Annotated in this window: 55 protein-coding genes (2 of these 55 only partly in view); 23 read left to right on the top strand and 32 right to left on the bottom strand. The window is 72.0% G+C overall.

The features are described from left to right. The 9 genes from cydC to deoC form a co-directional block, all read right to left on the bottom strand. A protein-coding gene (gene cydC / locus ACWD5O_RS01335) for a thiol reductant ABC exporter subunit CydC (protein ID WP_450084273.1) crosses the window boundary here: on the bottom strand, positions 1-419 show its beginning. Its footprint begins 1,420 nt before the window's first position; only the first 419 of its 1,839 coding nucleotides appear in the window; its start codon is at positions 417-419; its stop codon lies off the left edge, out of view. Next, positions 416-2,092: a thiol reductant ABC exporter subunit CydD gene (cydD, locus tag ACWD5O_RS01330; RefSeq protein WP_387323241.1), complete on the bottom strand. Its 1,677-nt coding sequence runs from the start codon at positions 2,090-2,092 to the stop codon at positions 416-418. The genes cydC and cydD overlap by 4 nt, the downstream gene beginning before the upstream one ends. Next, positions 2,089-3,096 (bottom strand): cytochrome d ubiquinol oxidase subunit II, encoded by a 1,008-nt coding sequence (locus tag ACWD5O_RS01325; RefSeq protein ID WP_450084272.1) that lies wholly within the window; start codon positions 3,094-3,096, stop codon positions 2,089-2,091. Before ACWD5O_RS01325 ends, cydD begins: the two co-directional genes overlap by 4 nt. A 10-nt stretch (positions 3,097-3,106) precedes the next feature. Then, positions 3,107-4,357: a cytochrome ubiquinol oxidase subunit I gene (locus ACWD5O_RS01320; RefSeq protein ID WP_354962626.1), complete on the bottom strand. Its 1,251-nt coding sequence runs from the start codon at positions 4,355-4,357 to the stop codon at positions 3,107-3,109. A 183-nt stretch (positions 4,358-4,540) separates the two neighbouring features. Next, a complete protein-coding gene (locus tag ACWD5O_RS01315) occupies positions 4,541-5,446 on the bottom strand; it encodes a M56 family metallopeptidase (RefSeq protein WP_387323244.1) in 906 nt (301 codons plus the stop codon). Positions 5,447-5,456: 10 nt separating this feature from the next. Beyond that, on the bottom strand, positions 5,457-5,903 hold the full coding sequence (locus ACWD5O_RS01310) for a BlaI/MecI/CopY family transcriptional regulator (protein ID WP_450084271.1): 447 nt from the start codon (positions 5,901-5,903) through the stop codon (positions 5,457-5,459). 250 nt (positions 5,904-6,153) lie between these two features. Then, entirely contained in the window at positions 6,154-6,978 is an 825-nt protein-coding gene (locus ACWD5O_RS01305; protein WP_354962629.1) for an aldehyde dehydrogenase family protein, read from the bottom strand. Then, a complete protein-coding gene (locus tag ACWD5O_RS01300) occupies positions 6,971-8,401 on the bottom strand; it encodes an aldehyde dehydrogenase family protein (protein ID WP_450084270.1) in 1,431 nt (476 codons plus the stop codon). The genes ACWD5O_RS01305 and ACWD5O_RS01300 overlap by 8 nt, the downstream gene beginning before the upstream one ends. A gap of 4 nt (positions 8,402-8,405) precedes the next feature. After that, positions 8,406-9,365, bottom strand: a complete 960-nt coding sequence (deoC, locus tag ACWD5O_RS01295) for a deoxyribose-phosphate aldolase (protein ID WP_450084269.1) — start codon at positions 9,363-9,365, stop codon at positions 8,406-8,408. Positions 9,366-9,501: 136 nt separating this feature from the next. Between deoC and upp the strand changes: the two genes are divergently transcribed. Beyond that, a complete protein-coding gene (upp, locus tag ACWD5O_RS01290; protein WP_450084268.1) occupies positions 9,502-10,134 on the top strand; it encodes a uracil phosphoribosyltransferase in 633 nt (210 codons plus the stop codon). Between the two features lie 74 nt (positions 10,135-10,208). Next, complete coding sequence (locus ACWD5O_RS01285; RefSeq protein ID WP_450084267.1) at positions 10,209-10,886, top strand: GOLPH3/VPS74 family protein; 678 nt, start codon at positions 10,209-10,211, stop codon at positions 10,884-10,886. A 58-nt stretch (positions 10,887-10,944) separates the two neighbouring features. On the opposite strand, the gene ACWD5O_RS01280 is transcribed toward ACWD5O_RS01285, so the two are convergent. Both ACWD5O_RS01280 and ACWD5O_RS01275 read right to left on the bottom strand, forming a co-directional pair. Further along, positions 10,945-12,612, bottom strand: coding sequence for a phospho-sugar mutase (locus ACWD5O_RS01280; RefSeq protein WP_450084266.1), 1,668 nt, complete (start codon positions 12,610-12,612; stop codon positions 10,945-10,947). 47 nt (positions 12,613-12,659) lie between these two features. Beyond that, the gene (locus ACWD5O_RS01275) at positions 12,660-14,720 is read right to left on the bottom strand and encodes a serine/threonine-protein kinase (protein ID WP_450084265.1); all 2,061 of its coding nucleotides are present in this window, start codon (positions 14,718-14,720) and stop codon (positions 12,660-12,662) included. Positions 14,721-14,926: 206 nt separating this feature from the next. On the opposite strand from ACWD5O_RS01275, the gene ACWD5O_RS01270 reads away from it, so the two are divergent. Beyond that, positions 14,927-16,510, top strand: coding sequence for an acyl-CoA mutase large subunit family protein (locus ACWD5O_RS01270; RefSeq protein ID WP_449937040.1), 1,584 nt, complete (start codon positions 14,927-14,929; stop codon positions 16,508-16,510). A 544-nt stretch (positions 16,511-17,054) separates the two neighbouring features. Continuing rightward, entirely contained in the window at positions 17,055-18,314 is a 1,260-nt protein-coding gene (locus ACWD5O_RS01265; RefSeq protein WP_354962637.1) for an amidohydrolase, read from the top strand. Here ACWD5O_RS01265 and ACWD5O_RS01260 read toward each other — a convergent pair. Next, entirely contained in the window at positions 18,271-19,233 is a 963-nt protein-coding gene (locus ACWD5O_RS01260; RefSeq protein ID WP_354962938.1) for a DUF4349 domain-containing protein, read from the bottom strand. The genes ACWD5O_RS01265 and ACWD5O_RS01260 overlap by 44 nt on opposite strands. Positions 19,234-19,326: 93 nt before the next feature. Here ACWD5O_RS01260 and ACWD5O_RS01255 point away from each other — a divergent pair, with 93 nt between their 5' ends. The 4 genes from ACWD5O_RS01255 (at position 19,327) to ACWD5O_RS01240 (ending at position 22,785) form a co-directional block, all read left to right on the top strand. Further along, on the top strand, positions 19,327-19,956 hold the full coding sequence (locus ACWD5O_RS01255) for an MBL fold metallo-hydrolase (RefSeq protein WP_354962638.1): 630 nt from the start codon (positions 19,327-19,329) through the stop codon (positions 19,954-19,956). Positions 19,957-19,960: 4 nt separating this feature from the next. Further along, positions 19,961-20,935: a hypothetical protein gene (locus ACWD5O_RS01250; protein WP_354962639.1), complete on the top strand. Its 975-nt coding sequence runs from the start codon at positions 19,961-19,963 to the stop codon at positions 20,933-20,935. 104 nt (positions 20,936-21,039) lie between these two features. After that, on the top strand, positions 21,040-21,780 hold the full coding sequence (locus ACWD5O_RS01245; protein WP_354962640.1) for an SCO6745 family protein: 741 nt from the start codon (positions 21,040-21,042) through the stop codon (positions 21,778-21,780). A gap of 45 nt (positions 21,781-21,825) precedes the next feature. After that, entirely contained in the window at positions 21,826-22,785 is a 960-nt protein-coding gene (locus tag ACWD5O_RS01240) for a GNAT family N-acetyltransferase (protein ID WP_354962641.1), read from the top strand. 93 nt (positions 22,786-22,878) lie between these two features. Here ACWD5O_RS01240 and ACWD5O_RS01235 read toward each other — a convergent pair whose 3' ends face one another. Further along, positions 22,879-23,334 carry a gamma-glutamylcyclotransferase gene (locus ACWD5O_RS01235; protein WP_354962642.1) on the bottom strand — a complete coding sequence of 152 codons (456 nt, stop codon included), beginning with the start codon at positions 23,332-23,334 and terminating at the stop codon, positions 22,879-22,881. Between the two features lie 106 nt (positions 23,335-23,440). Here ACWD5O_RS01235 and ACWD5O_RS01230 point away from each other — a divergent pair, with 106 nt between their 5' ends. Further along, positions 23,441-24,844: an NAD(P)H-quinone dehydrogenase gene (locus ACWD5O_RS01230; protein ID WP_450084264.1), complete on the top strand. Its 1,404-nt coding sequence runs from the start codon at positions 23,441-23,443 to the stop codon at positions 24,842-24,844. Here the strand turns inward: ACWD5O_RS01230 and ACWD5O_RS01225 are convergent. Continuing rightward, positions 24,801-25,481: a DUF998 domain-containing protein gene (locus tag ACWD5O_RS01225; RefSeq protein ID WP_450084263.1), complete on the bottom strand. Its 681-nt coding sequence runs from the start codon at positions 25,479-25,481 to the stop codon at positions 24,801-24,803. The two genes, ACWD5O_RS01230 and ACWD5O_RS01225, sit on opposite strands and share 44 nt — an antisense overlap. 104 nt (positions 25,482-25,585) lie before the next feature. Next, a complete protein-coding gene (locus ACWD5O_RS01220) occupies positions 25,586-26,206 on the bottom strand; it encodes a DedA family protein (RefSeq protein WP_354962645.1) in 621 nt (206 codons plus the stop codon). A gap of 517 nt (positions 26,207-26,723) precedes the next feature. On the opposite strand from ACWD5O_RS01220, the gene thrS reads away from it, so the two are divergent. Beyond that, complete coding sequence (gene thrS / locus ACWD5O_RS01215) at positions 26,724-27,941, top strand: threonine--tRNA ligase (protein WP_450084262.1); 1,218 nt, start codon at positions 26,724-26,726, stop codon at positions 27,939-27,941. Between the two features lie 59 nt (positions 27,942-28,000). On the opposite strand, the gene ACWD5O_RS01210 is transcribed toward thrS, so the two are convergent. Genes ACWD5O_RS01210 through ACWD5O_RS01195 form a run of 4 tightly spaced genes read right to left on the bottom strand, consistent with a single transcriptional unit; the run spans position 28,001 to position 32,724 of the window. Next, positions 28,001-30,055 (bottom strand): ABC transporter ATP-binding protein, encoded by a 2,055-nt coding sequence (locus ACWD5O_RS01210; RefSeq protein WP_449937028.1) that lies wholly within the window; start codon positions 30,053-30,055, stop codon positions 28,001-28,003. Beyond that, positions 30,052-31,785, bottom strand: a complete 1,734-nt coding sequence (locus tag ACWD5O_RS01205) for an ABC transporter ATP-binding protein (protein ID WP_450084261.1) — start codon at positions 31,783-31,785, stop codon at positions 30,052-30,054. The genes ACWD5O_RS01210 and ACWD5O_RS01205 overlap by 4 nt, the downstream gene beginning before the upstream one ends. Then, positions 31,779-32,261 (bottom strand): MarR family winged helix-turn-helix transcriptional regulator, encoded by a 483-nt coding sequence (locus ACWD5O_RS01200; protein ID WP_354962649.1) that lies wholly within the window; start codon positions 32,259-32,261, stop codon positions 31,779-31,781. The genes ACWD5O_RS01205 and ACWD5O_RS01200 overlap by 7 nt, the downstream gene beginning before the upstream one ends. A 25-nt stretch (positions 32,262-32,286) precedes the next feature. Continuing rightward, on the bottom strand, positions 32,287-32,724 hold the full coding sequence (locus tag ACWD5O_RS01195; protein ID WP_450084356.1) for a DoxX family protein: 438 nt from the start codon (positions 32,722-32,724) through the stop codon (positions 32,287-32,289). 89 nt (positions 32,725-32,813) lie between these two features. Between ACWD5O_RS01195 and ACWD5O_RS01190 the strand changes: the two genes are divergently transcribed. Beyond that, a complete protein-coding gene (locus ACWD5O_RS01190) occupies positions 32,814-33,374 on the top strand; it encodes a TetR/AcrR family transcriptional regulator (protein ID WP_450084260.1) in 561 nt (186 codons plus the stop codon). A 114-nt stretch (positions 33,375-33,488) separates the two neighbouring features. On the opposite strand, the gene ACWD5O_RS01185 is transcribed toward ACWD5O_RS01190, so the two are convergent. Both ACWD5O_RS01185 and ACWD5O_RS01180 read right to left on the bottom strand, forming a co-directional pair. Then, the gene (locus tag ACWD5O_RS01185; RefSeq protein ID WP_450004266.1) at positions 33,489-34,928 is read right to left on the bottom strand and encodes a GuaB1 family IMP dehydrogenase-related protein; all 1,440 of its coding nucleotides are present in this window, start codon (positions 34,926-34,928) and stop codon (positions 33,489-33,491) included. A gap of 136 nt (positions 34,929-35,064) precedes the next feature. Beyond that, a complete protein-coding gene (locus ACWD5O_RS01180; protein ID WP_450084259.1) occupies positions 35,065-36,813 on the bottom strand; it encodes an acetyl/propionyl/methylcrotonyl-CoA carboxylase subunit alpha in 1,749 nt (582 codons plus the stop codon). Positions 36,814-36,961: 148 nt separating this feature from the next. Between ACWD5O_RS01180 and ACWD5O_RS01175 the strand changes: the two genes are divergently transcribed. From ACWD5O_RS01175 to ACWD5O_RS01165, 3 genes are all read left to right on the top strand, one after another. Then, positions 36,962-37,573, top strand: a complete 612-nt coding sequence (locus ACWD5O_RS01175) for a PadR family transcriptional regulator (RefSeq protein ID WP_450084355.1) — start codon at positions 36,962-36,964, stop codon at positions 37,571-37,573. A 121-nt stretch (positions 37,574-37,694) separates the two neighbouring features. Next, a complete protein-coding gene (locus ACWD5O_RS01170; RefSeq protein ID WP_450084258.1) occupies positions 37,695-38,654 on the top strand; it encodes an ATP-binding cassette domain-containing protein in 960 nt (319 codons plus the stop codon). A 17-nt stretch (positions 38,655-38,671) separates the two neighbouring features. Then, positions 38,672-39,427, top strand: a complete 756-nt coding sequence (locus ACWD5O_RS01165) for an ABC transporter permease (protein ID WP_354962655.1) — start codon at positions 38,672-38,674, stop codon at positions 39,425-39,427. Between the two features lie 73 nt (positions 39,428-39,500). Here ACWD5O_RS01165 and ACWD5O_RS01160 read toward each other — a convergent pair whose 3' ends face one another. The 6 genes from ACWD5O_RS01160 to ACWD5O_RS01135 all read right to left on the bottom strand — a co-directional run bounded on the left by ACWD5O_RS01160 (position 39,501) and on the right by ACWD5O_RS01135 (position 44,263). Beyond that, entirely contained in the window at positions 39,501-40,154 is a 654-nt protein-coding gene (locus ACWD5O_RS01160) for an O-methyltransferase (RefSeq protein WP_450004268.1), read from the bottom strand. Further along, positions 40,151-40,819, bottom strand: coding sequence for a Maf family protein (locus tag ACWD5O_RS01155; RefSeq protein WP_387323258.1), 669 nt, complete (start codon positions 40,817-40,819; stop codon positions 40,151-40,153). Before ACWD5O_RS01155 ends, ACWD5O_RS01160 begins: the two co-directional genes overlap by 4 nt. A 173-nt stretch (positions 40,820-40,992) precedes the next feature. Further along, complete coding sequence (mycP, locus tag ACWD5O_RS01150; RefSeq protein WP_450084354.1) at positions 40,993-42,078, bottom strand: type VII secretion-associated serine protease mycosin; 1,086 nt, start codon at positions 42,076-42,078, stop codon at positions 40,993-40,995. A 58-nt stretch (positions 42,079-42,136) separates the two neighbouring features. Further along, the gene (locus ACWD5O_RS01145) at positions 42,137-43,507 is read right to left on the bottom strand and encodes a hypothetical protein (RefSeq protein ID WP_450084257.1); all 1,371 of its coding nucleotides are present in this window, start codon (positions 43,505-43,507) and stop codon (positions 42,137-42,139) included. Continuing rightward, positions 43,504-43,962: a hypothetical protein gene (locus ACWD5O_RS01140; protein WP_450004270.1), complete on the bottom strand. Its 459-nt coding sequence runs from the start codon at positions 43,960-43,962 to the stop codon at positions 43,504-43,506. The genes ACWD5O_RS01145 and ACWD5O_RS01140 overlap by 4 nt, the downstream gene beginning before the upstream one ends. An 88-nt stretch (positions 43,963-44,050) precedes the next feature. Then, positions 44,051-44,263, bottom strand: a complete 213-nt coding sequence (locus ACWD5O_RS01135) for an acyl-CoA carboxylase subunit epsilon (protein WP_450004271.1) — start codon at positions 44,261-44,263, stop codon at positions 44,051-44,053. Positions 44,264-44,353: 90 nt separating this feature from the next. On the opposite strand from ACWD5O_RS01135, the gene ACWD5O_RS01130 reads away from it, so the two are divergent. Both ACWD5O_RS01130 and ACWD5O_RS01125 read left to right on the top strand, forming a co-directional pair. Beyond that, positions 44,354-46,360, top strand: coding sequence for a protein kinase domain-containing protein (locus tag ACWD5O_RS01130; RefSeq protein ID WP_450084256.1), 2,007 nt, complete (start codon positions 44,354-44,356; stop codon positions 46,358-46,360). A 56-nt stretch (positions 46,361-46,416) separates the two neighbouring features. Continuing rightward, positions 46,417-46,650, top strand: coding sequence for a hypothetical protein (locus ACWD5O_RS01125; protein WP_354962661.1), 234 nt, complete (start codon positions 46,417-46,419; stop codon positions 46,648-46,650). 108 nt (positions 46,651-46,758) lie between these two features. On the opposite strand, the gene ACWD5O_RS01120 is transcribed toward ACWD5O_RS01125, so the two are convergent. Continuing rightward, a complete protein-coding gene (locus ACWD5O_RS01120; RefSeq protein ID WP_354962662.1) occupies positions 46,759-47,514 on the bottom strand; it encodes a GH25 family lysozyme in 756 nt (251 codons plus the stop codon). 228 nt (positions 47,515-47,742) lie between these two features. On the opposite strand from ACWD5O_RS01120, the gene ACWD5O_RS01115 reads away from it, so the two are divergent. The 4 genes from ACWD5O_RS01115 (at position 47,743) to ACWD5O_RS01100 (ending at position 50,924) form a co-directional block, all read left to right on the top strand. Further along, complete coding sequence (locus ACWD5O_RS01115) at positions 47,743-48,486, top strand: M50 family metallopeptidase (RefSeq protein WP_354962663.1); 744 nt, start codon at positions 47,743-47,745, stop codon at positions 48,484-48,486. 32 nt (positions 48,487-48,518) lie between these two features. Next, complete coding sequence (locus ACWD5O_RS01110; RefSeq protein WP_450004275.1) at positions 48,519-49,502, top strand: ketopantoate reductase family protein; 984 nt, start codon at positions 48,519-48,521, stop codon at positions 49,500-49,502. A 62-nt stretch (positions 49,503-49,564) separates the two neighbouring features. Next, complete coding sequence (locus tag ACWD5O_RS01105; protein ID WP_450004276.1) at positions 49,565-50,065, top strand: SigE family RNA polymerase sigma factor; 501 nt, start codon at positions 49,565-49,567, stop codon at positions 50,063-50,065. Beyond that, positions 50,058-50,924 (top strand): hypothetical protein, encoded by an 867-nt coding sequence (locus ACWD5O_RS01100; RefSeq protein ID WP_450084255.1) that lies wholly within the window; start codon positions 50,058-50,060, stop codon positions 50,922-50,924. Before ACWD5O_RS01105 ends, ACWD5O_RS01100 begins: the two co-directional genes overlap by 8 nt. Before the next feature lie 58 nt (positions 50,925-50,982). Here ACWD5O_RS01100 and ACWD5O_RS01095 read toward each other — a convergent pair whose 3' ends face one another. Continuing rightward, entirely contained in the window at positions 50,983-52,566 is a 1,584-nt protein-coding gene (locus ACWD5O_RS01095; RefSeq protein ID WP_449937014.1) for an acyl-CoA carboxylase subunit beta, read from the bottom strand. Between the two features lie 84 nt (positions 52,567-52,650). Here ACWD5O_RS01095 and ACWD5O_RS01090 point away from each other — a divergent pair, with 84 nt between their 5' ends. Then, positions 52,651-53,526, top strand: coding sequence for a biotin--[acetyl-CoA-carboxylase] ligase (locus tag ACWD5O_RS01090; RefSeq protein ID WP_450084254.1), 876 nt, complete (start codon positions 52,651-52,653; stop codon positions 53,524-53,526). Between the two features lie 86 nt (positions 53,527-53,612). Beyond that, positions 53,613-54,185: a PH domain-containing protein gene (locus ACWD5O_RS01085; RefSeq protein ID WP_354962669.1), complete on the top strand. Its 573-nt coding sequence runs from the start codon at positions 53,613-53,615 to the stop codon at positions 54,183-54,185. Between the two features lie 42 nt (positions 54,186-54,227). Here the strand turns inward: ACWD5O_RS01085 and ACWD5O_RS01080 are convergent, their stop codons facing one another. The 3 genes from ACWD5O_RS01080 to ACWD5O_RS01070 all read right to left on the bottom strand — a co-directional run bounded on the left by ACWD5O_RS01080 (position 54,228) and on the right by ACWD5O_RS01070 (position 56,083). Next, positions 54,228-54,773, bottom strand: coding sequence for a MaoC/PaaZ C-terminal domain-containing protein (locus tag ACWD5O_RS01080; protein ID WP_450084253.1), 546 nt, complete (start codon positions 54,771-54,773; stop codon positions 54,228-54,230). Beyond that, positions 54,770-55,483, bottom strand: a complete 714-nt coding sequence (locus ACWD5O_RS01075) for a GtrA family protein (protein ID WP_450084353.1) — start codon at positions 55,481-55,483, stop codon at positions 54,770-54,772. The genes ACWD5O_RS01080 and ACWD5O_RS01075 overlap by 4 nt, the downstream gene beginning before the upstream one ends. Before the next feature lie 63 nt (positions 55,484-55,546). Beyond that, a complete protein-coding gene (locus ACWD5O_RS01070; protein WP_450084352.1) occupies positions 55,547-56,083 on the bottom strand; it encodes a GtrA family protein in 537 nt (178 codons plus the stop codon). A 436-nt stretch (positions 56,084-56,519) separates the two neighbouring features. On the opposite strand from ACWD5O_RS01070, the gene ACWD5O_RS01065 reads away from it, so the two are divergent. Continuing rightward, on the top strand, positions 56,520-56,570 hold the 5' portion of the coding sequence (locus tag ACWD5O_RS01065; protein ID WP_354962671.1) for a phosphoenolpyruvate carboxykinase (GTP). Its footprint extends 1,794 nt past the window's final position; 51 of the gene's 1,845 nt are visible here — the first part of the coding sequence; the start codon lies at positions 56,520-56,522; its stop codon lies off the right edge, out of view.

Genomic DNA, 56,570 nt, shown 5'->3' with positions numbered 1-56,570 from the left:
CTCAGCACGTCCCCCGAGCGGTGCGCGGCGGTGCGGCGGGCGGCGAGGGTGGCGAAGACCCGGGCCCGGACGTCGGTGATCATGCGGAGGACCGCGTCGTGCCCGGCGAGCCGTTCGGTGTAGCGGAACACGCCCCGGCTGATCGCCAGCGCCCGGACCGCCACGATCGCCACGGTGAGCCGGTCCAGCGGTGGCCGGCCGGCGGCGCTCATCAACAGCCAGGTGGCGGTCGCCATCAGGGCGAGCCCGGCGAACTCGGTGGCCGCGGCGAGCAGGCCCGCGCCCACCAGCCGGCCCAGGTACGGCCGGGCCAGGCGCAGGACCGTCCGCTCGGCGGTCGACCGCCCGGTCGGGGCGGCGTCGACCGCCGCTTCCAGTGGGCCCGGCCCGCCGGCCAGCGGCTCGGGTGCCGCGTTCATCGGGCCACCTTCCCGGTCGGCTCGGGCGTCAGCTCGGTGACCCGGCCATCCTCGATCCGCAGGATCCGGTCGGCGTCGGCCAGCAGTGCCGGCCGATGCGCGACCAGCAGCGCGGTCCGCCCGGCGACCAGCCGGCGGGTGGCGTCGAGCACCACCGCCTCGGCCGCGGTGTCGAGTCGGGCGGTGGGCTCGTCGAGCACCACCACCGGGGCGTCCCTGAGGAACGCGCGGGCCAGGGCCACCCGTTGCCGCTGCCCGCTGGAGAGGCCGTGCCCGCGCTCGCCGAGCAGCGTCTCCAGCCCCTCCGGCAGGCCGGCCACCACGTCGTCCAGGGCCGCGTCGTGCACCGCGGTGGCGAGCGCGTCGGGCGGGGTGTCCGGTGCGCCGAGCCGGATGTTGTCGGCCAGCGAGGCGGCGAAGAGGTGGGCGCGCTGCGGCACCCAGGCGAGCTGGCGGCGCCAGGCGTCCGGGTCGGCGTCGGCGAGGTCGACCCCGTCCACGGTGACCCGGCCGCTGGTCGGGGTCACGAAGCCGAGCAGCAGACCGAGCAGGGTGCTCTTGCCGGCGCCGCTGGGCCCGATGATGGCGATCCGCTGACCGGGTCGGACGGTCAGCGTCACGTCGCGCAGCGCGGTGGTCCGCTCGTACGCCACGGTCACCGACTCGAAGCGGATCTCGCCCCGCCCGTCCGGGGTGGCCGCGCCCTCGGCGGCCCGGGGGGCGGCGGGCGCGGCGGAGATGGTGAGCGCCTCGTCCAGCGCGGTGAGCCCCTCCATGCTGGCGTGGAAGCGGCTGCCGGCGGCCCGCAGCGGCAGGTACGCCTCCGGGGTGAGCAGCAGCACCAGCAGCGCGGTCTGCAGGGCCAGCCCGCCGCCGAGCAGCCGGATGCCGACCGGCACCGCGACCAGGGCCACGGAGAGGGTGGCGACCAGCTCCAGCACCAGCGCGGAGAGGAACGCGATCCGCAGTGTCTTCATGGTGGCGACCCGATGCCCGTCGGCCATCCGGCGGACCACCTCGGTCTGCGCCCGGGCCCGGCCGAACGCGCGAAGCGTGGGCAGCCCGGCGACCATGTCCAGGAAGTGCCCGCCCAGCAGGGAGAGCCGGCGCCACTGCCGCTCCGTGGCGGCCTGCGCCTGCCAGCCGAGCAGCGCGCCGAAGACCGGGATCAGCGGCAGGGTCAGTGCGATGATCACCGCGGAGCCCCAGTCGGCGAAGACGACCCGGGCCAGCACCGCCACCGGCACCGTCACGCTCAGCACCAGCTGGGGCAGGTACCCGGTGAAGTACGCGTCCAGCGCGTCCAGCCCGCGCCCGGTCAGCGTGGCGAGCTGGCCGGCCCGTTGCCCGGCAACCCAACCCGGCCCGTGCCGGCCCACAGCGCCGAGCAGGTCGGCCCGCAGTGCGGCCTTGACGGTGGCGGCGACCCGCGCTGAGACCGTGCCCTGCGCCCAGACCAGCGCCGAACGGGCGGCGACCGCCACCGCGAAGGCGGCCAGCGCGGGCCGGTCCAGGCGGCCGTCAACGGCGGTGGCCAGCACCGCTGCCAGCGCGGTGGCCTGCGCCACGATCAACCCGGCGGCGAGCACGCCGAGCAGAACGAGCACGGCGAGATCGCGCCGGGCCGCGGGGACCCGGCGCAGCAGACGCGGGTCGAAGGGACGGCGGTTCACCAGTACACCGGTGCCCTGCCGTCGGTCCGTCCCCGGAAAACCCACCAACACATCGCCTGGAAGCCTAGTAGGGCCGGCAGCAGCGGCAGCGCCACCCAGCCGAGTAGCCGCAGCGTCGGCGCGCTGGCGGCGGCGTCGGCCACCGTCAGCGAGGTGCCCGGGTCCGCCGAGGACACCAGCACGTAGGGCCAGAGGGCCGCACCGACCAGCGCCACCGGCAGTGCCAGAGCCGCGCCGGTGGCGACCAGGGCCCATCCCGGCCGCCGTCGGGCCAGCGCCGCGCGGGCCAGCAGCAGCGCCGCCGCCAGCAGCAGCGGCAGCAGTACGGCCACCGCCGGCCGCTGGACGGCGTCGCGTACCCGGGTGGAGAGCAGCCCCAGGACGGTGGCCAGGGCGACCGCGGTGAGCGCCACCGGCACCAGCCGGCGGGCCGACCGGCCGACCGCGTCGGCGTCGGCGGCCGGCAGCCGCAGGGTGAGGAAGGTCGCACCGTGCACCGCGACCAGGGCGACCATGGCCAGCCCGGCGGCGGCCGCGAACGGGGTGGCCAGATGCGACACCCCGACGACGTGCCCGTCGGCCGCGCGGGGCACGCCCTGCAGCAGCGCGGCCAGCAGCACGCCCCAGCCCAGGGCGGCGAGCACGCTGCCGACCACCACCACCCGGTCCCAGCGGGCCCGGATCCGCTCGTCGGTCGGCCGGCTGCGCAGTTGCACTCCGGCGGTCACCAGGACCACACCGGCCAGCGCGCCGGCGACCGCCGGGTAGCACCCGGAGAGCAGCTCGCCCTCCAGCACCGGAAAGGCTCCGAAGAGGATGCCCACGGCGGCCACCAGCCAGACCTCGTTGCCGAGGAAGAACGGGCCGAGCGCGGTGAGCGCGGCCCGTCGTCCGGCCGGGCCACCGCGGCGCGCGAGCAGCAGCCCGACGCCGTAGTCGTAGCCGGCGAGCACCAGGTAGGCGCCGAAGAAGAGGCCGAGCAGGGCGTACCAGGCGAGGTCCACGGTGATCTCCTCAGGCCAGGGCGGGTTCGGGGTGAGCCGGTTCGTTCGCCGGTGCCGGCGGGCGGCCGAGCGGCGGGTCACCCGCGCCGCGCGCCGCGTGCCGGGCGAGCAGCACCCAGTTGGTGACGGCGAGGGTGCCCAGCAGCAGGCTGAACCCGATCAGCGAGGCGAGCATCACCGGTGCGCCGACGGGGGAGACCGCCTGCTCGGTGGGGAGCAGGCCGTACGCCACCCAGGGCTGGCGGCCGACCTCCCGGGCGATCCAGCCGAGGATCACCGCCACGAACGGCAGCGGCAGGGCCAGCAGGACCAGCCAGAGCGGGAAGCGCAGCCGGATGATCCAGTCCCGGAAGAGCAGGGGGAGCAGCAGCCAGACGCAGCCGAGCGTGAAGCCGATCAGGATCATGAAGCCCAGCCCGACGTTGGCCAGCACGGGCGGGGTGTAGTCGCCGGGGCCGAACCGCGCCGTCCACTCGGTGATCAGCGCCTGGGCTTCCGGGCCCTGGCCGAACTTGGTCGGCTGCACCGCGCCCACCGGGCCGAACTGGGCGAAACCGAAGCCCTGCACCAGCGTGATCGCCAGCGCCGAGGTGACCAGGCCGATCCGCAGCGAGGTGCGGAAGATCGCGAAGTCGGGGGTACGCCGGATCAGGTGCCAGGCGCTGACGGCCGCCATCAGCATCCCGCCGACCAGCAGCGCGGCCGAGACCACGTGCCCGAACGCCATGCCGAGGCTGGGATTGGTGAGCAGCGCGCCGAAGTCGGTGAGGTGGGCGATGCCGTCGCGCACCTCGTACCCGACGGGGTGCTGCAGCCAGGAGTTCGCCACCATGATCCAGAACGCCGAGGCGTACGCGGTGAGCGCCACGCCCCACAGCAGCGCGAGGTGGACGCCCTTGCGGAGCCGGTGCCAGCCGAAGATCCACATCCCGAGGAACGTGGACTCCAGGAAGAACGCCACCAGCGTCTCGATGGCCAGCGGCGCGCCGAAGACGTTGCCGACGTAGCGCGACAGGCCGCTCCAGTTCAGCCCGAACTGGAACTCCATCACGATGCCGGTGGCGATGCCGAGCACGTAGTTGATCACGTAGAGCTGGCCCCAGTATCGGGTGAGCCGCTCCCACTTCGGGTTGCCCGTGAGCACCCACGCGGTCTGCATCCCGACCAGCAGGGTGACCAGCCCGAGCGTGACGACCACGAACAGGAAGTGGATCGACGTGGTGGTGGCGAACTGCAGACGGGCGAGGAGCAGGGTGTCCATGACCGGCTCTCCAAAGCGTTGGCTGCCTTGTCGTAGCCACCCTACACGTAGCTTGGCTACACGTTGATTACTACGTCTTGTCGTAGACAATTCTACGACAAGACGTAGTAATTGTGGGGAGCCTGCTCCTCAGCCTGGACGTGGGATCAGGAGCGCGCGCCGAACTCGGCGGGCCAGCGCGGGTCAGCTCAGGAAGAGGGTGATCGGGAGGGCGACCAGCATGGTGGCGACCGCGAGAGCGGTGGCGCCCAGCACCCGCGGCGGCCGGTCGCTGACCAGCAACCGCTGTACGCGTACGTCCAGGTCGCGGTCGCCCATGCCCAGCGCGCCGGCCGGGGTGATCCGGTGACCCGCGGCGGCGAACCGACGCAGCGCGCCCGCCAGCGGCGCCTCGGCGTGCAGCTCGCGCGCCTTGTCGTCGGCTCGCATCTCGACCAGCAGGGCGACCCGCTCGTGCGCGTCCCGGACCCAACGGAACCACGGCAACGCGCGGCAGAGCGCGGTGAACGGCAACAGCACCAGGTCGTGCCGCTCGTTGGCGTGCGCGCGCTCGTGGCTGAGCACCGCGGCGAGCTCGGCCCGGTCCAGCAGGCTCAGCGTGCCCGCGCTGACCACCACCTGCGGCTTCACCCCCGGCAGGCAGTACGCGGCCGCGCTCGGATGGTCCAGCACCAGCGCGCCGGGCGCGGCCGGGTCGTTCCGGGCGACCAGGGTGAGCAGGTCCCGGTGCCGACGCTGGGCGCGCAACGTGCCGTGGATGCTGCGCACGGTCGTGGTGACCAGCACCGCGCCGATGCCGAAGCCAACCCCCACACCGGCCAGGTGGAAGGCGGTCACCCCGACCGGCAGCGTGCCGTGGGCGAGGTCGGTGGCCAGGGCGAACAGTGCGCTCCCGGTCGGCAGGTCGTAGGCGGTCACCCCGAGCGCCATCGGCAGGCCCATCGCCGAGAGGCCCAGCGCCAACCCGACCGCCTGCCAGCACACGATCGCCACCCGAGGGCTGCGCCACGTCCAGGTGGAGCTGGCCAGCACCTGAGCGGTCAGATAGCAGGCCAGCATGGTGGCGGCGAAGTGCGCGGCGTAGGCCATGGCGCGCGCCCTACCGCTCCGCTGCCTCGCCGGCCGGCCGTCGGCCCGCCGGCCCGTCCACGCGGTCGGTCAACTCGGCGCCGGGCCCGGTCAGCCCGGCCTCGCTGCCCAGGGCCGCGCGCAGCACCTCGGCCTCGGTGCCGGTCACCGAGCGGGCGAAGCGCACCAGCGCGGCGTCGCGGCTGCCGCCGAGGTCGAGCGCGTCGAGCATGAGCTGGGCGATGTGCGCCTCACGGCTGGCCGCCGGCCGGTAGCGCCAGGCCCGGCCCTCTCGCTCCCGCTGCACCATCCCCTTGCCGGCGAGCCGGTCCAGCACGGTCATCACCGTGGTGTACGCCAGCTCGCGGCCGTCGAGCGCGTCGGCCACCTCGCGCACGGTCACCCCATCCGACGTGCCCGGGACCACGTCCCACAGCACGTCCATAACCGCACGCTCAAGATCGCCCAACCGAGTCACGCCCCAATCCTACCCCCGGTAGTAGACCCCCACCCCACAAGCCCACCCGACGGCCCTCACCCCCGCCCCCATCCCGCCGGCGAGTCGCTGGCCGGTGACCCAACCCGGGGCACCGGCCAGCAAGACGAGACACCCGGGCGGACCCGGCCCACGTCAGGGTTTCGGGGGGAGCCCGCCCGCGGAGGGATCAAGCCTGACCGCCCGGAGCGGGTGGGCTCCCCCCGAAACCCCACGGCCGGGACCCGAACAATCACACCCCCTTGGGGTGCCACACCGTCTTCGTCTCCAACAGGTTGGTCATCCGCGCGACGCCGGGGTCGGCGGACCAGTCGTGGTCGGCCGGGGCCGGACGGAGCACCCGCTTCAGGTTCTCCGCCGCCTTGACCTCCAGGTCGGCCGCCAGATCGGCGTCGGTCACCCCGCTGAGGTCGATCGCGTTGACGTCCATGTGCGCGGCCAGCGTCGGCGCGGTCTCGGTGATCCGGCCGGTGAGGATGTTCACCACCCCGCCGGGCAGGTCGGAGGTGGCCAGCACCTCGGCCAGCGTCACCGCCGCCAGCGGCTCGGTCGGGGAGGCCGCCACCACCACCGTGTTGCCGGTGACGATCGCCGGGGCGATCACGCTGACCAGGCCGAGCAGCGCCGGGCGCTCCGGTGCGACGACCGCGACCACGCCGGTCGGCTCGGGCGCGGAGATGTTGAAGTATGGCCCGGCGACCGGGTTTGCCCCGCCGTGCACCTGGGCGAGCTTGTCGGCCCAGCCCGCGTACCAGACCCAGCGGTCCACCGCGGCGTCCACCTCGTCGCCCGGCACGCCGAGGGCGACGAACTGCTCGCGGCGGCCCTCCAGCATCTCGGCGGCCCGGTAGAGGATCTGACCCCGGTTGTACGCGGTCGCTCCGGCCCAGCCCTTCACGGCGGCGCGGGCGGCGACCACCGCGTCCCGGGCGTCCTTGCGGGAGGCCAGTGACACATTCGAGGACTGCACGAGATACGACCGTCCCGACTCGCTGCGCGGGAACTTCCCGCCGATGAAGAGCTTGTACGTCTTGCGTACCGCGACCCGCTCAGACATTGAGGTACCCCTCCAGCCCGTGCCGGCCGCCCTCGCGACCGTAGCCCGACTCCTTGTAGCCGCCGAACGGCGAGGTGGGGTCGAACTTGTTGAACGTGTTGGCCCAGACGACCCCGGCGCGCAGCCGGTCGGCCGTCCATAGGATCCGGGAACCCTTGTCGGTCCAGATTCCCGCCGAGAGCCCGTACGGCGTGTTGTTGGCCTTCTCCACGGCCTCGGCCGGGGTGCGGAAGGTGAGCACCGACAGCACCGGGCCGAAGATCTCCTCGCGGGCGATGCGGTGCGCCTGGGTGACGCCGGTGAAGATGGTCGGCGCGAACCAGAAGCCGCGGTCGGGCAGTTCGCACGGTGGCGACCAGCGTTCGGCGCCCTCGGCCGAGCCGGCGTCGGACAGCTCGCGGATCCGCTCCAACTGGGCGGCGGAGTTGATCGCGCCGATGTCGGTGTTCTTGTCCAGCGGGTCGCCGACCCGAAGCTGGGCCATCCGCCGCTTCAGGGACTCCAGCACCCGGTCGGCCACGTTCTCCTGGACCAGCAGGCGGGAGCCGGCGCAGCAGACGTGCCCCTGGTTGAAGAAGATGCCGTTGACGATCCCCTCGACCGCCTGGTCGATCGGTGCGTCGTCGAAGACGATGTTGGCGGCCTTGCCGCCGAGCTCCAGCGTGAGCTTCTTGCGGGTGCCGGCGACGGACCGGGCGATGGCCCGTCCGACGTCGGTGGAGCCGGTGAAGGCGACCTTGTCCACGCCGGGGTGCTCGACCAGTGCCCGGCCTGTGTCGCCGGCCCCGGTGATGATGTTGACCACGCCGGCCGGCAGCTCGGCCTGCTGGCAGATCTCGGCGAAGAGCAGCGCGGTCAGCGGGGTGGTCTCGGCCGGCTTCAGCACCACCGTGTTGCCCGCCGCGAGGGCGGGGGCGATCTTCCAGGCCAGCATCAGCAGCGGGAAGTTCCACGGGATGACCTGCGCGGCGACCCCGATGGGCTTCGGGTCGGCGCCGAAGCCCGCGTGCTCCAGCTTGTCGGCCCAGCCCGCGTAGTAGAAGAAGTGCGCGGCGACCAGCGGCAGGTCGACGTCGCGCGCCTCCTTGATCGGCTTGCCGTTGTCCAGCGACTCCAGCACGGCCAGCTCGCGGGACCGCTCCTGGATGAGCCGGGCGATCCGGAACAGGTACTTGGCCCGGTCCCGGCCCGGCATCGGACCCCAGATCTTCTCGTACGCCTTCCGGGCGGCGCGCACCGCGCGCTCCACGTCCTGCGCGCCGGCCTCAGCGATCTCGGCCAGCACGTCCTCCGAGGCGGGGTTGATCGACTTGAAGCTGCCGCCATCGGTCGGGTCGACGAACGTGCCGTCGATGAACAGCCCATAGGTGGGTTTGAGGTCCACCACCGAGCGGGACTCGGGGGCGGGTGCGTACTCGAACATCGGCTCAGTCCAGGGTGAAGTAGTCGGGACCGGAGTAGGTGCCGGTCGTCAGCTTGGTGCGCTGCATCAGCAGGTCGTTGAGCAGGCTGGACGCGCCGAAGCGGAACCAGTCCGGGTCGAGCCAGTCCGCGCCGACGGTCTCGTTGACCATCACCAGGTACTTGATCGCGTCCTTGGTGGTCTTGATGCCGCCGGCCGGCTTCACGCCGACCTGCCGCCCGGTGGCGGCCCGGAAGTCGCGGACCGCCTCCAGCATCACCAGGCTCACCGGCAGCGTCGCGGCGACCGGGACCTTGCCGGTGGAGGTCTTGATGAAGTCGCCGCCGGCCAACATCGCCAGCCAGGAGGCCCGGCGCACGTTGTCGTAGGTGGCCAGCTCGCCGGTCTCCAGGATCACCTTGAGGTGGGCGTCCCCGGAGGCTTCCTTGGTGGCCACGATCTCGTCGTAGACCTCCTTGTAGCGGCCGGCCAGGAACGCGCCCCGGTTGATCACCATGTCGATCTCGTCGGCGCCAGCCGCGACGGCGGCCCGGGTGTCGGCGAGCTTGATCTCCAGCGCCACCTGGCCCGACGGGAAGGCGGTCGCCACGCTGGCCAGGTGCACGCCGCTGCCGCGCAGCACCTCCGCCACGTACGGGACCATCGCGGGGTAGACGCAGACGGCGCCGACGTGCGGGCAGGACGGGTCGGCCGGGTCCGGGCGAACGGCCTTCGCGGCCAGCGCGCGCACCTTGCCCGGGGTGTCCGCCCCTTCGAGGGTGGTCAGGTCCACCATCCGGATCGCCAGGTCGATCGCCTGTGCCTTGGCGGTGGTCTTGATGGAGCGGGTGCCGAGCTGCGCCGCCCGCTGCTCCGCGCCGACCTGGTCCACGCCGGGAAGGCCGTGCAGGAAGGTCCGCAGAGCGGTCTCGGATCGTCCCAGCTCGGAGAGCTCCGACCGGGCCGACGTCGTTGTCGCCGTCATGCCCCGAAGTCTACGCACCGGACCACTGTGTGATCTTGCTCACGCGGTCCCGCTGTGACCGGTCCGGCGTGAGCGGCGTCGCTGGTCCGACCGCACCTGCACCGTCCCACGCGACGGACCGGTAGGTTGAGCGATCGTGGATGTACACGTCATTGACCACCCGCTGGCACAGTCACGGCTGACCGCCATGCGGGACGCGCGCACCGATTCCTCGACGTTCCGGGCGGCGCTGCACGAACTGACCACCATGCTGGTGTACGAGGCGGCACGCTCCTTCCCCGTCGAGCGGTACCCGGTGCAGACGCCGGTCACCGGCACCGAAGGCACCCGGCTGGCCAACCCGCCGCTGCTGGTGCCGGTGCTGCGGGCCGGCCTGGGCATGGCGGACGCCGCGCTCGGCCTGCTGCCCGAGTCCTCGATGGGCTTCGTCGGCCTGGCCCGGGACGAGGAGACGTACGAGCCGCGCGCGTACATGGAGTCGCTGCCCCGGGAACTGGCCGGCCTGCCGGTGCTGGTGCTCGACCCGATGCTGGCCACCGGTGGTTCGCTGGAACACGGCTGCCGGCTGCTGGCCGACCGGGGCTGCACCGACATCACCGTGCTCTGCGTGCTCGCCGCACCGGTCGGCATCGAGCGCCTGGAGCGCTCCGGCCTGCCGTTGCGCCTGGTCACCGCCTCGATCGACGAGGGCCTCAACGAGCGGATGTTCATCGTTCCCGGCCTCGGCGACGCCGGCGACCGCCAGTTCGGCGGCATGCCCCGGTTCTGAGTCGTCACCCCGGTCGGTGCCGGGTCCGGCGGGTCCGCGCGCGGTGGTGCGCGGACCCGCTACCGTCTCCGGCCATGACTGGTGTTGCGCTCGCCGAGGAACTGCTGCTCCTCGCCTACGACGACACGACCGGCAAGGCGACCATGCCGCGGATCAGCCTGGACCTGGGCATGGCCGCCGCGGTGCTGGTCGAGCTGGCCCTGGCCGGCCGGATCGCGTACGCGGACGGTTCCCTGACGGTGGTCGACCCGACGCCCACCGGCGAGCCGGTCACCGACGAGGTGCTCGGTCGGATCGCCGCCGACACCCCGCACACCCCGGCCTCGTGGGTGCAGCGCCTGCGGCACGGCCTGCGCGACCGGATCCTCGGTGACCTGTGCCAGCAGGGTGTGGTCCGGGACATCGACGAGACCGAACTGGGCTTTATCCACGTGCACCGCTACCCGGTGGTGGACACCTCGGTGGAGGCGGACACCCGGCATCGGCTGGCCGAGGCGCTGACCGGCACGGCGGCGCCGGACGAGCGGACCGCCGCGCTGGCCACCCTCGTCGTGGTGCTGCGGATGGAATCCGCGCTCGGGGTGAGCGGCGAGACCGCCGCCGACGCCCGCCGCCGGCTGGAGGAGATCGCCACCGGCGCCGGGTTCTCCGGAGAGGTGAGCATCGACGACTCGGTGGTCCGCCCCTCGGTCGGCCTGGTCGTCGCCGCGCTGGCGAAGGCCGTCGACCAGGCCCTCGGCAAACGCCACTGACCTGTTAGGCAGGGCCCCTTCCTCTACACGAGGCGGTAATAAGGGGCCCTTCCTTGCACTACACGCCGAGGGCGGTGGCGATTTCCGTGCGGAGCTGCGCGATCGCCGCGGCGGCGCGGGCGCGGGCGGCGGCGACGTCGCCGTCGGGCACCAGCTCCACCACCTCCAGGTACGCCTTGAGCTTCGGCTCGGTCCCGGACGGGCGGATCACCACCCGGGCGGCCCCGGTGCGCAGGATCACCACGTCCGCCTCGGGGAGCAGATCCCGGGTGCTGTCGACCGGGTGCCCGAGCAGCGTGGTCGGGGTGGCCGCCCGGATCCGGGCCATCGCGTCGGCGATCTCCCGCAGGTCGTCCACCCGGACGGAGAGCTGGTCGGTGTGGTGCACGCCGAACTCGGCGGCCAGCTCGTCCAGCCGGTCGGTCAGCGTGCGGCCCTGCGCCTTGAGGCCGGCGGCCAGCTCGGCGACGGTCAGCGCGGCGGTGATGCCGTCCTTGTCCCGGACGTGGTCCGGGGCGACGCAGTAGCCGAGCGCCTCCTCGTAGCCGTAGACCAGCGGCGCGCTCCCACCGCCCGCCCGGACGATCCACTTGAAGCCGGTCAGCGTCTCGTCGTAGGGCAGGCCCCGGGCCGCGCACATCGCCCGTAGCAGTGACGACGAGACGATGGTGGTGGCGTAGAGCCCGGTCACCCCGCGGCGCATCAGGTGGTCGGCGAGCAGCGCGCCCACCTCGTCGCCGCGCAGCATCCGCCAGCCCGTGTCGCCGTCGCGGACCACCACCGCGCAGCGGTCCGCGTCCGGGTCGTTGGCGATGGCGAGGTCCGCGCCGGTGGAGTCGGCCAGCGCGATCAGCAGGTCCACCGCCCCCGGCTCCTCCGGGTTGGGGAACGACACGGTCGGGAACTCCGGGTCCGGCTCGGCCTGCCCGGGTACCACCCCGGGCACCGGGAAGCCGGCCCGGGCGAAGGCGGCGGTGAGCACCGCGGCACCCACCCCGTGCAGCGGCGTGTACGCCACCGTCAGGTCCCGCGACCCGTCCGGCGCGATCACCGCGGTGGCCCGCTCGACGTACGAGGCGACCAGGTCGTCACCCAGCACCTCACCGGGGCGGCCCAGCGGCACCTCGGTCAGCGGGCCGACCGCCCGGATGGCGGCCTCGATGCCGGCGTCGGCCGGTGGCACGATCTGCGCTCCGGCGCCGAGCTCCCCGCCCAGCTCCGCACCGAGGTAGACCTTGTAGCCGTTGTCCTGCGGCGGGTTGTGGCTGGCCGTGACCATCACTCCGGCCACCGCGCCGAGCCGACGCACCGCGTAGGCCAGCACCGGGGTGGGCAGCGGGCGGGGCAGCAGCAACGCCGGCCGACCGGCCCCGGTGGCCACCTGGGCGGTCCGCTCGGCGAACTGGCGGGATCCGTGCCGGGCGTCGTACCCGATCACCAGGGGGCCGGTGCCGCCCTGGGCGGCGAGCCAGCCGACCAGACCGGCGGCGGCCTGGGTGACGACGGCGAGGTTCATGCCGTTCGGGCCGGCGCGCAGCGGGCCGCGCAGGCCCGCGGTGCCGAAGGTCAACGGCCCGGCGAACCGGTCCGCCAGCTCGGGGGCGCTCGTCGGCAGCCTGTCCAGCACCGCCGTCAGCTCGTCCCGGCTGGCCGGGTCGGGGTCGTCGGCGAGCCAGCGCCGGGCTTGCTCGCGAATGTCGTCGATGTCAGTGGTGTCCGCCGCCATGCCTCTTGATAGCACGGCGGCGATCACCGCTGTCGGTTCCCTCCCGCTCAGCTGTCCCCGGTGAGCTGGAACGTCCGCACCATCTCGTCGAAGATCGCCTTGCTCTCGGCGAACTTGACGTCCGTCGAGGTGAGGTAGAACGAGAACGCCTTGCCGTCCTGCGCCACGCCACGCCAGATGCCGTGCCGTTTGGCGTCGCCCTCACCGCAGGTGTACTCGAACTCGGCGGCCGGCTGGCTGGCCAGCTCGGTCTCTTGCGAGGCGACCTGGCTGTACGGCTTGACGCAGGACTTGCTCCTGGTCTTGAGGCCGTTCTCGGCCGTCTCCGCCCACCGGGTGGAGCTGCTCGACCACTTCTCGGTGATGATGCGGACCTTGCGGCCGCTGTCCTCCGGGTCGATGTAGTCGGTGTACGAGCCGCCGGTGGCCTTCTTCCAGCCCTTCGGGACCAACACCTGGATGCCCCGGGCGGAGTGCTCCTGCATATCCACCCCGGCACCGGTCGGGGCGGACGCGGTGGGCTGTGCCTGCGGGGTGCTCGGCGGGGTCTCGTCGCCGCCACTGGACAGCGCCACGATGCTGAGCAGCAGCACCACGGCCAGCCCGCCGGCCGCGGCGAGCTGCACCTTGCGCGGCCAGCCCTTGACCGTGGTGACCAGCTGACCACCGGTGGCGCGGATCTTGCCCAGAGCGCCGCCGCCCGCCGTCGCAGGCGTGGCCCAGGGCTGCCCGGTGCCCGGCACCGACCACTGGTTGCCGCCACCGTAGGTGCCGCCGATGTGTTGGGTGGCCTCCGGCGCACCGCCGTAGCCGACCTGCTGGGTGGCGTCGGGCCGGTTGCCGTAGCTGACCCGCTGGGTGGCGTCCGGGTGCCCGCCGGCGTCCACCCGCTGGGTGGCGTCCGCGGCGCCGCCGTAGGTGCGCCCGGTGGTGGGTCGGCCGGAGACGGACATCGCGCCGGTGGGCGTGTGCAGTGGGCCGGCCAGCGCGTCGGCGCTGGTCTCGTCGAGCCCCGTGGTGCCGCCCGCGTCGCCGGGCTGCGGGCGTTCGCCCCGGCGCAGCGACGCCAGGCGGTCGGTCAGGGACTCGTCCGGGGCGAGCATCGCCCGGCCGCCGATCTGGTTGTCCGGCTTCGGCTCGGGCCGGGCCGGCGGGGCGACGGGCGCCGGGCGCTGCTGCACCGGGACCACGGCGTACGGGTCGGTCACCGAGTGCACGGCGGTGGCGGTGCTGCCCAGCGGGCCGGCGAGCAGTTCGCGCAGCATGGTCCGGGACGTGTGCACGTCCAGCCGCCGGGCCGGGTCCTTCTCCAGCAGGCCCATCAGCACCCGGGTCAGGGGGCCACTGCGCTGCGGTGGGGCGGGTGGGTCCTCGACCACGGCGTGCATGGTCTCGATCGGGTCACCCTTGTCGAACGGAGGCCGCCCCTCGACGGCCGTGTAGAGCGTCACGCCCAGCGAGAACAGGTCGCTCGGCGGGCCGAACTCCTGACCCATGGCCCGCTCGGGCGAAATGAAGTGCGGCGAGCCGAGCACCATGCCGGGGGTGGTGAGCTGCACGTCGGTGGGCATCCGGGCGACCCCGAAGTCGGTCAGCACGCAGCGCCCGTCGGTGCAGATGAGCACGTTGGCCGGTTTGACGTCGCGGTGCAGTACGCCGATCGCGTGCGCGACCTCCAGCGCGCCGAGCAGCGCGATGCCGATCTTGGCGACCGCGCGGGGCGCGACCGGCCCGTCCTCGATCACCATGTCGGCGAGGCTGCGGGCGTCCAGCAGCTCCATCACGATCCAGGGCCGGCCGGCCTCGGTGACCACGTCGTACACCTGCACCACCGCGGGGTGCTGGATGGCGGCGGCGGCGCGGGCCTCGCGCAGCGTGCGCTCGTACATGGCGTCGCGGTCGCTGGGGGCCAGCCCCGGGGGCAGGACGACCTCCTTCACCGCCACGTCGCGGCGCAGCAGTGTGTCTGTGGCGCGCCACACCGTACCCATGCCGCCGTTGCCCACCGAGGACCGCAGCGAGTACCGGCCACCAATGGTGGTGCCGGGCGCTGCTCGTCCGTTGGCGGGACTTAGCTGTCCGCCGCTCCACGTCGGGATCTGAGTCACAGAAAAGCCACCGGGGGAAATCGAGGGGGGCTGGGACACAACCCCCCTATCTTGCTGGTTCCGACGCCCGATGCGAAAGCCGACGCGTCGGGCGTTTATCGAAGTCGACGGAACGTGCCCTGTCGTTCACCTCCTGTCGACGGGTCGGGACGCACTGTGCGGTATCCCTCACCCGACGACACGCGCGGGCGTCCTACCATCCGGGGATGAGTGAACGGCGGTCAAGCGAGTCCGGTTTCCCGATCAAGGGCGTCTACACGGCGGCCGACCTTCCGGAGGACCTCGACTCCCGGCAGGGCGCCCCGGGCGAGTTCCCGTACACCCGGGGGGTCTACCCCACGATGTACACCTCCCGTCCGTGGACCATGCGCCAGTACGCCGGCTTCGGCACCGCCACCGAGTCCAACGCGCGATACCACCAACTGTTGCGGGCCGGCACGATGGGCCTCTCCGTCGCCTTCGACCTGCCGACCCAGATGGGCTACGACTCGGACGAGCCGATCGCGCACGGCGAGGTCGGCAAGGTGGGCGTGGCCATCGACTCCATCGAGGACATGCGGCTGCTCTTCGCCGACATCCCGCTGGACAAGGTGTCCACGTCGATGACCATCAACGCTCCCGGATCCGTGCTGCTGCTGCTCTACCAGCTCGTCGCCGAGGAGAACGGGGTGCCCAGCTCGGCGCTCAACGGCACCATCCAGAACGACATCCTCAAGGAGTACATCGCCCGGGGGACGTACATCTTCCCGCCCAAGCCCTCGCTGCGCCTGGTGGCCGACACGTTCGCGTACTGCCGCAAGGAGGTGCCGAAGTGGAACACCATCTCCATCTCCGGCTACCACATGGCCGAGGCTGGTGCGACGCCCGCGCAGGAGATCGCGTTCACCCTGGCCAACGGTGTGGAGTACGTCCGGGCGGCGCTGGCCGCCGGGCTCGCGGTGGACGACTTCGCGCCCCGGCTGTCGTTCTTCTTCGTGGCCCGCACGACGCTGCTGGAGGAGGTGGCGAAGTTCCGCGCGGCCCGCAAGATCTGGGCCCGGCTGATGCGTGACGAATTCGGCGCCAAGGACCCGAAGTCGATGATGCTGCGCTTCCACACCCAGACCGCCGGCGTGCAGCTCACCGCCCAGCAGCCGGAGGTGAACCTGGTCCGGGTCGCGGTGCAGGGGCTCGGTGCGGTGCTCGGCGGCACCCAGTCGCTGCACACCAACAGCTTCGACGAGGCGATCGCGCTGCCCACCGAGAAGGCCGCCCGGCTGGCGCTGCGTACCCAGCAGGTGTTGGCGTACGAGACCGACCTGACCGCCACCGTCGACCCGTTCGCCGGCTCGTACGTGGTGGAGGCGATGACCGACGAGATCGAGGCCGCGGCCGTCGAGCTGATGGAGCGGGTGGCCGACCACGGCTCGGCGGTGGACGCGATCGAGGCCGGGTTCCAGAAGCGCGAGATCGAGCAGTCCGCGTACCGGATCGCCCAGGAGATCGACTCGGGTGACCGGGTGGTGGTGGGTCTCAACCGGTTCGCGGTCGACGAGGAGGAGCCGTACGAGCCGCTGCGGGTCGACCCGACGATCGAGGCGGCCCAAGCTGACCGGCTGGCCCGGCTGCGCGCCGAGCGGGACTCCGACGCGGTGGCGCGGGCCCTGGCCGAGCTGCGGGCCGCCGCCGACGGCACGGAGAACGTGCTGTACCCGATGAGGGAGGCGCTGCGGGCCCGCGCCACGGTGGGTGAGGTCTGCGGGACGCTGCGCGAGGCGTGGGGTCTGTACCGGCCCACCGATCGGTTCTGATCGGCTGACCGGCCGTTCTCGCAGGTCAGGGCGGGTTTATTCGGTCCTGGCAGAGCTACAGTCGGAAGCGGATCCTCCACCGGCCGGGCCGAGGGCGGCGTGGCCCCCGACGGCGTCCGGGGTGTGTCCATCAGGTTTGGGGGTACCCCGACCGGGTGATCGGGGACGCACACCGTGTGCGGTCATGGCGGACCGGCGCGTGTGAGCGTCTTTTCCGACTCGCTGCGGAGCGTGGTCGGCTTATTGTCGGAGTGTCAGTTCATCACCCCGACTAATGCGACAATTCGCAACGTGGGCCCGCGAGTGGCGCCGGATTCGTGACCGCCGACATCGGTTACGCGTTGTAGGAGGTGAGGGGGAGATGACGGCGTTCGACCGCGATCTACCTGCTGTCCCGCGCATCTCCGAGCGCCCTCAGCAGGGCATACGTGACGCTGTGCGGTCTGATCATCACCGTAACGAGGTTGCGCAGCGTCACCGCCGGAGGTCTAGGCTGTCTGCTGTTCCCGATGATCCATCCATCTCTAGTGATCGAGAATTCGACGTGACGAGTGCGTTGACGCTGCCCACCGGCAGCCAGCTGGCGTCGTCCTGGCCGGAGCTGCCGCCCGGGTCCCAGCCCCTGCCCCGCGACCTGGACCACCTCCTCGCGCTCCGGGTACCCGGGCTGATCGCTACCCGCCGTCACATCCACTCGCACCCAGAGCTCTCCGGCACCGAGTTCGAGACGGCCGCACTGATCGCCAGGGAGCTCTCACTGGCCGGGTTGAAGCCGCGACTGCTGCCCAAGGGCAACGGCGTGATCTGCGACGTCAACGGCCGCCCGGACGGCCCGGTCATCGCGCTGCGCGCCGACATCGACGCACTGCCGCTGGACGACCCCAAGGACGTGCCCTACCGGTCCACGGTGCAGGGCGTCTGCCACGCCTGCGGGCACGACGTGCACACCACGATCCTGCTCGGCGTCGGCATGCTGCTGGCCCAGCTCGCCGACCTCGGCGAGCTGGACGGCCGGGTCCGGCTCATCTTCCAGCCGGCCGAGGAGATCCTGCCCTGCGGCTCGCTGGAGGTCATCGAGGCCGGCGGCCTGGACGACGTGGCGCAGATCTTCGCGCTGCACTGCGACCCGAACCTGCCGGTGGGTCAGGTCGGCCTGCGGGTCGGTCCGATCACCGCGGCCGCCGACAACGTCACCGTCCGGCTCAGCGGCCCGGGCGGGCACACCGCCCGCCCGCACCTGACCGTCGACCTGGTGGACGCGCTCGGCCGGCTGATCACCGAGGTGCCCGCCCTGGTCAGCCGCCGGGTGCCGGCCAACAGCGGGCTGCTGCTGGTCTTCGGCCACGCCTCGGCCGGCACCCGCTACAACGTCATCCCCTCCGAGGCGTCCGCCTCCGGCACCCTGCGGGTGATGGACCGCGACACCTGGGAACAGGCTCCCAAGATCGTGGCTCAGGTCGTCCGGGACGTGATCGCGCCGACCGGTGCGACAGTCGATCTGGAATACCTGCGCGGCCGGCCACCGGTGTGCAACGACGCGCGGGCGATCCAGGTGCTGACCGCCGCCACCGCCGCCGCGCTCGGCCCGGACGGCATCGCCGAGACGCCGCAGAGCATGGGCGGCGAGGACTTCTCCTGGTACCTGGAGTACGTCCCCGGCGCCCTCGCCCGGCTCGGCGTGGGCCGCTCCGGCCCCAACGTCGACCTGCACCGCGCGTCCTTCGACGTCGACGAGGGGGCCATCCCGGCCGGCGTACGCGTCATGGTGCAGACCGCGCTGCGGGCACTGGCGGCGGTGCGCTGACCGGAGCGACCAGGGCCGGCTCCTTCTTCCGCCGGCGCAGCACCAGCAGCAGCACCGCCAGCGGTACGCCGAGCGCCACCAGCCAGGGCAGCAGCGCGCCCAGCACGGTGAGCAGGACGGTCAGCGAGGCGACGAACGCCTTCCAGCCGCCCTTCAGCCCGACCAGGAAGCCGGTCTCGGTCTTCTCCTCGGGGGTCTTGGCAGCCGGCCCGGCCAGCGACACGGTGATCGTGGAGAGGGCGGTCAGGTCGGACAGCCGCCGCTTCTTGGCCTCCAGCGACGCCAGGTCGGCCTCGCGGCGACCCAGCTCGTTCTCCAGCGACACCAGGTCGGTGATCGAGGTGGCTCGGCCGAGGAGCCGGCGTGCGCTGTCGACCCGGGCCCGTTGACTGGTGATCCGGGCGTCCAGGTCGACGGTCTCCTCGGTGACGTCCTGGGTGCTGATCTCCCGGCTCTGCTGCTTGCCGAGCTGCGCGATCTCCTCCACCACGCCGGCGAACTTCGCCGCCGGCACCCGCAGCTGCAACTCCGCGACCGCGTCGGCCTCGGCGCTGCGCCGCTGGTCACCGCCGATGAAGCCACCCGCTCGGGTGACCGCGGCGGCGACCTCGCGGGCGGCGCCGTCCACATCGTCCACCTGGACCCGCATGGCTCCGGTGTAGATGATCGCCCGCTGGTCCACCCGCAGGTCCGGAGCGCCGGCTCCGGCAGCCCCCGGCGCCCCGGCGGCGCTGTCCTTGTCCGCCGCGCCGCCGTTCGCCGCCGGTGCCTCGGCCGCCGCGCCCGCCGTGTCCCGTGCACCGCTGTCGCCGGCACCGCACCCGGTCAACCCGAGCACCGCCGCCAGCGCCGTCGCCGCCAGCAGTGCGCCGCGGCGTCGTCCCGCCCGTCCGTCCATCCCCGCTCCCATCGTCGTCAGCCGGTGTGGCGATACCTCGGACGCGGCGCGCTCGTCGGCTGGTTCCGGCAGACTGCGCTGAGGACGTCACGATTCGATAATCGAGGAGTCACGATGCGGCTCACCAAGTACGCCCACTCCTGTATCCGGGTGGAACACGACGGGGGAGTGCTCGTCGTCGACCCCGGGGTGTTCAGCGACCCTGCGGCGTTGGACGGTGCGGACGCGGTGCTGATCACCCACGAACACCCCGACCACCTCGATCTGGCGGCGGTGCGCCTGCAACTCGACCGGCGACCGTTTCCGATCCACGGGCCCGCCTCGCTCGCCGGCACCCTGGGCGACACGGCCGAGGCGTTGCATCCGGTCGCGGCCGGTGAGTCCTTCACCGCCGCCGGGGTGGCCGTCCGCGCCTACGGCGGGAGACACGCGGTGATCCATCCGGACATCCCGGTGGTGGACAACCTCGGGTTCCTGATCAACGACGTGGTCTACCACCCGGGCGACGCCCTGGTGGTGCCGGAGGAGACGCCGGTCGACACGCTCTTCGCGCCGATCCACGCCCCCTGGTCGAAGTTCTCCGAGGTGGTCGACTTCATCCGGGCGGTCGCCCCGCGCCGCGCGTACGCGTTGCACGACGGGTTGCTCAACGACACCGGGCTGGGCGTGCTCGACCGTCAGTACTCGGCGCTGTCCGGCACCGAGTACCAGCGCCTGGAGCCCGGTAGCCGGGTGGACGTCTGAGGCCATGCCCGGCCCCTCCCCGGAGCTGGTGCAGCAGCTCTACCGCACCCCACCGGAGCGGTTCGTGGCCGCCCGGGACGCCGCCGTGGCCGAGGCCCGCCGCGCCGGCGACCCGACCACGGCCCGGCAGTTGGCCCGGTTGCGCCGCCCCACGGTGGCCGCCTGGCTGGTGAACCTGCTCGCCATCGACCGTCCCGAGCTGGTCGCCGACCTGGTCCAGCTCGCCGACGCGCTGCGGGCCGCCCAGCGGGAGCTGCGTGGGCCGCGGCTCCGGGAGCTGTCCGCGCAACGCCGGGCGGTGGTCGGCGCGCTGGTCGCCGAGGTCCGCAAGCTCGCCGCGGCGGAGCCGGACGCGCCGTCGGCCGGCAAGCTGCCGTTGGCCGAGGTGGAGGCGACCCTGAACGCGGCGCTCTCCGACGCCGAGGTCGCCGAGCAGGTCCGGTCCGGGCGTCTGCTGCGATCGGCCAGCTACGCCGGCTTCGGCGAGGTGCCCCGCCCGCAGCTGCGGCTGGTCACCGGCGATGAGGAGGATCGGGCCGAGGAACGCCCGGCCCGCCGACCCGGCACCCAGCGGACGGGTCCCGAGGCGGCCCCCCGTACCGACCGGGCCGCGGAACGCGCCGAGCGGGCGGCGCAGCGGGCGGCCCAGGCCGAGCGGGCGCGGCAGCGCCGGGCGCTGGACCGGGAACTGGCCAGGGCCCGGACCGATCAGGAGCGGGCCGAGGCCGAGTTGACCGAGGCGACCGGGCAGGAACGGGACGGCGTCGCCGTGCTCGACGGGATAGAGACCGAGCTGGCCGAGCTGGAGCGGCGGCGGGCGGTGGCGGAGCAGGACCTCAGCCGGGCCAAGCTGGCCCGGCGTGCGGCCGAGCGGGCCGTCACCGTGGCCCGGCGGCGCGCCGGCGAGGTGGAGGCGGCGGTCGAGGCGCTGGCGGCCGAAGAGGGGGATGCGGACTCGGGCGGTGGCCCGGCAGACTGACCATCGATGGACGACGACGAGTGGCCGGACCGTCCCGGGCCGGCGATCCCGGATCCGGAAGCCGCCGTGGCCGGCGGGTCGAGGCACCCGACGTTGGCGTCCGGATGACACCGGAGCAGGTCGCCGCCGCCAGCAAGCCCGTCGCGCTCGACCTGGGCGACCGATACAGCCGGTGCCCGACCACACTGCGCCGGGCACGGCTGCTCGGCATCTCCGGCTGGGCCTTCTACATCAGCGGGCGGGCCGGTGCTCTCGGCGACGTACGGGCCGAGACGGCGGCCGCGGCACTCGGCTTCGTCGCCCCGGACGCGGTCGCCGACGGCTGGGACGCGGCGGCCCGGGTCCTCCGGCCGGCCGAGGTCGCCGCCGCGAGCCTCGCCGAGTGCTGCCGGTGGGGGGCGCAGCGGTTGGGCGCCCTGCCCACCGTCGAGCGCCTGGCCGGGCTGGTCGAGCGGGCGGTGGCGGCGGCGGACGCCAGCGGCATGCCACTCTTCGCCGCGTGGCGGGCCATGCCACTGCCGGATCTCTCCCCGGGCGCCCGGAGCGCCGCCGGGCTGCGGCTGCTCCGCGAACACTTCGCCGGCGCCTACCTGTTGGCGGTACGCGCCGCCGGGATGACCCCGCTGGAGGCCGTGCTGGCCGGGCCGGAGGGGGAGGCCGGTGCGGTCGCCTGTGGCTGGTCGCCGCCGTACCCGCCGGTCGGGCCGCTGGTGCGCCGGCGGCTCTGGGCGGAGGCCGTCACCGACCGGCTGGCCGCACCGGCGTTCGCGGCGCTCGGCCCCGCCGACGGCATCGAGCTGGTGGAACTGCTGCACCAGACCCGGGCCGACCTCGCCGCCCGGTGAAAAATCGGCGGCGCTCGCGGGCCTCGGCTGTCAGGATCACCTGCCGTGACCCTTCCCGCTGGCTGGACCGTGCGCCGGCCCACCCTCGACGACGTGCCGGCGATCCTCGCGGTGGTGCACGCCGCCGACACCTTCGCCATCGGTCATCCCGACTTCGACGCCGAGGACGTTGCCGAGTCGCTGACCGGCCCGTTCTTCGACCCGGCTCGTGACTCCTGGCTGGCACTGGACCCGGACGACACCGTGGTGGGCTGGGCGACCGTCGACAACCCGACCGGGGTGGGCAGGGAGTTCGTCGAGGTCTACGTCGATCCGGAGCGGGGCGCCGCGGTCCGGGCGCCGCTGCTGGCCCGGCAACTGGACCGGGTCGCCGAGCGGGCGGCCGAGCGGGGGCTGCCCGCACTCACCGTCCGCTGCGCGGTCTTCGCGCCGGAACGTGACTGGGAACGCGACCTGCGGACGGTCGGCTTCACCCTGGCCAAGAGATACGTCCGGATGCGCCGCCCGCTGGCCGACCTGCCCGCCGAACCGCCCCCGCCGCCCGGGATGACGGTGCGGCCGGTCCGCTCCGACGACGAGGCCGAACTCCGGGAGTTCCACCGCATCCAGGACGCCGCCTTCCGCGACACCCCGGACCACGAGCCGCTGTCGTACGAGCGGTGGCGGGCCCGGATCGGTGACATGACCGCCTGGGACGAATGGTTCGTCGCCGAGGTCGACGGGGCGGTGGCGGGCGCGTTGCAGTCCTCGGATCAGGCGCTCGACCAGCAGGAGGGCTTCGTGCGGAGCCTGGCGGTGCTGCCCGCGTACCGCCGGCGGGGGGTGGGCGCCGCGCTGTTGCGCCGCGCCTTCGCCCGCTACGCCGAGAAGGGCCGGCAGGCGGCCGGCCTGGGGGTGGACCTCACGAACCCGACCGCCCCGCTGTCGCTCTACCGGACCGTGGGCCTGCGGGAGACCCGGTGGACGGACATGTACCAGCTGCTCGTCCCGGTTGCCGGTGTGTGATTGACGACGCCGGTCGAGCCCGACGGACGGTCCGGCCGGCGTCGGTAGCAGACTGGCAGCGTGCGACAGCCTCCAGGCCGACTGCGACAGCCCCTAGGCCGACGCGGTGCCGGTGGGGCGGGCCCGCAGCTCGGTGACGTAGTCGTCCGGCGCGCCCGCCTTCTCGGCGGCGTTCGCGATCTCGGAGAGATACCACGACGTCGGCAGGCCGCCCTCGTACCCGTCGAAGACGTAGATCCACGCGGTCACGTCGCCGTCGAGGGTGGAGACCCGAACGTGCAGCTTGCGGTACGTGCCGGCGGCGACCCCCTCAAGCTCGTCGAGCTGGGCCGCGTCGTACGGGTGGATGTCGTAGAGCGCCACGAAGACCCGGTCACCGGGGGACTCGACCAGGGTGCTCACCGCGCCCTCCCAGCCGATCACGTCCGCCCCGGCGAAGGTCAGCCGCCACCCCTCCAGCCAGCCGACGCCCACCATCGGCGAATGCGGGCAGTAGGCGCGCATCCGGGCGGGATCCAGGTTTGAGCCGTAGGCGGCGTGAAGACCCACGGCGATGACGATAGCCGGACAGGCGGGTGGGGGAGAATACGACTGTGCGTGTCGGGTGCGTTCGGGAGAAGAAAGTCACTGTGAGCATCGACGAAGGGCAGACGCTGTGAGCCGGATCGTGATCATCGGTGGGGGGCCGGCCGGGTACGAGGCGGCGCTGGTCGCCGCCCAGCTGGACGCCGATGTCACCGTGGTGGAGGCCGACGGCGCGGGCGGGGCGTGCGTGCTCTCCGACTGCGTTCCGTCGAAGACCTTCATCGCCAGCTCGGAGGTGGTCACCGGCTATCGGGACACGGAAGAGTTCGGGGTGCACTCGGACGGCCTGGAGGCGGTGACCGTCGACGCGCGGGCGGTGCACGAGCGGGTCAAGCGGCTGGCGCTGGCGCAGTCCGCCGACATCCACGCCAAGCTGCTCAAGGCGGGGGTCGCCTTCGTGGCCGGCACCGCCCGGCTGGGTGAGGACACGCTGGGCCACACCCACCGGGTCATCGTCACCCCCGCCGACGGTGGCGAGGAATACTCGATCGCCGCGTCCACCGTGCTGGTGGCCACCGGCTCGACGCCCCGCCAACTGCCCACCGCCGTACCGGACGGCGAGCGCATCCTGACCTGGCGCCAGGTGTACGACCTGCCGGAGCTGCCCGAGCATCTGATCGTGGTCGGCTCCGGCGTGACCGGCGCCGAGTTCGCCAGCGCGTACCTGGCGATGGGGGTCCAGGTCACCCTGGTCTCCAGCCGCGACCGGGTGATGCCGCACGAGGACGCCGACGCGGCGTCGGCCATCGAGCGGGTGTTCCGCAACCGGGGCATGAGCATCCTCAACAACTCCCGCGCCGACGCGGTCCGGCGTACGGCCGACGGCGTCGAGGTGGAGCTCTCCGACGGCCGCAAGGTCTCCGGCTCGCACGCCCTGATCGCGGTCGGTTCGATCCCGAACACCGCCAACCTGGGCCTGATCGAGTACGGCGTGGAGCTGGGCCGGGGCGGCTACGTCACGGTCGACCGGGTGTCCCGGACCAACGTGCCCGGCATCTACGCCGCTGGTGACTGCACCGGCGTCCTGCTGCTGGCCAGCGTCGCCGCCATGCAGGGCCGGATCGCCATGTGGCACGCCCTCGGCGAGGCGGTCCGCCCGCTGCGGCTGCGGACCGTCGCGGCGAACGTCTTCACCGACCCGGAGCTGGCCACCGTGGGCGTCTCCCAGGACGAGGTGGACGCCGGCAAGGTGCCGGCCCGGCAGGTGATGCTGCCGCTGTCGGGCAACGCCCGGGCCAAGATGGACGACCTCTCCGACGGCTTCGTGAAGCTGTTCTGCCGGCCGGCGAGCGGCCAGGTCGTCGGCGGGGTGGTGGTCGCGCCGAAGGCCAGCGAGCTGATCCTGCCGATCACCATGGCGGTGGAGAACAACCTGACCGTCAACGAGTTGGCGCAGACCATCACCATCTACCCGAGCCTCTCCGGCTCGATCACCGAGGCGGCCCGCCAACTAATGCTCCACGAGTTGGAGTAGGACCCACCCTCCGCGTCGCGGTTAGCGGGCGGGCGACGGACGTCCGGGTCAGGGCCACCGCGACGGTGCCGAGTACGGCGACCTCGGTGAGGATGAGTAGGCGTTCGGCCAGGCCGATCAGCACACGGTCGCCGGGGTAGGCGGACCAGATCATCGCCGCGGCCAGGGCCAGGCTGAGCACGACGAGGGTGCGCAGCGCCCGGGCGGCGGGCGCCAGGTCGGGCCGGCGGGCGAGCAGCCAGCCGGCGGCCGGCAGCGCCAGGAAGGCGACCACCGAGGCGTACCGGTGCAGGTAGGCGGCGGTGGTCATGGCGGTGCCCGGCTCGTTCGTCGGCACCACCGCGGCCAGCAGCAGCCCGGCCGCCCACGCGCCGAGCAGCAGCTCGGCCGGCCGACCCGGGGCCGGTTGGGGTGGGCCGGCGCGGCGCAGCCCGTACAGCAGCGCCACGGTGGCGAGCGCGAGAACCACCATCGCGATGTCGATGACGCCGCCGCGGTCGGAGACCGCGAAGTCGCTGATGGTCAGCGCCCACGGGTTGAGGTCGTCGTTGACTTCGAGGTGGCCGATCACGGTCAGCAGCGCCGCCAGGGCGATCCCGCCGAGGGCGAACAGGCCGGTGCTCCGGGTTCCAGGCATGCCTCAGCCTGTCGCTCCGGAGGCCCGAGCCGGATCCGGGACGGCCACCGAAATCGTCCCGGGGGACTACCCCTAGAGGCACCCGGGTGTGCCGCGCCCGGCACTCAGTCGATGGGGATGTCAGCTGCCGCTGCGGCCCGGGCGTGCCGTGCGCTGACCAGGGTCATGGCCCACCCGGCGGCGGCGAAGCCGGCCGCTGCGGCGGTGGCGATGATGGCCAGCCGCCAGGCCGACTCGGTCAGCGCGGTGCCGCCGAGGTGCCCGACCAGCGCGCCGTAGGTGGCCCAGCCCAGCGCCGCCACCGTCTCGTAGAGCACGAACAGCCGGTACGGGTAGCGGCTGCGGCCGGCTGAGAAGCAGGCCGCCATTCGCCCGCCGGGCACGAACCGGCAGAGCAGGATGACCAGCGGCCCGGGCTGTCGCAACCCCTGGGTGACCCGGCTGGCGACCCGTCGTGCCCGGCTCGGCTCGGCGTGCCGGGGTGCCCGCCGGTCCGGTGCGCCGCGACCGAGCAGGTAGCAGGCCAGGTCACCGGCGAAGACGCCGAGCGCGCCGACGATGATGGTGACCGGCAGGCTGAGCCCGCCGTAGACGGTGAGCGCACCGCTGGTGATCATGACGATCTGGGTGGGAATCACCGGGACGAAGGCGTCCGCGATCAGCAGGCTGAGCAGCACGAGGTACGCCCAGGTCGGCGATGCGACGTCAGTCAGTAGTTCGGGCACGCGTGCCACCTCGCCGGATGCGGCCGATTGGGTGTCTCGAGCCTGACGGCGTGTCCGGCGTCACCGTGGACAGCCCCACCCCGCCGTGACCGTCGACACGACTGGGCCACCCAGGTACAACGAGGCGAGCCGTCCTCGGGTGACGGTCCGGTGGCCGTCCGCCCGCCCCGCGCCGGTCGGCGGATCGGCGTTCGTCGGCGTACCGTTGTCCGCGCGGCCCCAGCACCGTCGGGTCCCCCGTTCCTGACGATCCGGGTCGCCCAGGGCCGCCGGCGGGTCCCGCGCCGGCGGCCCGCCCTCCCCTCCGCCACGCCAAATCCGGGTGCGTTCCCGATCGCCCGACGGGTACGGTCGCCGCATGCGCAGCGCGGTAGTGGTGACCACGACGCCGGGTGTCCCCGGCGTGCCGCTCTGACGTAACCACCGTCGACCAGGCCCCGGGGCGATCCGCCCCGAGGGCCGCGCGGCGTTCGGAGTCCAGGTCGCCTCCGGGTCGTACCCGATCCAGGAGCGCGACATGATCGACCACCGAAAGCTCGGCCGGGAGCTGGACCTCTTCGTCTCCGACCCGCTGGCCGGTGCCGGCCTGCCGATCTGGCTGCCGGCCGGCGCCGCCGCCCGGCACGCCGTCGAGGAGTACGTCCGTGAGCTGGAGCGCCGTTCCGGCCACCAGCACGTCTACTCGCCGCCACTGGGCAAACGTGAACTCTTCGAACTCTCCGGGCACCTCGGCTACTTCGCCGACGACATGTTCCCGCCGATGCGGCTGAGCGCCGACGACGAGTTCGTGCTCCGGCCGGCGCTCTGCCCGCACCACGCGCTGGTCTTCCGAGCCCGGGGCCGCTCCTACCGGGAGTTGCCGCTGCGGATCGCGGAGCTGGGTGGGATGTACCGCTCGGAGCGCTCCGGGGTGCTCGGCGGGCTGTCCCGGGTGCGCGCCATCTCGCTCAACGACGCGCACACCTTCTGCGCGCCGGACCAGGTGGGAGCGGAGGTCGCGGAGATCCTCGGGCTGATCCGTGCCGCGCACGCCGCGCTCGGCGTCCGCCCGGCCGGTTTCCGGCTGTCGCTGCGCGGGCCGGGCGAGAAGTACGTCGGCGGCGACGCGCAGTGGGCCCGCGCCGAGGAACTGCTCCGGGGTGCGCTGGCCGGGGTGGCGTACGTCGAGGCGCCGGGGGAGGCCGCGTTCTACGGTCCGAAGATCGACATCCAGATCGTCGACGCTGCCGGTCGGGAGTCGACCATCTCCACCATCCAGCTGGACTTCGACAAGCCGGAACAGTTCGACCTGTCGTACACCGACTCCGACGGCAGCCGGCGCCGGCCGGTGATGGTGCACCGCAGCCTGGTCGGCAGCATGGAGCGGTTGTTCGCGTACCTCATCGAGGTGCACCAGGGCGTCTTCCCGGCCTGGTACGCCCCGGTCCAGCTGGTGCTGCTGCCGGTGGACGACGGGCAGGCCGAGGCGGCGGCCGAGCTGGCCCGGCGGGCCCTCGCTGCCGGGTTGCGGGTCGAGGTCGCCGCCTCCGGCTCGTTGGGCGCCCGGATCCGGGACGCGACCCGCCGCCGCGTCCCGTACCTCGGAGTGCTGGGCTCCCGGGAGGAGGCCGACGGGCACCTCGCGCTGCGCCTCCGCGACGGCCGCACCCTGGATCCGATGCCCGCCGCGGCCGCACTGACCCTGATCACCCGCCAGGTCGCCGCCCGCTCGGCCGACCTCCTGCCCTCCGACTGACCCACCCGTCGATCCGGGGTGGGTCGTTGTGAGTGGATCTCCGTTCATGATGATCCGCCCTAGATCGACGCGGGCTGGGGGGACTTGGCGGGTGCGGCGGGGTCTTCCTCGACCACGGCGGCGGTGAACTGGGAGCGGTAGAGCTGGTGGTAGGGGCCGTGGGCGGCCAGCAGCTGTTCGTGGGTGCCCTGCTCGACGATGCGGCCGTTCTCCATCATCAGGATCAGGTCGGCGTCGCGAATGGTGGAGAGCCGGTGCGCGATGACGAAGCTGGTCCGATCCGAGCGCAGCGCGGCCATCGCGCGCTGGAGCAGCACCTCGGTGCGGGTGTCCACCGAGCTGGTCGCCTCGTCCAGGATCAGCAGGGACGGCTCGGCGAGGAACGCCCGGGCGATGGTGATGAGCTGCTTCTCCCCGGCGCTGACGTTGCTGCCCTCCTCGTCGATGACCGTGTCGTAGCCGTCCGGCAGGCTGCGCACGAACCGGTCGACGAAGGTGGCCCGGGCCGCGGCGAGGATCTCCTCCTCGGTGGCGTCCGGCCGGCCGTACGCGATGTTGTCGCGGATGGTGCCGCCGAAGAGCCAGGTGTCCTGGAGCACCATGCCGATCCGACCCCGCAGGTCGTCGCGGCGCATGGTGGTGATGTCCACCCCGTCCAGGGTGATCCGGCCGGCGTCCAGCTCGTAGAACCGCATGACCAGGTTGACCAGGGTGGTCTTGCCGGCACCGGTCGGGCCGACGATGGCCACCGTGTGGCCTGGCTCGGCGACCAGCGACAGGTCGTCGATCAGCGGCTTGTCCGGCTCGTACCGGAACGAGACGTGCTCGAACTCGACGCGACCGTGCGGGTCGGTGACCCGGGCCGGCTGAACCGGGTCGGGGCTCTGCTCGTCGGCGTCGAGGACCGCGAAGACCCGCTCGGCCGAGGCCACTCCGGACTGGAGCAGGTTGGCCATCGAGGCGAGCTGGGTGAGCGGCTGGGTGAACTGACGGGAGTACTGGATGAACGCCTGCACGTCGCCGAGGCTCATCGTCCCGGACGCCACCCGCAGCCCACCGACCACCGCGATCGCCACGTAGCTGAGGTTTCCGATGAACATCATCGACGGCATGATGATCCCGGAGATGAACTGGGCACCGAAGCTGGCCCGGAACAGCTCCTCGTTCTTGGCGTTGAACGCGGCCTCCACCTCGCGTTGCCGGCCGAAGACCTTCACCAGCTCGTGACCGGTGTAGGCCTCCTCGATCTGGCCGTTCAGCTCGCCGGTGTGCTTCCACTGCGCGATGAACTGCTGCTGGGAGCGCTTGGCGATGCGCTGGGTGACCAGCACCGACAGCGGCACCGCGACCAGGGCCACCAGAGCGAGCAGCGGAGAGATCCAGAACATCACGGCCAGCACGCCGACCACGGTCAGCAGCGAGGTGAGCAGCTGGCTGAGCGTCTGCTGGAGGCTGGTCGAGATGTTGTCGATGTCGTTGGTGACCCGGCTGAGCAGCTCGCCGCGGGGTTGCCGGTCGAAGTACGGCAGCGGCAGCCGGTTGAGCTTCTCCTCCACCTCGGCGCGCAGCCGCAGCACGGTGCGCTGGACCACCCCGTTGAGCAGCCAGCCCTGCCACCAGGACAGCACGCTCGCGGCGAGGTAGAGCCCGAGCGCCAGCAGCAGCACCCGGCTCAGTGCGCTGAAGTCGATGCCCACGCCGGGCACCAGGTCCATTCGGGCCAGCATGTCGGCGAAGCTGTCGTTGCCGCTGGCCCGGGCCGCCGCGACGGCCTGCTCGGTGCTGGTGCCCGCCGGCAGTTGCCGACCGATCACCCCGTTGAAGATCAGGTCCGTGGCGTGGCCGAGGATCTTCGGTCCGGCCACGCTGAACCCGACGCTCACCACGGCCAGGGTGATGATGGCGGCCAGGTGCAGCCGGTGCGGGCGCAGCCGGCCGAGCAGCCGCCGGGCGGACGGCCCGAAGTTCATCGACTTCTCGGCGGGCATCCCCGCGCCCGCCCACGGCGGCCCACCGCCCTGCCGGCCGGGGGGCAGCCGCTTCGGCGTCGGCCCGTCGCCGGCCGGCTTCTGCGTGGGTACGGCCGCGGTCCGCGGCTCGTCGGGCTCGCTCATGCCGGCACCTCCGCCGTCTGCTGGGAGGCCACGATCTCGGCGTACGTCGGGCAGCTCTCCAGCAACTCCTCGTGTCGTCCCACTCCGACGACCCCCCCGTCCTCAAGCACGATGATCTGATCGGCGTCGACGATCGTGGAGACCCGCTGGGCCACGATCACCACCGCGGACTGCGCGGTGACCGGACGTAGCGCCGCCCGCAGCCGCGCGTCGGTGCCGAGGTCGAGCGCGGAGAACGAGTCGTCGAAAAGGTAGATCTCCGGCTGTTTGACCAGGGCCCGGGCGATGGCCAGGCGTTGGCGCTGCCCGCCGGAGACGGTGCTGCCACCCTGGGCGATCGGAGCATCCAGCCCGCCGGGCATCTGGGCCACGAAGTCCCGGGCCTGGGCGATCTCCAGGGCCCGCCACAGCTCGTCGTCGGTGGCGTCCGGGTTTCCGTAGCGCAGGTTGCTGGCGACCGTGCCGGTGAACAGGTACGGCCGCTGCGGCACCAGGCCGATGCGCCGCCACAGCTCGTCGGGCGCCAGCTCCCGCACGTTCACGCCGTCGACCAGCACCGCGCCGGCGCTGACGTCGACCAGGCGGGGAATGAGTGACAGCAGGGTGGTCTTGCCCGCGCCGGTGCTGCCGATGATCGCTGTGGTGGTGCCGGGGGTCGCTCGGAAGGAGATGTCCCGCAACACCGGCTCGACCGCGCCCGGGTACTGGAAGCGCACCCCGCGCAGCTCCAGCTCGGCCCTGGTGGGCGGCTCAGCGATGGGCTCGGCGGCGGGAACCACCGAGGAGTCGGTGTCCAGCACCTCGACGATCCGCTCGGCGCAGACCGCGGCCCGGGGCACCATCATCAGCATGAAGGTGGCCATCATGACGGCCATCAGGATCTGCATCAGGTACTGGAGGAATGCGGTGAGCGCGCCGACCTGGATCGCGCCGGAGTCGACCCGCTGGGCGCCGAACCAGAGCACCGCCACGCTGGAGACGTTCAGCACCAGCATGACCACCGGGAAGATCAGTGCCAGCAGTCGGCCGGTACGCAGCGCGGTGGCGGTCAGGTCGGTGTTGGCGACGGCGAAGCGGTCCGTCTCGTACGGCTCGCGGACGAAGGCGCGGACCACCCGGATGCCGGTGATCTGCTCGCGCAACACCCGGTTGACGGTGTCGATCCGGGTCTGCATCAGCCGGAAGCCTGGCACCATCCGACGGATGATCATGCTGAGCGCGACGGCCAGGACCGGCACGCTGACCAGCATCAGCCAGGAGAGCCCGAGATCCTCCCGGAGCGCCATCACCACACCGCCAACGCTCATGATCGGTGCGGCGACCAGCATGGTGCAGCTCATCAGCACGAGCATCTGCACCTGCTGCACGTCGTTCGTGTTGCGGGTGATCAGCGACGGTGCGCCGAACCGGGCCACCTCGCGGGCGGAGAAGCGGTTGACGTGCCCGAACAGGGTTGCCCGGACGTCCCGACCGAAGCCCATCGCGATCCGTGCGCCCAGGTAGACCGCGGCGATCGAACAGATGATCTGGATCAGGCTGAACAGCAGCATCCAGCCGCCGATGCGCACGATGTAGTCGGTGTCGCCCCGGGCCACGCCCCGGTCGATGATGTCGGCGTTGAGGCTGGGCAGGTAGAGCGACGCCATGGTGCCCACGAACTGGAGCAGCACCACCGCCGTCAACGGTCGCTGGTAGGTGCGCAACTGGTTGCGCAACAGTCGGATCAGCACGCCGGGTCCTTCGCGTCGGTGGGGCGTCCGGTCATCCGCGGGTCGTCCCCGCTGCCGATGACCTCGAGCAGGAAGTCCCGGATCACCTGCGCCTTCGCCGGGTCGGCGTCGACCGAGGTGAGCGGACTTCCGGAGTGCATCAGGGTGGTGAGGGCCGCCACCCGCTCCCGGCCGGCGGGGGTGATGGCGAGCCGGACGCTGCGTCGGTCGCTGTCGTCGCGCTGCCGCTCGACCAGCCCCTCGCGGGCCAGCGTGTCCACGATGCCGGTCAGGGTCGCCGGGCGCACGAAGCCCTTCTCGGCGACCTGGCGGTGGGGCAGCTCGCCGTGCCGGGCGAGCGTCATCAGGGTCACCATGCCGGCCTGGGTGAGACCGTGCTCCTCGGCGAGGTAGCGGTTCCACCGCTGCCCGACGAGGTGCCCGGCCACGACCAGCAGCCGGCCGAGCGGCACGTCCTGGAGAGTGACGATGTCCACGGCAAGCAGGTTAGTCCCCTGATAGTCAGGGGCCAAACGAAATAGCCGCCGCGGTGGCTACGAACATGATCTGCAGAACGGTGCGCTGGCCGAGCGGGGTGACCGGTTGCCCGGCCAGGGTCAGCCCCCGGCGGGCGGCCGAGACGTTGGCCGGGAACATCGCGAGCATCAAGAGGCCGAGCCCGGCGGCGGCCAGGCGGGCGGTCGCCGGAATCAGCAGGCCGACCGCGCCGACCAGCTCCAACACGCCGGTGACGGTGACCAGCAGCCCAGGGCGGGGCATGCCGGGCGGGACCATTGCGATCAGGTCAGTGCGGCGCTGGCCGGCGAAGTGCGCCACGGCGGTCAGCGTGAACATCAGGGCCAGTCCGACCCGTAGTGCGGGGTGCCAGCCGTCCACCGCGTCGACGCCGGCGAAGCCGGTCAACCGGGCCAGTGCGGTGCCGACCAGCAGGGCGATCAGGGGTGCCTTGGAATCCTCCTCGTGAACTTGCCAGTGACAAGATTGCCTGGGCGAGTGGCATCTTGTCAATGGCAAGATAGGATTCGGGCATGACCGGAACGCGCGCCTACCACCACGGCGATCTGCGCCGTGCCCTGCTCGCCGCCGCGGTGGAAGCGATCGAGGAGGTGGGGCCCGCCGCGCTGAGCCTGCGCGACCTGGCCCGCCGGGCCGGCGTCTCGCACGCCGCGCCCGCCCACCACTTCGGCGACAAGGCCGGGCTGCTCACCGCGCTGGCCGCCCAGGGCTTCGACCTGTTGGCGCAGGCGCTGACCGCGACGGCCGACGACCTGCTGGACGCCGGTGTCGCGTACGTCGACTTCGCAGTCCGGCACCGCGCGCACTTCGAGGTGATGTTCCGGCCCGAGCTCTACCGGGCCGACGACGCCGAACTGGTCGCCGCACAGGAGCGCGCCGGTGCCGCGCTCCGGTCGGGGGTGGCCGCACTGCCCGCCCGTGGCGCGCCCGTCGACACCGACAGCGACGCGCTCGCCGCCTGGTCGATCGCGCACGGCTTCGCGACCCTCTGGCTGGCCGGCGCACTGCCGGACCGGGTCGGCGACAACCCCTGCGACGCAGCCCGCGAAGTCCTCAAGCGCCTGACCCGGTAACCACCCCCACCCCTCCATGGCGTCGATCATGGAGTTGTGGTGGGGGCTCACCCATTGGTGTCCCTTGTGTGAGGCACCACAACTTCATGATCGACACGTCCGTGGGATGCGGGATCACCAGCTCGTGGGCAGCGGCATCCCCTCGGTGAAGCCGGCGGCGCTCTGCACACCGACGACCGCCCGCTCGTGGAACTGCGCCAGGTCCCGCGCGCCGGCATAGGTGAAGGCGCTGCGGACCCCGGCGATGATCTCGTCGATCAGGTCCTCGACGCCGGGCCGGGCCGGGTCCAGGTGCATCCGGGCCGAGGAGATGCCCTCCTCGAACACCGCCTTACGGGCGCGGTCGTAGGGGCTGTCGTCGGCGGTACGGGCGCTGACCGCCCGCGCCGAAGCCATCCCGAAGCTCTCCTTGTACCGCCGACCGTCGGCGTCGGTGTACAGATCGCCGGGGGACTCGTAGGTGCCGGCGAACCACGAACCGATCATCACGTTCGAGGCGCCGGCGGCGAGCGCGAGCGCCACGTCACGGGGGTGCCGCACGCCGCCGTCGGCCCAGACGTGCCGGCCGAGCTCGCGGGCCGCCACCGAGCAGTCGAGCACGGCGGAGAACTGGGGTCGGCCCACGCCGGTCATCATCCGGGTGGTGCACATCGCCCCCGGGCCGACGCCGACCTTGATGATGTCGGCGCCCGCCTCGACCAGGTCACGTACCCCCTCGGCGGTCACCACGTTGCCGGCCGCCACCGGCACCCCCGGGTTCAGCTTGCGGACCGCCCGCAGCGCCGACATCATCCGCGCCTGGTGGCCGTGAGCGGTGTCCACGACCAGCGTGTCCACCCCCGCCTCCAGCAGCGCGGCGGCCTTGCCGGTGACGTCCCCGTTGATCCCGACCGCGGCCGCGATGCGCAGCCGACCCCGGTCGTCCACCGCCGGCGTGTAGAGCGTGGCCCGCAACGCGCCCTGGCGGGTCAACACCCCGACCAGTCGGCCGTCGGCGTCCACCACCGGGGCGAGCCGGCGTCGCCCCGCGGAGAGCAGGTCGAAGCCGGTACGCGGGTCCGCGTCCGCCGGGACGGTGTGCAGCTCGGTGGACATCACGTGCCGCAACTGGGCGAACCGGTCCACGCCCATGGTGTCCGCCTCGGTGACCACGCCCATTGGCCGGCCGGCCTCGTCGACCACGATCACCGCGCCGTGTGAGCGCTTCGGCAGCAGGTGGATGGCGTCACCCACGGTCTCGGTCGGACCGAGCGTGATCGGCGTGTCGTAGACCAGGTGCCGTTGCTTCACCCAGGCGACGACGTTCGCCACCACCTCGATCGGGATGTCCTGCGGAATCACGGCGATCGCGCCCCGCCGGGCCACCGTCTCGGCCATCCGCCGACCGGCGACGGCGGTCATGTTCGACACCACCAGCGGAATGGTGGTGCCCGTGCCGTCGCCCGTGGACAGGTCGACATCGAGCCGGGAGCCCAGGTCGGAGCGGGCCGGCGCCATGAAGACGTCGGTGTAGGTCAGGTCGTGCGCGGGGGCCGCGCCGTGAAGGAACTGCACCTGGCCATCATTCCTGCCCCCGACCGTCCGCGCCCACGTCGGTGCCGCAAACCACCCCCGCGCCGAGCGCCACCACGGACAAAGTGTTAGGAAGGGCCCCTTCTTATGCACCAGGCGTTAATAAGGTGCCCTTCCTTCAGGCGATGGTGCAGATCGCGGCGCCGGCGGTGATCACGGCGCCGACCTCGGCGGAGAGTCCGCTGACCGTGCCGGCCTTGTGGGCGTGCAGCGGCTGCTCCATCTTCATCGCCTCCAGCACCACCACCAGGTCGCCCTCGGCCACGGTGTCGCCGTCCGCCACTGCGATCTTGACGATGGTGCCCTGCATCGGCGAGGCGAGGGTGTCGCCGCCGACCGGGGCACCGGCCTTGGCGCCGCCGCGCCGGGTCGACTTGCGCGCGGCCGGTGCGGCGGTGGTCGTACCCCCGCCGAAGCCTGCGGGGAGGCTGACCTCCAACCGCTTGCCGCCCACCTCGACCACCACGGTCTCGCGCTCGACCGGCGCCTCGGCGGCGCTGGCGGCGGCGGCGAACGGCGGCACGGTGTTGTGGAACTCCGTCTCGATCCACCGGGTGTGCACGGTGAACGGCTCGGAGGTGAACGCCTCGTCCCGCACCACCAGCCGGTGGAACGGCAGCGCGGTAGCCATCCCCTCGAGCACCATCTCGTCCAGCGCGCGGCGGGCCCGCTCCAGCGCCTCGGTGCGCGTCTCGCCGGTGATGATCACCTTGGCCAGCAGGGAGTCGAAGTTGCCGCCGATCACATCGCCGGCCGAGATGCCGGTGTCCACCCGGACACCGGGGCCGGTGGGCAGCCGCAGGGCGGTGACGGTGCCGGGGGCGGGCAGGAAGTTGCGGCCCGGGTCCTCGCCGTTGATCCGGAACTCGATCGAGTGCCCGCGCGGCGTCGGGTCCTCCGTGATGCGCAGCTTCTCGCCGTCGGCGATCCGGAACTGCTCGCGGACCAGGTCGATGCCGGCGGTCTCCTCGGTCACCGGGTGCTCGACCTGGAGCCGGGTGTTGACCTCCAGGAAGGAGATGGTGCCGTCCACGCCGACCAGGTATTCCACCGTGCCGGCGCCGTGGTAGCCGGCCTCGCGGCAGATTGCCTTGGCGCTCTCGTGAATCTGGGCCCGCTGGGCGTCGCTGAGGAACGGCGCGGGGGCCTCCTCAACCAGCTTCTGGTGTCGCCGCTGCAACGAGCAGTCCCGGGTGCCGACCACGATCACGTTGCCGTGCTGGTCGGCGAGGACCTGCGCCTCGACGTGCCGCGGCTGGTCCAGGTAGCGCTCGACGAAGCACTCGCCCCGGCCGAACGCCGCGACGGCCTCCCGGGTGGCCGACTCGAACAGCTGGGGGATCTCCTCCATGGTCCGGGCCACCTTGAGCCCGCGCCCGCCACCACCGAAGGCGGCCTTGATGGCGACCGGCAGGCCGTGGTCGATGGCGAACGCCATCACCTCGTCCGGGCTGGCGACCGGGTCGGGGGTGCCGGGGACCAGCGGCGCGCCGGCGCGCTGGGCGATGTGCCGGGCGGTGACCTTGTCACCCAGGTCGCGGATCGCCTGCGGGGTGGGGCCGATCCAGGTCAGCCCGGCGTCGATGACCGCCTGGGCGAAGTCGGCGTTCTCGGACAGGAAGCCGTAGCCGGGGTGCACGGCGTCGGCGCCGGCCCGGGCGGCCACGTCGAGCAGCTTGTCGATGCGCAGGTACGTGTCGGTCGCGCTGTCCCCGCCGAGCGCGTACGCCTCGTCCGCGAGCGTGGCGTGCAGGGCGTCGCGGTCGGAGTCCGCGTACACGGCGACGCTGCCGAGGCCAGCGTCGCGGCAGGCGCGGATCACCCGGACGGCGATCTCGCCGCGGTTGGCGATGAGTACCTTGCGCACCTTCGTGGCTCCTCCCGGCAGGTTACTGACGGGGAGTGTATCGGCCGCCCTGGTGGCCCTAACGATCGCTCAGTGTGGGATGCCGCACTGTGCGTGCCGCGCTCTAGTCAAACTTGCCTATTACGCTTGTCCGGTGTCTGCGACTCGGATGATGATTCTCGGTCTGGTGCGGTGGATGCAGCCCGTGCACGGCTATGACGTGCGCCGCGAGCTGCTGAGCTGGAGCGCCGACAAGTGGGCCAACGTGCAGCCCGGCTCGATCTACCACGCGCTGCGAAAGCTCACCGAGGAAGGGCTGCTCCGCGCCGTCGCGACCGAGCAGGTCGGTGCCCGTCCGGCGCGGACCACGTACGAGGTGACTCCCAAGGGTGAGGACGAGTTCGAGACGTTGCTGCGGGGCCTCTGGTGGAACTTCTCCGAGCCGGTGGACCCGTTCGCGGCGGCCTTCTCCTTCCTCTCCGCGATGCCGCGGCCCGAGGCGGCGGCGGCTCTGCGCAACCGGGCCAACCTGCTGCGCGCCGGCATCGAGTCGATGCGCGCCTCGCTTGAGTCGGACTGGGTGCGCAACACCAAGCCGGTCCACGTCGGTTGGATGTTCGAGCTGTGGTCGGCGCGGGCCGAGGCCGAGATGGCCTGGTGCGAGCGGATCGCCGAGAAAATCGATTCCGGAGTGTCGTACCTACCTGCTGAGCTGGAGAGCGCCGAGGGTTGGCCGCAGTGGACGGACGGGACCGAGCCGGCCGCTCCCAACGCGGAATAATCAACGTTGACCATAAGAGCTATATCGCGTTAGCCTGCTGACGGCACAGCGGGGGAGTGCGCCGTCCGGCGTCGTCCCCTTCGACGGCCGGCGCGACCGGCCCGGACGACCAGGAGCAGAGATGATCGAGACCAGGGGGCTGCGGAAGTCGTTCCGCTCCCGCGCGGGTCGAGAGACGAAGACGGTGGACGCCGTGCGGGGTGTCAACCTCGAGGTCGCCGAGGGCGAGATCTTCGGCTTCCTCGGCCCGAACGGCGCCGGCAAGACCACCACGCTGCGGATGCTCGCCACGCTGATCGAGCCGGACGGCGGCGAGGCCTCCATCGCCGGCGCGGACCTGCGCAAGGACCCGGCCGAGGTGCGCCGCCGGATCGGCTACGTCCCGCAGGGCGGCAGCACCTGGGACGAGTCCACCGCCCGCGAGGAGCTGGTGCTGCACGCCCGGATGTACGGCATCGGCAAGGCCGACGCGCAGCGCCGCGCCGCCCGCGCGCTGGACGCCTTCCAGCTCACCGAGTACGCCGACCGCAAGTGCAAGACCTACTCCGGCGGCCAGCGCCGGCGGGTGGAGATCGCGCTCGGCATCATCCACGAGCCGAAGATCGTCTTCCTGGACGAGCCGACCACCGGCCTCGACCCGCAGAGCCGCGCGCACATGTGGGACGAGATCCGGCGGCTGCGCCGGGACGGGATGACCGTCTTCATCACCACCCACTACCTCGACGAGGCCGACGCGCTCTGCGACCGGATCGCGATCATGGACAACGGCGAGGTGGTGGCCGAGGGCACTCCGGCCGAGCTCAAGCGGGAGATCTCCGGGGACGTGGTGCTGGTCGGCCTCGACCTGGCCGCCACCCCGCAGGCCGCCCAGGCGCTCGACGGCGAGCCGTACGTCAACAAGCTGGAAACCGCCGACGAGGGCGGCCTGCGCCTCTACGTCGACGAGGGCGCCACCGCCATCCCGCAGGTGCTGCGCCGACTCGACCACGCCGGGCTGGAGCTGCGCTCGATCGAGCTGCACCGGCCCAGCCTGGACGACGTCTTCCTGACCAAGACCGGCCGCTCGCTGCGCGAGTCCTGACCACCCGGAGACGACTCATGAAATTCGCCCGTGACACGTGGCTGATCTTCCAGCGGCAGATCCAACTCCTGCTACGCAACCCGGTCTGGGTCTTCGTCGGCGTCTTCCAGCCGGTGATGTACCTGCTGCTCTTCGCCCCACTGCTCAAGCCGGCGCTGAACGCGCCCACCCAGGCCGCCGCCTACAAGATCTTCGTACCCGGTCTGCTGGTGCTGCTGGCCATCTTCGGTGGCCTGTTCCAGGGCTTCGGCCTGATCGCCGAGCTGCGCGCCGGGGTCATCGAACGCTCCCGGGTCACCCCGATCAGCCGGCTCGCTCTGCTGCTCGGCCGCTCGCTGCGCGACGTGGTCTCGCTGCTCGTGCAGGCGGTCATCATCACCCTGCTGGCGCTCCTGTTCGACCTGCGGGTGTTCATCGGGGACCTGCTGCTCGCGTACCTGATGCTCGCCCTGATCGCGCTGATGACCTCGGCCGTCTCGTACGGCGTCGCGCTCAAGGTCAAGAGCGAGGACGCGCTGGCCCCGCTGATGAACACGGTGGCGCAGCCGGTGCTGCTGCTCTCCGGCATCCTGCTGCCGCTCACGTTCGCGCCCGGCTGGTTGCAGGCCATCGCCGACTGGAACCCGTTCTCCTGGGCGGTCGACGGCACCCGGGCGCTGTTCGCCGGGGACCTCGGCAGCGACAAGGTCTGGCAGGGCCTGACCATCACCGCGGTGCTCGCCGCGGCGGGGGTCGTCTGGGCCGCACGCCAGTTCGCCCGCAGCGTCCGCTGACGCTCGCGCTCCGGATGTCGGGGTGTCCTTCGCGCGAGGACACCCCGACATCCGCGTTCACGGTTGCCTGCGTTCAGCGCACGCGGGCGAGGGTCAGGCCGTCCGCGACCGGCAGCATCACCGGGTCCACCCGTACGTCGGCCAGCACCTCGTCGTTGAAAGCGGCGATGGCCCGGTCGTCGGCGTTCTGCGGTGCGATCACCCGCCCGCCGCGCAGCACGTTGTCGACGGCGATCACCCCGCCGGGGCGCATCCGGGGCACCAGCTCCGCCCAGTAGACCGGGTAGCCGGTCTTGTCCGCGTCAATGAACGCGAAGTCCAGGTACCGCTCGTGCGGCAGCTCCCTCAGCCGGTCCCCGGCCGGGCCGATACGCAGGTCGATCCGGTCCTGCACGCCCGCGCGAGCCCAGTAGCGCCGGGCGATGCCGGTGAACTCCTCGGAGATGTCAAAGCAGGTCAGCTGCCCGCCCTCGGGCAACCCGCGGGCGATCGCCAGCGACGACAGCCCGGTGAACGTGCCGACCTCGACGGCCTGCCGCGTGCCGAGCAGCCGGGTGAGGAAGGTCAGGAACGCAGCCTGTTCCGGAGCCACCTGCATCGTGGCGTGCTCCGGCAGCACCGACCGGGTCTCCTCGGCCAGGTCCCGGATGATCTTGTCCGGCGGGGCTCCGTGCGCCACCAGGTAGGCGTGCAGCTCGTCGGTGAGCGGGATCGATTTGGTGGTCATGACCGGACGTTACCGAGCGGCTCGACCGACTGGCCGCCGGGCGCGACCTTCGTCCACAGATCCGTGATCCGCAGGTCCAGCTCGGCGAGGAGGCGGCGCAGCAGCGGCATCGACAGCCCGATCACCGTCCCCGGGTCACCCTCGATCCGCTCCACGAACGGCCCGCCCAGCCCGTCGATGGTGAACGCGCCGGCCACCGCCAGCGGCTCGCCACTGGCCACGTAGGCGGCGATCTCGTCGTCACTGATGTCGGCGAAGTGGACGGTGGTCGAGGCCACCGCCTCAGCGCGCCGCCCGGCGACAACGTCGATCAAACAGTGTCCGCTGTGCAGGACGCCGCTGCGCCCCCGCATGCGCTGCCAGCGCCGGGTGGCGTCCGCCGGATCCGCCGGCTTGCCGAGGATCTCCCCATCGAACGCGAGCACCGAGTCGCAGCCGATCACCAACGTCCGCTGGTCGGTCGCCGGGCTCAGCCGGGTCAGCACAGCCTGTGCCTTGAGCCGCGCCAACTCCAGGCACAGCTCCTCGGCCCGATCGGTCACGACCAGGGATTCGTCCACCCCGCTGACCAGCACGTCCGGCTCGATGCCGGCGGCCTGGAGTGACTTGCGACGGGCTGGGCTCGCCGAGGCGAGCACGAGACGGAGCGGCAGGGATGCAGACACCCGACCGACGTTACCGGCTCACCACCCTGGCCACGACCATCCGCCCCGCGCCGGCCCGTGCCCACCAGTTCACCCGCTCTTGATCGACTCGATTTCATTGATACCGGGCGGTCCCACCACCCCCCACACCGCGACATCAATGATCCCGAGTCGATCACTGTGCCGTCTTCCGGTCAGCGACTGACCCGGGGAGGCGGATCGTCCCCGCGCCGCCGCCGACGCACCACCAGCACCCACCCAGCACCGGCGGCCACGATCTCCCCGAGGGTGGCCAGACCGCCCACCGACGCGCCGCCGTCGTCGTCCGGCTGAGCGCCGGCCGTCGTGGTCGGGCCACCGCCGGCCGGCGCGCTCGCCGACTCGAACCCCAACGGGGGTACGTCTGCCGTCAGCGCCGCAACGAGGTCGATCACGCCGTAGCCGTACTCGTCGTCGCGCCCGGGCGAACCCTTGTCTACGGCGGTGGCCGTGAGGCGGTGCGCCACCTCCTGCGCGGGAAGGTAGGGGTACTTGGACCTGATCAACGCCGCCGCCCCCGCCACGATCGCCGTCGCGTCGGAAGTGCCGGTTCCCTTGCGGTACTTACCGTTGGTGCTCGTGCTGTAGATGTCGACCGCCGGTGCAACCACGTCAATCTCCGGACCGGTCACCGAGATCGCGGCATGATTCCCGTCCCGATCGATACCCCCGACAGCAATAACGCCCGGATACGAGGCCGGGAAGCTGACGAACTGATCGCGTGGCTTGTTGCCTACCGCTGCAACGACGAGGACATCCGCCCGTGTGGCGGCTTCGACGGCTCTTTGTAGATTGGGGTTCGGTCCAGCAACAGACGAGACGCTGACGATTTCGGCTCCGTGGGCGATGGCATATTCGATTCCAGCCGCAAGATTGTCGCTATTACCCGCCTCGTCCGTAACCTGGATCCGAATGGGGAGAATGCCAGCTCCTGGCGCAATGCCTAAGGCTCCCGTTGTGTTGCCACGTCCATGAGCGGCAATCAGGCCTGCCATGCCAGTGCCGTGACTGCTCGCATCGTCTAGACCGTCGCCGGTGCCTCCGGAAATGAGATCGGTGCCGGGCAACAGATTGCTTCGAAGGTCAGGATGTTTTTCGACACCAGTGTCTGGCACGGCCACTATAACTCCGTTGCCTCGGCTGATTCCTTGGGCCTCGGTGGTATGGAGATAACGAAGGTGCCATTGGTCACCACGAATTACTTTTACACCCGGCGGGTCTGGCGTGGTGTGCGCTGGCAGTGGGAGTTGCAGCACGGCGGCGCTCAGGCTGGCCAGGGCCGTCCAGGCGGCATGAGGCTTATCGATCAAGGCCAATGGCGGGGCCGGGATCGATCGGATCCTGTTTGTCGGGCGGGCGGACCACAGGGTCAACACCCTGATCTGTCGCCCACGGATGTTCGGGATCCCAGGGACGCCGCTCATCGCGCTGAGCTTCCCGAGGGTTCAGGCGAGATGCGCCACCACCTGGAGGGATGATGCTCGGAGCACCGCCGAACGGCGGGGATCCGTGTGGTAAGCCCGGGCTCCGGCCACTACCCGGTCGAGACCCCGCTCCGCCTGTAGGTCCAGTGCCGGCGCCTCCGCCACCGATCACGCCGCCGACTGGATTTGTGCGACGAGGTGGAGTGCTTGCGCCGGGCTGTCCGAGTCCAGTTCCGGGGATGCCCCCAATCAAGCCTCCCGGAGGCATTGGACGTGGCTGCGCGGGTGGGACTGCATGAGTTGGCGTCGCATTTCCGCTGCCCCGACCGTTGATGGAATGGGGCTGCGAGCCAAGCGTCTTGGAGTTCGTAACTGGCGGGATGCCCGGCGACCGGGACGGCGGTCCGAGATTCGACGTCGGGCTTGCTGGCGTTGTTGCCGTGGGTCCAAGACCTGGACCAGTGTTTGCGGGCGCGTTGGCTAGCCCGGTGGCCGCCGCGCCAAGCACAGGCCCGAGCCCGGGAGCAATCGGCGACTCAACAGGCCGGACGGTCGCGTGCGGCCGGGCTGCGGAAGATGTCGTCGGAGGCGCGGGCACGATGGGAGGAATAACGGGGGCGGCAGATCCGCCGTATACATCTGAGTTCGCTTGGTCGGCGACCGGTTTGGTTTTTGGTGGTGGAGGTGGTTTTTGGAGGGTGGCTTGGGCTTGTTGGAGTTCGCCGCTGAGGTTGAACATCATGCCCCGCGCCTGCGCGTTCAGCCGTTCCAGTTCGGCGTCGGTCACCGGTGATTCGGTGACTCGGCTGCCCATGACCGCTTTCGGGTCGGCGGCCGTGGCCTCGTACGCCTGTTTCCGCTGGAGCTTGGTCGCGTACTCCTCATGGATCTTGCGAAGCTCGGCGCGGGTGGTGCCGATGGCCTGGGTGGCGGCGGAGAGCGCGGTGTAGTTGGCGGCGGCGGCGTCGTGGGTGTGCCGCACCTTGTCGATCAGGTCATCGAGTTGGGCGAGGTACGTGCGGGAGGCGGCGCTGGTTTCGGGCGGCCACGCCTCGGCGAGACCGCGCCGGTATTCCTGGAGCCGGCCGAGGTGGATCTGGGCCAGGTCGCAGACCTTGCGCCAGCCGGCGACCTGCTTCCAGTGGTTGGCGGTGTCGTGGTCCTGCAGGCAGGCCCACATGCTGTTGACGTCCATCAGTTGCCAGTCGGTGACGCCGGAGGTGCGGCCGCTGCCCCGTTCGATCACGGCAGCACCACCGGCCTGTCCCCGTCGGCGCCGGTCGGGTCGGGCAGCATCGGGGTCGGGCCTCCGGGCAGGACGGTCCCCGGGTCGGCGAGTGCCCGCTGCACGTCCACGACGCGGGCGGCCGAGAAGGCGTCGGCGTCGGAGTATTGGGTGGCGACCCGGTCGGCGACGGCGGCCAGGTGGCCGGTGGCGCCTCGGACGGCGTACACCATGTCGGCGGTGGCCTGCTGTGTCTCGTGGTGCGCCTGCAGGAAGGTGACCAGCTCGATGAAGGCGTCGCACGGGTTGGGCAGTTGGGCGGACATGTCGTCGGCGATGTACGACAGGTGTGGCGCGTAGTTGCTCTCGACCTCCGCGGCGAGCCGGTCGGCGAACTCTCGGAGTTGGCGGATGTCGGCCTCGATGCCGCCGTAGTTGCGCAGCCAGGGGGTTGGCCGGTCCTCTTCGGGGATCATCGATCCTCCCTACCCGTCACGGCACCGTTTCCCTGAGTGAGGTTAACGGCTGGGAGCGACGCTGGCAGCCCCCGCACGGCGGGTCGGGTCAGCGGGGCAGATCGGCGGAGCGCCATCCGCCCGGGCGGGCCGTGAGCACCGCGCCGGCCGGTCGACCGCTGCGAGCCCAGGCCGACGTGGCTACCGGCGCGGAGGCGGCGGCCGGGCGGGACCGGACGACGATCGCCCCCACGAGGGCGGCCAGTTCCTCGGTGGTGGGCACGCCGCGGACGACCCGGAACAACGGCTCTTCGGCAGACATGACGCCAGGGTACGCGCCGCGAAGTTACCGACAATGCGGAGTGGCGTGCCGGCGGTGTGACGATCAGGGGGTCCGGGTACCGTCTCACCGATGTCGAACGCGCTTCCCCAACTCGTCGCTGACCGATACCGGCTCCTGTCGCCGCTCGGCCAGGGCGGCATGGGTCGGGTGTGGAAGGCGCGCGACGAGGTGCTGCACCGGGACGTGGCCATCAAGGAGTTGGTGCCGCCGCCCGGCCTCACCGACGAGGAACGCCGCGAGATGCGGGAGCGCTCGCTGCGCGAGGCCCGGGCCATCGCCCGGCTCAACCACGTCAATGTGGTGCGCATCTTCGACGTTCTCCGCACCGACGGCGATCCGTGGATCGTCATGGAGTACGTGGCGTCGAAGTCGTTACAGGACACCCTCGCCGAGAGCGGGCCGGTGCCGCCGGCCCGCGCGGTCGAGATCGGCCTCGGCGTGCTGGGCGCCCTCAACGCCGCGCACAAGGCGGGCGTCATGCACCGCGACGTCAAGCCGGGCAACGTGCTGCTCGGCGACGACGGCCGGGTGGTGCTGACCGATTTTGGTCTCGCGACCATCCCGGGCGACCCGAACGTCACCCGCACCGGCATGGTGCTCGGTTCGCCCGCGTACATCTCTCCGGAGCGTGCCCGGGAGGGCACCGCCGGGCCGGAGGCCGACCTGTGGTCGCTGGGCGCGACGCTCTACGCGGCGGTCGAGGGCAAGTCGCCGTACGCGCGGCCGTCGGCGATCGCCACGCTGGCCGCGCTGGCCACCGAGCCGATGCCGCCGCCGAAGAACGCCGGTCCACTCAAGCCGGTGCTCAACGGGCTGTTGCGCAAGGACCCGAACGAGCGGATCAACGCCGAGGTGGCGGAGCGGCTGTTGCGCCGCGCCGGTGGCAAGCGGGCGCGCAGCATCTCGCTGCTGGATGGCGTACGCCGGCCCGGGCCGAACGGTCCGCGCGAGCCGCGCCCGCCGCTGGTGCCGGCGCCGCGACCCGCCGACAAGGGCGCTGACCGGCCGGTTTCGCCGCCGGCCCCGCGGACCCCGCCGGCAGCCGCGGCCGTGACTCCCGTCGTCGACACCAGCTCGACGCCCAGTGATGCGAGCCCGACGGCCGTCGTGCCTCCCGCTGCGGACGCCGACCCGACCGCGCCGGTTTCGGCCGAGCCGACCGCCACGATCGACCGCCCGGACACCGCCGAGGCCGACCCGACGGCGAAGGTGACGGCCGCGGTCGGCACATCCGCCGACGGCACGACGAAGGCCGACGACGAGCCGACCGAGGTCGACGGCCCGCCGGTGGCGCCGGAACAGCGCAGGCCGCCGACCCCGACGTCGGTCATGTCGACCCCGGTGAGCCCCGCCGGGCGTGCGTCCGTGCCGCTCTATGGCGGTACGAAGCCGAACAACACCCGGCGCAACCTGCTGATCGGGGCCGTGGTGGCCCTGCTGCTGATCGGCCTCGTGGTGATCGTGCCGCTGCTCACCAAGGGCGACGGCGACGAGAGCCCGCAGGCCGGCCCGACCGGGGGTGCCGCTACCTCGGCTCCGGCGCCGCAGACCACGGCTCCGGCGGTGCCCCCGCCCACCAGCGGCGCGCCCAGCCCGACGGCCTCGGCCACCCCGTCGGTCGATCCGAACGCGCTGCCGGCGGGCTGGAAGCTGCACAAGGACCCGGCCGGCTTCGCCCTGCCACTGCCGGACGGCTGGTCGCGCCGGCAGGTCGACGGCATCACGGTCGTCTTCAGCCAGAACAACGGGCCGGGTGAACTGCTCGTGCAGTGGACCAGCACTCCGGCGAAGGACGCCGTCAAGGACTGGCAGGCGCAGGAGCCGAACCGGAAGAGGCTCGTCAACAACTACCAGTATCTCAGCATCAATGCCTGCGACTTCTGGAAGACCTGCGGCGACTGGGAGTGGCTGGAGACCCGGGACGGGACCCGCATCCACGTCCGCAACCGCGGCTTCGTCACCGCCAGCAACCGCGGTTACGCCCTGCGGTGGGAGATCGCGGAGAAGGACTGGCAGGCCAACCTGCCGAACTTCGACCGGATCGCCAAGGGCTTCGTGCCCGACCGCAAGGACTGAGCATGACCTTCCGTCGTCCGGGGTATGTGACCTTCGACGACGGAAGGAGGCACGACATGGGTTACCGACGGAGGGACGCTCGGCCCCGGCTGGCACTGTGGATGCTCGTCGCGCTCGGCGACGCCGTCCTGCTGCTGGTCAGCGCGGGAATCTGGGCGCTCATCGCGCTGCTCAGCGTCGTGACCGTTGCCGTCTGCGGGGTGGCTGCCTGGCGGCTGACCCGGCGGAGCGCTCTGGCCAGTGAGGACGCTCCGGTGGTGGTGCCGGCGATGAGCCGACGGCGGGCCTGACCCGTACCGGTGGTGTGGCGGCAGCCGGACCGATTGTCGACCGTGCGGTGACAGCCGATCCCGCTGCCGCCAACCGCCTCCCCAGGCGGATCAGGCGGACCGGTCCGGTCAGGGCGTGTTGTTGGCCAGCGCGATCAGCCGCGACCGGTCGCCGTTCCAGTAGTTGCGGTCCACGTTGCCGCTGATCCCGGAGACGGCGCCGGTGCTGGTGTACTGCCAGAAGCTCCACACCGGCGCACCGGCCGGCAGGGCGCCTGGGGTGCTCGCCCAGCGGGCCAGCCAGAGCGGGTGGTTCGCCCAGGGGCCGGTCCAGCTGCCGGTGCACTGGTTCCAGAAGCTGGTCGTGGTGTAGATGACCGCGTAACGGCCGGTGCGGGAGCGGTAGGTGTTCAGGAAGTCCTGGACCCAGTTGCGCATCCCGGTGGTGCTGAGGCCGTAGCAGTAGCCGCCGGCGTACGGGTTGGCCTCCAGGTCCAGCGCGGCGGGGAGGGTCCGGCTGTCCGCCGACCAGGCGCCGCCGTTGGAGGCCAGGTAGTTGGCCTGGGTCGAGCCGGCGGAGATGTTCGGCCGGGCGAAGTGGTACGCCCCGCGGATCACCCCGGCGTTGTACGAGTTGACGTAGTTCGCGTTGAAGTTCGGGTCCTTGTAGCTGGTGCCCTCGGTGGCCTTGATGAAGGCGAACTGGATGCCGGCGTTGCGCACGCTGGTCCAGTTGATGGTGCCCTGGTAGCGGGACACGTCGACGCCGGGCGTGGTGGCGGCGGCCGCCGGGCCGGCGGTCGCGACCAGGGTCGCCGCCGCGGTGGCGAGCAGGGTGAGGCCGGCCGCGAGCACGCGGCGCAGCGGTGATCTGGTACGGGCCATGGCTGCCTCCAAGGGCGTCGGTCTATTGACGCCCATCTTTGGAGGTTAGTGCCCTAGATCGCAAGAGTTGTAGAAAAAAGCTTCATCGACCGGGGGTCGGTGGTGCCTCGACGTAGTGCTCGCCGTCGAGCCGGCACAGCCTCAGGGAATGCCACTCGATCAGTCTCACACGATACGAGCCGGTGGCCCGGGACCGATACCGGAACGACGCCGGTAGGCTCGCGCCCCATGATGTCGATCGACGGGCTGAGCGACCTGTGGGACACGCTGTTCGGCGCGCAGCCGGACCCGCCCGCGCTGTTGGTGCTGATCACCGCGGCCGTCGCGCTGGTGGTGGTCAGCACCCGACTGCCGTGGCGGATCGCCCGTAACGCCATCACCATCGCCCACGAGGGCGGGCACGCGCTGATCGCCCTGCTCACCGGCCGCAAGCTGCGCGGCATCCGGTTGCACTCGGATACCTCCGGGCTGACGCTCTCCGCCGGTCGGCCCTCGGGGCCGGGCATGATCCTCACCCTGCTCGCCGGTTACGTCGCCCCGCCGCTGGTCGGGTTGGCCGGCGCCTGGCTGCTCGGCGGCAACCGGATCACCCTGCTGCTCTGGGTCGCGGTGGTGCTGCTGCTCGCCATGCTCGTGATGATCCGCAACGCCTTCGGCGTGGTGTCGCTGCTGGTCACCGGCGCCCTGGTGCTCGCCGTCTCGTGGTACGCCACCCCGCAGGTGCAGGCCGCCTTCGCGTACACCGGGGTGTGGTTCCTGCTGCTCGGTGGGGTGCGGCCGGTGGTGGAGCTGCAACGGCTGCGCTCGCGCGGCCGGATGCCCGCGTCCGACGCCGACCAGCTCGCCGGCCTCACCCCGTTCCCGGCGTTCTTCTGGGTGCTCTTCTTCGCCCTGGTCAACCTGGTCGCGCTCGTCGCCGGCGCGCTGCTGCTCGCCGGCCCGATCCTCACCGACGCCGGCCTGACTCTCTGACCACGAGGGTTCGGGCGGGCAGAATGAGGCGCATGCGATACGTGATCATCGGGGCGGGCGCGGTCGGCGGGACCATCGGGGTACGGCTGGCCGAGGCCGGTCGGGACGTGACCCTGGTGGCCCGGGGCGCGCACCTGGACGCGATCCGCGAGCGGGGCCTGACCCTGCGCCAGCCCGACGGCGACCTGACCGCCCGGCTCGCCGCCGCGGACGGCCCCGGTGACCGCCCGCTGCCGGCCGACACGGTGCTGATTCTCACCGTGAAGTCGCAGGACACCGCGGGCGCGCTGGCCGCCTGGGTGGACGCGCCGGTGGACGGGGGTGGCACGGCGGGGGAGCGGCTGCCGCTGGTCACGGCGCAGAACGGGGTGGCCAACGAGAGGGCCGCCCTGCGGCTCTTCGCCGACGTGCACCCGGTCTGCGTCTGGCTGCCGGCCACCCATCTGGACCCGGGCGTGGTGGTGTCCAACGGCTACCCGCACCCGGGAATGCTGCACATCGGGCGCTACCCGGCCGGCGTCGACGACACCGATCAGGCGATCGCCGCCGACCTGACCGCCGCCGGGTTCGTCGCCCCGGTCCGGCAGGACGTGCTGCGCTGGAAGTACGGCAAGCTGCTCGCCAACCTCGGCAACGGCCTCCAGGCGCTGCTCGGCCGGGACATCCCGGACGCGCTGGCCGAGCGGGTACGCGCCGAGGGCGTCGCCGCGCTCGCCGCCGCACACATCGCGCACACCTCGCCGGACGAGGAGCGAGCCGAACGCGGCGATCGGGTTCAGCAGCGCCCGGTCGACGGCGCGGGCCGCTCCGGCGGTTCCACCTGGCAGAGCCTGGCCCGGGGTACGGGCTCAACCGAGGTCGACCACCTCAACGGTGAGATCGCGCTGCTCGGCCGGCTGCACGGCGTACCGACGCCGGCCAACGTGGCCGTGCAACGCGCGGTGCGCCGGGCGGTGCGGGAGCGGATCGGAGCCGGCGCGTTCCCGCTCGCCGACCTGGAGAAGATGATCGCCTGACCGGGGCAACCGAGGACCCCACCCGGCGCGTGTTCCCTGCGACCGACACGGGGAGGTAGCGGGTGCCGGACGTCAACGGGTTCGACGAGTTCTACCGCGGGAGCCGGCAACGGCTGCTCGGTTTCGTCTACGCGCTCACCGGCGACCGGGTCGAGGCGCAGGACGCCGTGCAGGAGGCGTACATCCGGGCGTGGCAGCGCTGGTCGACGGTCAGCCGGTACGACGACCCGGAGGCGTGGGTGCGGGTGGTGGCCAGCCGGATCGCGGTCAGCCGGTGGCGCAGCCTGCGCAGTCGCGCCCGCGCGTACCTGCGGCACGGCGCCACCGAGACCGTTCCCGGCCCGGGCACCGACACCGTCGAGGTGGTCGCCGCGCTGCGCCGGCTGCCCGAGGAGCAGCGCACCGCCATCGCCCTGTACTACCTGATGGGCATGCCAGTCGCCGAGGTGGCGCGGGAGACCTCAGCCCCGGTGGGCACCGTCAAGGCCCGGCTCTCCCGGGGGCGCACCGCGCTCGCCGGGCTGCTCGCCGTCTCTGAACTTGAGGAGGCTACCGATGCGTGACGACCTGGCATTCGTCGAGCGGGTCCACCGGGACCTGCGGGACGTGCGGTGGCCCGAGCCGCAGGAGATCCGGGCCCGGGCCCGGCGGCGCAATCGGCGTACCGCCGTGACCGCCACGGTCGTGCTGGTGATCACGGGGGCGTCCGCCGTCGCCGTGGTCGGCAACGGTCGTGGGCCGACACCACCCCCGGTGGCTGCCTCGGCGAGCCCGACCGCACCAGCCCGGGGCGAGATCGCCGCCGACGCACTGTTGCAACCGGCCAACCTGGCGCAGCCGGCGCAGGTGCAGCTCAGCCAGTCGGGGTTGGGGGAGATGGTCGTCGTCGAGAACATGCTGGGTTACTGCCGGGAAGAGCAGGGGATGGCCCCTGCCTGGCAGACGTCCCGCTGGTCACGGGCGCTGACCATGTTCCGGGAACCCGCAGAGGCCGCCGACACCGGTCCCGATGACTTCCTACTCAGTCAGGATCTGTACCGGGTGACGCCGGAGGCTGCCGGGTCGTTCTTCGCCGACCTCGACCGGCTGGTGGCTCCCTGCGCCGAGTGGCGCAGCGTCGGGCCGTACGAGGTCGCGGGACGCAAGGGGACCGGGACGGCGGTACACCGGTGGGCGGTGGTGCAGCGGGACTTCGCCGGCGACGGTGCCGCCCTGCTGCGCCACACCGTGTCGCAGCCCCGCGACCAGAAGACCGGCAAGGCCATTGGTGACGAGCACTCGCCCACCAGCACGGCGGTGGTGCGAGTGGGTGACCTGATCACGGTGCTCAGTCTGGGACGGAACAGCTCCGAGCCGGAGCTGCGCCGGCTGGCCGTGGTGGCAGCGCGTCGGATGTGCCTCGCCGCCAACCCCTCCTGCTGACCACGGCCGCCCTTGGTCTGCACAACTTCTGTGAAGTTGCGCGGACCAGGGAGCGCGGTCAGAGCGGGATGTTGCCGTGCTTCTTCGCCGGGAGGGTTTCGCGCTTGGTGCGCAGGACTCGTAGCGCCCGGACGATCTGGGTCCGGGTCTCGTGCGGCGGGATCACCGAGTCGATGTACCCACGCTCGGCGGCCACGTACGGGTTGGCCAGGGTGTCCTCGTACTCGGCGATCTTCTCGGCCCGAACCGCCGCCGGGTCCTCGGCGCCGGCCAGCTCGGAACGGTAGAGGATGTTCACCGCGCCCTGCGCGCCCATCACCGCGATCTGCGCGGTCGGCCAGGCGAAGTTCAGGTCCGCGCCGAGATGCTTGGAACCCATCACGTCGTACGCCCCGCCGTACGCCTTGCGGGTGATCACGGTGACCTTGGGAACGGTCGCCTCGGCGTACGCGTAGATGAGCTTGGCGCCGCGGCGGATGATGCCGTCCCACTCCTGACCCGTGCCGGGCAGGAAGCCGGGGACGTCCACGAAGGTCAGCACCGGGATGTTGAACGCGTCGCAGGTGCGGACGAACCGGGCGGCCTTCTCCGAGGCGGCGATGTCCAGCGTGCCAGCGAAGTGCATCGGCTGGTTGGCCACCACGCCGACCGGGCGCCCCTCGACGCGGCCGTAGCCGACCACGATGTTCTGCGCGTAGAGCGGCTGGACCTCCAGGAACTCCCCGTCGTCGAGGACGTGCTCGATCACCTGGTGGATGTCGTACGGCTGGTTGGCCGAGTCGGGGATCAGCGTGTCCAGCTCCCGGTCCTCGTCGCTGATGGCGAGATCCGCCTCGGCGGGGTGGACCACCGGCTCGTCGAGGTTGTTCGACGGCAGGTACGACAGCAGTGCCTTGACGTAGTCGACCGCGTCCTCCTCGTCCGTGGCGAGGTAGTGCGCGTTGCCGCTGCGCGAGTTGTGCGTACGGGCCCCGCCCAGCTCCTCCATGCCGACGTCCTCGCCGGTCACCGTCTTGATCACGTCTGGGCCGGTGATGAACATGTGCGAGGTCTGGTCGACCATCACGGTGAAGTCGGTGACCGCCGGGGAGTAGACCGCGCCGCCGGCGCAGGGGCCCATCACCAGCGAGATCTGCGGGATGACGCCGGAGGCGCGGACGTTGCGGAAGAAGATCTCGCCGTAGAGGCCGAGGGAGACCACGCCCTCCTGGATGCGCGCCCCGCCGGAGTCGTTGATGCCCACCACCGGGCAGCCGATCTTCATGGCCAGGTCCATCACCTTGACGATCTTCTCGCCGAAGACCTCGCCGAGGGAGCCACCGAAGACCGTGAAGTCCTGGGCGAAGACGCAGACCTGCCGGCCGTCCACCGTGCCGTAGCCGGTGACCACACCGTCGCCGTACGGCCGGTTCTTCTCCAGCCCGAAGGCCGTGGACCGGTGCCGGGCCAGTTCGTCCAGCTCGACGAAGGAGCCCTCGTCGAGCAGCATCTCGATCCGCTCGCGGGCGGTCTTCTTGCCCCGGGCGTGCTGCTTCTCGACCGCGCGCGCCGATCCGGCGTGCACCGCCTCGTCGACCCGGCGCTCCAGGTCCGCCAGCTTGCCCGCGGTGCTGTGGATGTTGGTCCCGGTCTCGGTAGTCACCCAGGGAATATAACGATGGTTCAGGACGACGCCGCTGTGCAGTACGCCTCAGTGCCGGTGCGGCCACCGCCGTAGGCTGGCGGGATGCCGGGCTCCCCGTACACCGATCTGGACCGCCCGCCGTTGTCGGCGGCCCGGCTGCGGCGCGCGTTGGTCGCGCCGCACGGCCCGTGGGCCCGGCTGGAGCTGCGCACCGAGACCGGCTCCACCAACGCCGACGTGGCCGAGGCTGCCCGGGTCGGCGAGCCCGAGGGCCTGGTCGTGGTCGCCGAGCGGCAGACCGCCGGTCGCGGCCGGCGCGGCCGCGTCTGGCAGTCGCCGGCGCGGGCCGGGATCACCACCAGCGTGCTGCTGCGGCCCGGCGAGGCCGTGCCGGACCGTGGTTGGCAGGCCGCGCCGCCCACCGGGTACGGCTGGCTGCCGCTGCTGGCCGGCGTGGCGCTGGTCGAGGCGGTGGCCCGGCTGGCCGAGCTGGAGGCCACCCTGAAGTGGCCCAACGACCTGCTCATCGGTGACGCGAAGTGCGCCGGCGTGCTCGCCGAGGCGGTGCCTGGGGGTTCGCCGGACCAGCCGCCGGCGATCGTGCTCGGTATCGGGCTGAACGTGACGCTGCGCGCCGACGAGCTGCCGGTGAACCCGACCGGGCTGCCGGCCACCTCGCTGAAGTTGGCCGGCGGGGCGGCCACCGACCGGGACCCGCTGCTGCGGGCGTTGCTGCGCGCGGTCGCCGACTGGTACGAGCGCTGGCGCGCCGCCGGTGGAGACGCCGTGGCCAGCGGCCTGCGCGACGCCTACCTGGCGGCCTGTGCCACGGTCGGTCGCGAGGTGCGGGTCCTGCTTCCTGGCGGCGACGACCTGACCGGCACCGCCACCGGCGTGGATCCCGACGGGCAGCTCCTGGTCACCACCCCCACCGGCGACCGCGTCCTGGCCGCCGGCGATGTCCTGCACCTCCGGTGAACGCAACCCGCCCCGTGCGGCTGATCCGCCGGGGCGGTTGGACCGGTTACGGTCTGCGCGTCGGAAAAATGGCGATGGAGGTTCCCGTGGCGTTCCCCGAAGACGTGCTCACCGAGGACGAGCACGTCGTGCTGCACCTGCACCCGCACTGGAAGGCGTTGATCCGGCCGATCGCGGTGCTGGTGCTGGCCGTTGCGGCGGTAGTCGTTGGCGTGCTCCTGCTGCCGGCCGGCGGCGGTGGCTCGATCGCGCTGGCCGTGATCGGGGTGCTCGCCCTGGTCGCCGTGTTCTGGCTGGGGCTGTGGCCGTTCCTGGTCTGGCGCACCACGCACTACCTGTTCACCAATGAGCGGGTGCTGCTCCAGCAGGGTGTCTTCTCCCGGGACCGGCGGGACCTCCCGCTCACCCGGATCAACGACCACTCGATGAACCAGCGTTTCATCGAGCGGCTGCTCGGCTGCGGCACGCTCACGATCGAGTCCGCCGGCGAGCGCGGCCAGTCGGTGCTCGCCGACGTCCCGGGCGTCGGCCAGGTGCAGACCACCCTGTACGAGCTGGTCGAGGCGCAGCACGACAAGCACTCGCTGGGCGACGGGGAGATGCGTGACATCCTCGCCGACATGCGCGAGGGCAAGCCGCTGCGCGACACCACGAGCTGATTCCGACTGCGTGACCCGCCCCGGCCACCGCGCCGGGGCGGGTCAGGCGGTCGGTTCGGTTTCGGTCGGTTCGGTCTCGGGCGACGGGTCGGCGGGGCGCAGGGCGAACCAGCCGCGGAAACGGGTCCGCAACACCTCCTGCTCGGGCCGGTCGTCCGGGCCGAGGCGGAGCATGGTGCCGGTGAGGCTGGCGGTGCCGAGGCCCGGGCGGGCGGTGGACGGCCGGGCGCCCATCACGTCGACCCTCACGGCGAGCCGGTCCCCGGCGCGCACCGGGGCGAGCCAGCGCAGCTCCTCCAGGCCGGGGGAGGCGTCCGCCGCCGCGCGGGACAGCAGGTGGTCGACGTACGCCCGCATGAACAGGCTGACCGTGTAGAAACCGCTGGCGATGAGCCCCCCGTGCCGGCTCGCTCCGGCCAGCTCCGGGTCGACGTGGTACCACTGCGGGTCGAAGCGGCGGGCGAAGGCGACCATCTCGTCGCCATCCACCGTGACCACGCCGAGGTCGACGGTGAGCCCCGGGACGAGGTCCTCGAAGAACAACTCGGCGCGTGCCCCGGTGCCGGAGCGGGCTGCGGGTGGGGTCACCGGCGGGGCGCGCGGCGGGTGCCGGCGTGCAGCTCCGCGGCGAGTTCCGCGTCCAGGTCGGCGGAGAAACCAGCGCTCAACGGCGTGGGCCTCCCCTGGGTGGGAGCGCCGATCGGGCCGGGTGCGGTCGCCGGACGGCCGTCGGACTCCGACTCCTCCAGCTCGGAGACGGATTCGGCCAGCTCGGCGACCGGGTCCATCCCGGCCATGGTGTCCCACTCGTCACGCGGGATGCTGTGCCAGGTGGGCTCGGCCTTCGCCTCGGTCTCGGCCGGTACGACGGGCTGGAAGACGAAGGTCCGGTACGACCAGAACCGGAACAGGGTGGCCAGCAGCACGCCACCGGTCTTCGCGACGTTCAGTGCCAGCAGGCCGTGGACGCCGAGGCCGTACTTGGCTGCGGCCAGTACGCCCAACTCAATGAGCAGGCCGGTCGCGTTGAAGAGAAAAAACAGGACGTACTCCCGCCGGAGCGCCGATTTCGGGCGGTCCCGGTACGTCCAGTGACGATTCATAAGATACGACGTGATCGTGGCGACGATGGTCGCGATCACGGTGGCCTTCAACTGACCATCGGCAAAGACGGTGAGTGCAAGGACATTGAACACCGCGTAATTGATGACGGTGTTGATGCCGCCGACGATGCCGAATTTGAGCGCCTCGCGGATGAACTTCTGCCAGCGCTCAGGCAGCAGACGGACAAGACGCATGCGAAACACCTTAGGGCAGTCGGTGAGGCCGGCGATCACCGGCCGGACGAGGTGGGCGGCAGGTCACGCCCCGTGGTCTCGGTCGTGCTTCACCTGCGGAACGGTCCGGGTTCCCGCTTCGACGAAGACGAACCGCCGGTAGGACCAGAATCGGAAGAGCGTGCCGAGGCCCGTGCCGACGACGAAGCTGGCGATGTTGTCGGCCAGCGGCGTCTGGAACACCACCGGCCAGATGCTGCCGAGCCCGTACCGGCTGATTGCGAGGCAGGCCACCGCGATGCCGAGGCCGACAGCGTTGAAGAAGAAGAAGAGCGCGTACTCCCGGGCCGGATTGTTGCGTTGGCGGTGCCGCCAGGTCCAGAACCGGTTGCCGACGAACGCGAAGCTGGCCGCGAGAACGGTGGAGATGGTCTTCGCCGTCACCTGTTCGACGCCACGCGCGGTCGTCAGGTAGTTGAACAGCGCGAAGTCGATGAGGAAGGCGATGCCGCCGACCGTGGCGAACTTGCTCAACTCGCGGACGAGGTGACCGAAACGGTCGAGGAGTGCCCGGACCAGACCCGGCCGGGTCTGCCGGGGACCCGGTTGCTCCCCGGTCATCGTGGCGGCCACGGGCCGAGCGTACCGGCTGATGACCAGTCAGCGGGGTAGCAACGGCGAGCATGCGTGGTCGCTCGTGCCGGGCTCGCGCCGGGTGCGTCGCTGCTGAACGCAGCGTAACCAACGGGAGGAGTGACGCGTCCCGGAACGGGAATCCACGCAACGGTCGGCGGGACCGGTTCGCCGCTCGACCGCAACTCACGTCGACGGGGTGCACAACAAGATTTGCGTGAAACTGCGCGGGAAAGCGGGTATCAGCTCCCAATGCCGCAGCGTAGCCGTAGCTTGTGCAGTTCTTCACAACCAGTCCCACTGACTCGGAAGGCTGCCCGGTTTACGCTGAGCCCAATCCCAGGTTTCCACGAAGCGACGCATCGCGCCGCTGAGACTCGTGCATCCCATAGATCGGTCAGCGTCGACCACAAGGAGATGTGTCATGGTTGCTCCGGCTGTTGTGCGGGGTATCGATCAGGCCCCGACGTCCCAT

Source organism: Micromonospora sp. NPDC005161 (genome assembly GCF_053599855.1).
The sequence above is the reverse complement of the archived record's forward strand: the minus strand, read 5'-3'. Positions and strand labels throughout refer to the sequence as shown.

Coding starts and splice junctions, on each gene's coding strand:
- ACWD5O_RS01210 (WP_449937028.1), bottom strand. CDS start 30,055: ATGAGCGAGCCCGACGAGCCGCGGACCGCGGCCGTACCCACGCAGAAG.
- ACWD5O_RS01175 (WP_450084355.1), top strand. CDS start 36,962: ATGATGATTCTCGGTCTGGTGCGGTGGATGCAGCCCGTGCACGGCTAT.
- ACWD5O_RS01285 (WP_450084267.1), top strand. CDS start 10,209: ATGACTGGTGTTGCGCTCGCCGAGGAACTGCTGCTCCTCGCCTACGAC.
- ACWD5O_RS01170 (WP_450084258.1), top strand. CDS start 37,695: ATGATCGAGACCAGGGGGCTGCGGAAGTCGTTCCGCTCCCGCGCGGGT.
- ACWD5O_RS01110 (WP_450004275.1), top strand. CDS start 48,519: ATGCGATACGTGATCATCGGGGCGGGCGCGGTCGGCGGGACCATCGGG.
- deoC (WP_450084269.1), bottom strand. CDS start 9,365: ATGACGGCGACAACGACGTCGGCCCGGTCGGAGCTCTCCGAGCTGGGA.
- ACWD5O_RS01160 (WP_450004268.1), bottom strand. CDS start 40,154: ATGACCACCAAATCGATCCCGCTCACCGACGAGCTGCACGCCTACCTG.
- ACWD5O_RS01070 (WP_450084352.1), bottom strand. CDS start 56,083: ATGACCGGGGAGCAACCGGGTCCCCGGCAGACCCGGCCGGGTCTGGTC.
- ACWD5O_RS01140 (WP_450004270.1), bottom strand. CDS start 43,962: ATGATCCCCGAAGAGGACCGGCCAACCCCCTGGCTGCGCAACTACGGC.
- ACWD5O_RS01130 (WP_450084256.1), top strand. CDS start 44,354: ATGTCGAACGCGCTTCCCCAACTCGTCGCTGACCGATACCGGCTCCTG.
- ACWD5O_RS01245 (WP_354962640.1), top strand. CDS start 21,040: ATGACACCGGAGCAGGTCGCCGCCGCCAGCAAGCCCGTCGCGCTCGAC.
- ACWD5O_RS01120 (WP_354962662.1), bottom strand. CDS start 47,514: ATGGCCCGTACCAGATCACCGCTGCGCCGCGTGCTCGCGGCCGGCCTC.
- ACWD5O_RS01090 (WP_450084254.1), top strand. CDS start 52,651: ATGCCGGGCTCCCCGTACACCGATCTGGACCGCCCGCCGTTGTCGGCG.
- ACWD5O_RS01250 (WP_354962639.1), top strand. CDS start 19,961: ATGCCCGGCCCCTCCCCGGAGCTGGTGCAGCAGCTCTACCGCACCCCA.
- ACWD5O_RS01300 (WP_450084270.1), bottom strand. CDS start 8,401: ATGTTCGAGTACGCACCCGCCCCCGAGTCCCGCTCGGTGGTGGACCTC.
- ACWD5O_RS01280 (WP_450084266.1), bottom strand. CDS start 12,612: ATGGCGGCGGACACCACTGACATCGACGACATTCGCGAGCAAGCCCGG.
- ACWD5O_RS01100 (WP_450084255.1), top strand. CDS start 50,058: ATGCGTGACGACCTGGCATTCGTCGAGCGGGTCCACCGGGACCTGCGG.
- ACWD5O_RS01125 (WP_354962661.1), top strand. CDS start 46,417: ATGGGTTACCGACGGAGGGACGCTCGGCCCCGGCTGGCACTGTGGATG.
- ACWD5O_RS01135 (WP_450004271.1), bottom strand. CDS start 44,263: ATGTCTGCCGAAGAGCCGTTGTTCCGGGTCGTCCGCGGCGTGCCCACC.
- ACWD5O_RS01320 (WP_354962626.1), bottom strand. CDS start 4,357: ATGGACACCCTGCTCCTCGCCCGTCTGCAGTTCGCCACCACCACGTCG.
- ACWD5O_RS01270 (WP_449937040.1), top strand. CDS start 14,927: ATGAGTGAACGGCGGTCAAGCGAGTCCGGTTTCCCGATCAAGGGCGTC.
- ACWD5O_RS01255 (WP_354962638.1), top strand. CDS start 19,327: ATGCGGCTCACCAAGTACGCCCACTCCTGTATCCGGGTGGAACACGAC.
- ACWD5O_RS01075 (WP_450084353.1), bottom strand. CDS start 55,483: ATGCGTCTTGTCCGTCTGCTGCCTGAGCGCTGGCAGAAGTTCATCCGC.
- ACWD5O_RS01225 (WP_450084263.1), bottom strand. CDS start 25,481: ATGCCTGGAACCCGGAGCACCGGCCTGTTCGCCCTCGGCGGGATCGCC.
- ACWD5O_RS01165 (WP_354962655.1), top strand. CDS start 38,672: ATGAAATTCGCCCGTGACACGTGGCTGATCTTCCAGCGGCAGATCCAA.
- ACWD5O_RS01115 (WP_354962663.1), top strand. CDS start 47,743: ATGATGTCGATCGACGGGCTGAGCGACCTGTGGGACACGCTGTTCGGC.
- ACWD5O_RS01315 (WP_387323244.1), bottom strand. CDS start 5,446: ATGGCCTACGCCGCGCACTTCGCCGCCACCATGCTGGCCTGCTATCTG.
- ACWD5O_RS01305 (WP_354962629.1), bottom strand. CDS start 6,978: ATGTCTGAGCGGGTCGCGGTACGCAAGACGTACAAGCTCTTCATCGGC.
- thrS (WP_450084262.1), top strand. CDS start 26,724: ATGATCGACCACCGAAAGCTCGGCCGGGAGCTGGACCTCTTCGTCTCC.
- ACWD5O_RS01190 (WP_450084260.1), top strand. CDS start 32,814: ATGACCGGAACGCGCGCCTACCACCACGGCGATCTGCGCCGTGCCCTG.